The following is a 42,819-nucleotide window of genomic DNA, read 5'->3' on the forward strand; positions in this document are numbered from 1 at the left end:
ATTTAAATTGCCCATCCTTAAGAAAGCCCATCTCTCTCGTTAAGAATTATTAACAAAAGTATTTACTACTTTATTTAGTACTTGCAAAATAAGAAATTCTCAAAATTAAAATTTGAATAAATCTGAAAATTATTTATCTAAAAATGAGGCTTCATTTTTATCATTTATGTAAACAAGTAGGACTTAAAAAAGTAAATACATTTTATTCATTGTAGATTTATGAGATATGCAAGTAAAATCTTGCTATTTTCAAAAACCTTATGCTGATAACAATTCTCAATTAGAAAACGCTTCCATACTTTCTTAAAAAAATAAGCTTTTTGTTAACTTTATTGTAACATTTTTTATATGTTTTTGGGGTATGAGAATAATTCTCATACCCCTTTTTTTGAAATCAATCGCTTTTAAGCGCTTGTTGTAATTTTTTTGCTACTTTTTCAGGGAGGCCTGCCGCTTGTAAATCACTTACACTCGCTTCTTTCATCTTCTTAATTGAACCAAATGTACGTAACAGTTTAGTTTTTCGTTTACTGCCAATACCATCTACTGTATCAAGTACAGATTGCAAACCAGTTTTTTGACGTGTTTGACGATGGAAGGTAATTGCAAATCGATGGACTTCATCTTGAATACGATGAAGTAAGTAAAATGCTTGGCTATTTTTCTTCATTGGTACTACTTCCGCATTTGCGCCGTATAGTAATTCAGATGTTTGGTGTTTATCATTTTTTCTTAAACCAGCGACTGGAATGTCTAAACCTAATTCATTTTCCAAAACATCAATAACGCCTGACATATGTCCCTTACCCCCATCGACGATAATAAGGTCTGGCAAAGGAAGGCCTTCATTCAAGACACGTGTATAACGACGTCGCACGACTTCGCGCATCGATTTATAATCATCTGGACCTTGTACAGTCTTAATCTTATATTTACGATAGCCTTTCTTATCAGGTTTACCATCCACAAATGTAACCATTGCTGAAACGGGATCGACACCTTGAATGTTGGAGTTATCGAAAGCTTCAATACGAATCGGCGTTTGAATGCCCATACGCTCGCCTAATTCTTCAATCGCTTTGACCGTACGTGATTCATCTTTGGCAATTAACTTAAATTTATTATCAAGGGCTACTTCTGCATTATGGCTTGCTAAATCAACCATTTCTTTTTTAGTACCTCTCGCCGGTTGAACAATTTTAGTATCCACTACGGACCGAATAATGTCTTTATCAAGATTTTTCGGAACATGGACTTCTTTAGGTAAAATGTGTTGATTTAAACTATAGAATTGACCTATGAACGTATAAAATTCTTCTTCTTCAGTTTGTTGTATTGGAATCATCGTAGCATCACGTTGAATCATATTACCTTGACGAATAAAGAATACTTGAATACACATCCAACCTTTAGACACGCTATAACCAAAGACGTCTCGAATAGTATTATCCGGAGACATAATTTTTTGTTTTTTAGTTAAATTATGAATATGTTGTATTAAATCTCTATATTCTTTCGCACGTTCAAAATCTAATTTCTCACTTGCATCCATCATACGAGTTTCTAAATTATTTAAAATCGTTTTATCTTCGCCATTTAGAAAATCACTAATTTCTCGTGTCATTTGGGCATATTTTTGTTGGTCAACATCATATACACATGGCCCCATGCATTGCCCAATATGATAATACAAGCATAATTTATCTGGCATATTATCACATTTTCTAAACGGATAAATACGATCTAATAACTTTTTCGTTTCTTGCGCAGAATACGCATTTGGATAAGGTCCAAAATATTTACCAGAACCTTTCTTAACCGTTCTCGTCACGATTAATCTTGGATGCTTCTCTTTTGTGATTTTTATAAATGGATAACTTTTATCATCTTTTAATAAAATATTATAACGCGGTTGATATTGTTTAATTAAATTTAATTCTAATAAAAGCGATTCAGTTTCACTCGAAGTTACTATAAATTCAAAATTTCTAATTTCAGCTACTAAGCGCGTTGTCTTGGCATCATGCGCGCCAGTGAAATATGAGCGTAATCGATTTCTAAGACGTTTCGCTTTACCTACATAAATGACTTGATCATTACGGTCTTTCATGAGATAACAACCTGGTTCAAATGGAACTACGCTCAACTTATCTTTAATCTTATCTTGGTAGTCTGCCATTAATGTCCTCCTTCCTCCTATTTTAAAGGCATATAAAAAAGACGGAGCGATTACATTTAATGTAATGCCCCAGTCTTGATTACTTTATTGTCATTCTTATAGATGTTTGTCTAAAACTTCAGCTAAGTTTTCTTTAGGTTGGAAACCAACTACTTTATCGACTGGTTCGCCGTCTTTAAATACGATTAAAGTTGGGATACTCATTACTTCAAATTTAGCAGCAGTTGAAGGATTTTCATCTACATCTAATTTTAAGATGTCAGCTTTACCGTCATAATCACCTGCTAATTCTTCTAATACAGGTGCAATCATTTTACAAGGTCCACACCAAGTAGCCCAGAAGTCTACTAATTTAACGCCTGATTGAATGTTTTCATCAAAGTTTGAATCCGTTACTTTTACGATTGCCATAATTGCCAATCCTCCTTAAATTTTGAATGATGAGCAAATTATAACAGACTTTAATCGCATCTGCATTGCTCTTGCTCAATTAATCCATTTCTTGTTTTTGAAAAAATTCTACTTACAAATCATTGATTTATTATTTCACTCGCTTTATTGTACGTCAAATAAATAAAAAATCAACTTCCTTGCTTACAAAAAACATTATAAATTATTTGAGCTCAGCTACAGTCACGCCGAAGCCACCTTCACTTGGCATACCACCTCGGAATGATTTCACACTTTTATGTTTCTTCAAGTGATTTTGTACAGCTTTTTGTAAGGCGCCTGTACCTTTACCATGAATAATATATACTTGCTCATAGTTACTTAACACTGCTTGGTCGATATATTGGTCTAATTCGCCGACCGCTTCTTCATAGCGGTAACCTCTTAAGTCTAGTTCTGTTTTAATCGTTTGACGATTTTGTCGCGTTACCATTTTAACTGGTTTTTCTTTTTTCTTCTTCGTTTTTTCTAAATCTTCAATAGGCAATTTCATTTTAATGATACCCATTTGTACAACGGCTTCATCCTCACCAACAAGTTCTAATACTTCACCTTTTTGGCCATAAGATAAAACTTTTACTTCGTCTCCAGCGTGAATTTCATCATATTTTTGTTTTTGAACATTTTGTTTAATGGATTTCGCTTCATATTGATCATCTAATTGTTTTTTCTTATCAATTAATTCGTGTTCTTTAACATCAGCGCCTTTTTTATCTCGCAATTCGCGTAATTCTTTTAAGATGTCGTCTGCTTCTTTTGTTGCTGATTTCACACGTTGATTGGCTTTTTCTTTAGCCTCATCCATTAATCTTTGTTCATAATTTTTGTATTGTTGATACTGTTGCTCAAGGTCATCATGTGTTGTTTTAGCTTCTCTTAATAATCGGTCTAATTCAATACGTTGTTCATCTACACGTTTTGAATTTTTTTCAAGTGATTCTATCATTGAATTAATTTCTTGTTCATCTGTACCAATCATTGTTTTAGCTTTATTGATGATACTCAGTTTGAGACCTAATTTTCTAGAAATATCGAAAGCATTCGAACGACCGGGAACGCCCATCAATAATTTATACGTAGGGCTCAATGTATTCACGTCAAATTCGACGCTGGCATTCATTACACCTTCGCGATTATAACTATAAGCTTTAAGCTCGGGATAATGTGTTGTCGCCATCACTAAAGAGCCAATCTCACGTACATAATCTAGAATACTCATCGCAAGTGCTGCCCCTTCACTAGGGTCCGTACCTGCACCTAATTCATCAAATAAGACTAAGCTATTCTTATCTGTCTCTTTTAAAATTTCAACAATATTCTTCATATGAGAAGAGAAGGTAGATAATGACTGTTCGATAGATTGCTCGTCTCCGATATCGCAATAAACGTTCTCGAAGACACTTAATTGGCTCCCATCCAATGTAGGAATCAGCAAGCCAGATTGTGCCATTACAATGATGAGACCTAGTGTTTTAAGTGTGACTGTTTTACCACCAGTGTTAGGACCTGTAATAATCACCGTTTCAATATCATCAATAAATTCAATAGTATTCGCTACCACAGTTTCTCTATTTAATAAAGGATGATAAGCGTTAGGTAAATAAACCGTTCTTTCTTTATAAAATGTAGGTTTAGTTCCTTTAATTGAACGCGCATAACGTGCTTTAGCCGTTAAGAAATCAATGTGTCCCATTACAGATTCTGCTACTAGACAGCCATCTGCCTCAGCAGCTACTAATCCTGTCAATTCTGTTAAGATACGCTCACGTTCAACCGCTTCATCATTACGTAAACGACTAATTTGATTATTCATCTCTACTATTGAAGACGGCTCAATATATAACGTCTGGCCAGACGCAGATTGGTCATGCACAATCCCTTTAAAGTCTTGGCGATATTCTGCTTTAACCGGGATAACGTTTCGGTCATTACGCACCGTAATAATCGCATCTGATAATTTCTTCTGATTCGCCTGACTCTTCACAATACGGTCTAAATTTTGTCTAATACGTTGGTTCGTGCTCGAAATCTTGCTTCTGATACCTTGCAACTCATAACTTGCATTATCATATAAATCGTACGTATCACATTTCTCATTAATTTCTTGGAAAAGGTCTGAAAGTACTGGCAGTTGGGTCATCTTATCATTCAAGATAGGATATTTAACGACTTCTTCATCTTCTTCAAGTAATTGATTGTAAAATGTCTTAAATTGATTCTGAACTTGAATCAAACGTTTAATCAAATTCAATTCAGAAACATTCAATACCCCGCCAATCGTAGCACGATGAATCAGTGGAGATACTTTAGCTAAACCACTTAAACTAGGCATGCGGTGTTTATTATAAATTTGTGAGATTTCATCTGTTTCATTCATTTGAAACTCTACTGTTTCAAAATCTGTTGCTGGAGACATCTTAGACACTTTTTCACGTCCTAAATCACTCATTGTTTCAGAAGCAACAAATGATTTAATTTTATCAAATTCTAAGACGTCTAATGTTTTTTGTCTCATACAATCCCTCTATTTCTTCAATTTTATATTATTTTCAACTAAATCTTTAAATGCTTCCCTAGACATTGTATTAATGACTCTATCTTTATGGACGAAACCTTTCTGTGCGGTTGCTACACCATATTTCATAAAGTTTAAGTGATCAATATGATGCGCATCCGTATTAATTGTTAATCTGACGTTTGGATACTTTCGTACTATGTCTGCATTTAAATCTAAACGACCTGGGTTAGCATTAATTTCCATAATAGTATTGGTTTCTTCCGCCAATTGCATCAATTGCTCTATATTTGGCTCATAACCTTTACGTCTACCTACAATTCGGCCTGTAGGATGTGCAATATGTCGAACATAAGGATTTCGACATGCACTTTCTAAACGTTTCATAATTTCTTCTTCAGTCTGATTAAAGCTTTGATGAATGGCTGCAATCACATAATCTAATTGTGCTAAAACATCATCATCATAATCTAATGAACCATCTGGTAAAATATCCATTTCAGTACCTGAATAAATATCTATTTCTTTATATTCTTCATTCAGTTTTTTAATTTCTTCATTTTGTCGCAATAATCTTTCTACTTGCAAACCATTTGCTACTCTTAAACTTTTAGAATGGTCAGTAATCGCCATAAACTGGTAACCTTTTTCAATATTGGCTTCGATCATTTCTCGAATTGAAAAAGCACCATCACTATATGTCGTATGCATATGAATGTCGCCATTAATATCATCTAACGTAATAATATTGCTTAAATCTTTATCAAATTCGCTGCCATCTTCGCGTATTGCTGGGTCTATCCATTCACTGCCAAAATGTTGATAAATTTCCGCTTCACTTTGGAATTGTAGAAGCGTGCCATCTTGTTGTTCAATACCATATTCACTGACTTTTTCCTTTTTCGCTTTCGCAAGTTGTCTAATGCGAATATTATGGTCCTTAGAACCCGTAAAGTGTTGTAACGTATGATAGTAAGCAGCAGGTTCGATTAATCTAAAGTCTACACCAACTGTTTCGTCATCATATGTTAATTCAAGCGAAACTTTGGTTTGACCCACAGCCACTTCTTTAACTTTATTCGGAATCTCTAATAATTGTTGTTGCACTCTATCAGGATGGTTTGTGCTGATAATATAATCTAAATCTTTACTCATTTCTTTATAACGACGGAAGCTTCCAGCAACAGAATATTTATCAACGTCTTCTATAGTCTCTAAATATTCACTAATCGTTTTATTTAATTTACGCATTAACCCAATTGGATAACGATCTTTTTTAGCACCTAATGCTTTCACAGCTTCTAAAATGTTCTGTTCCGTCTTTTTAGCAAAACCGCTTAATTCACTTACTTTGCCATTTTCACATGCGGCTTGAAGACTTTCTTTATCTGTAATATTAAGCTCTTTGTACAGTTTCGCTATTTTTTTACTACCTAAACCTTGAATTTTCATTAATGGAATTAATCCTTCAGGTACAACTTGTTGAAGTTCATATAAGGTAGATGATTCTCCTGTATTATGATATTCATTGATAACGTCCCCTACGCCTTTACCAATACCTTTTAATTCTGTCACATCTTCAATTTCGTCTAACGTACGCTCATCGATTTCTAAACTTTGTGCTGCCTTTCTATATGCAGAAACTTTAAATGTATTTTCTCCATTTAATTCCATATATATGGCTATTTTTTCTAATAATTGAATTACATCTTTTTTAGTCACTACACTCACTCCATAAAAAGAAGACCAGGACATTTAACATAGTCTTATTGTCCTGACCTCATATCAGTTTTGTTTTATTATAAGTTTAAAATATAGGACGATAACCATGGCGTGTGAAATAAAATGCCACTTCCTATTATTGAATGCGATAAACTTTGTTGTAGCCAGTCAACTGGATATAATGCTACGATGTATAGCCCCAGTTGAAGCAAAATGATAGCCATTACTGGGCTAATTACACAACCCAATATTCTACTTATTAATACGATATTTTGATACGTCACTATATTATCAAAAGTTACAATAATAAGATATAAAAGCAACTTGCTAATAAACATAATTAAAATAAAAGCGAAGATGGTATCAAAACGTTGTTGTAAATCGTTAAAGTGAAATGCATATGCCGTATCGTAAGCGATTGTCTTGGGAAAAGGTATAAACACAATAAGTTGTTTAGCTATAGAACGATAAAAATGATGCGCAATAATTAATGAGACTATCGTTGCTAATAAATGCAAACTACTGAGCCAAATGCCCCTTCTAAACCCCATCACAATATAATAAATGATGATAAGTACAACAATGACATCAATTAGCATCTAATCTTCTCGATGTTTTAATTGTTGAATTTCTTGACGGAGCTTACGATTTTCCTCTTCTAATTTAACTTTCTCATGCATAATATTTACTGCGGTTAAAATAGATTTTCTTGTTGTATCTAGCCCAGATGATTTTCGTCCCATTTCTTTTAATTTTTCATCAACTAAATGTGCCACGTAACGAATATGTTCCGGACTGTCTTCACCGATAATAGTATAATTTTGATCATTAATTGAAACATTAATACGATTTTTAAATTCTCCCATAACCTCAACTCCTGACGTATTTAAATTATTCTAAATCCTATCATGGATAGTTATATAGAAATTACAAACTCTCTTAATTAGTAAATAATCACAATATATTATACATGAGCATACCCTTATTTGTAAGTGGCTAGATACTATACTTTTACTTCTAAGTCTTTTAACGTTATCTCTTACTCTAACTAATATATATGTTATCATTATGTAGGTTTTAACAGTATTTTTGAAAAGTGAGGTCAAGCATCGTAATGGCTAACGTCGTTCATAAATTAACAGAACAAGAGATTCAACAATTGATGCAACAAGTATCATTTGAAACCTCTCAATTACCTAATGGTATGAAAGCACGTATAAAGTATAATCAAACAACGATTAATATATATAACTCTGGAAAAGTCATGTTTCAAGGCAAACAGGCTGAAACGGTAGCTCAACAATTATTACCTAGTCATAGTACTGACTCGAAAGCAACTACGTCTAAGGCTAAGCAAACTCCGACACCTACTATTTCATACAATCAGTATAACTGCATTGGCAGTGATGAAGCGGGTAGTGGCGATTACTTTGGACCACTGACTGTATGTGCTGCTTACGTTTCAAAAGAGCATGTACAAATTTTAAAAACATTAGGCGTCGATGATTCGAAAAAATTAACCGATCCTAAAATTGTAGAATTAGCAGAACAACTGATTACCTTCCTGCCTCATTCATTACTAACACTTGATAATATTAAATATAATGAAAGACAAGCTTTAGGTTGGTCTCAAGTTAAAATGAAAGCTGTATTACATAATGAAGCAATTAAAAATGTGACTCAAAAAATTTCTACTGATGAATTAGAATATATTGTGATTGACCAATTTGCAGAGCGTGGCGTATATCAACGTTATGCCTTAAGTGCACTGCCTTTTCCAAAAAAAACAAAATTTGAAACAAAAGGTGAATCAAAATCTTTAGCTATTGCTGCAGCAAGCATTATCTCTAGATATGCGTTTGTGAAGCATATGGATTATATTGCCAAAACAATGCGCTGTGACATTCCAAAAGGTGCTAGTAATAAAGTGGATTTAGCAGCCGCTCGCATTATTGAACAACACGGCATTGCTAAATTAGATAGTATTTCTAAAAAACATTTCAAAAACCGAGAAAAAGCACAAACTCTAGTTACTAAAAAATATAATTAAAGTATAAAAGGGAGCGGGACAGAAATTAAAATAATTTCGTCGTCCCGCCCCGGCAAGGATGACTAGATTCGAAAAAAGCTTGATTTAAGCGCCTTTTCAAATCAGTCAGCTACTGCCAAATGTGAAATAAGCCTGGGACATTATTAAATGTCCCAGGCTCTAAATTTATATTTCTAAAAGTAGTTCTTAAATGGATGATCAAATTACTACTTTCTCGAGCGTCACACAACGTCATTTGCTTCTCATTTTTTACTTCCCTAAACTTACGTTCACTTTAATTTATTAAATGAAATGATAAAGTAATTAATTGTGATTTTTAAATAGCTAAGTTAAATTAAATATTTTAAATTTTAATACGGAATTTTCCATAATATCAGTAATGTAATCTCATATAGTAAATTATAATGAAGTTAAGAATTATAGCATTGTGTTAGAAATTTTAAAGATTATCAATATATGCACTTATGTACAAAAAACTAACATAGCAATCTTTATGAATAAGTTATTTAACATAAGAATTTTAATTGTTTACACACTTACACATGTCGTTCTAAGATAGATAACGAAACGTAGTTGCGTAGACTCCTAGGGGAGCAGTGCCAGTCGAAGACCGAGGCTGAGACGGCACCCCTGGAACGCGTAGCAACTTAAGTGAGTGAACATCTATCTAAGAACGACTTTACAAGAATACAGGCACGAGCCTTTCCCACTGGATAGCGAAATAACTTAAGCAAGTGAACATCTATCTTAGAACTCATTGAAAAAGTATATAAAAACTGTCGGCAAAGTTGGAAACTTTGTCGACAGTCTTTATATTATAATCTTTAAATTGATTATCTAATTGTAGCACCTTGTGCTTGTAATGCTTCTAAAACCTTATCATGAACTTTTGATACGCGTTCGTCTGTTAATGTATCTTCTGTATCTAAATAATTTAATCGAATGGCAACTGATTTTTTACCTTCTTCTAAATGCTCACCTTCGTAAACATCAAATACTAATGTACTTTGAAGAATATCTTCACCATTGTCATGAATAATTTGTTTCAATTCTGATGAAGGCACATCACTATTTACTTCAAGGGCAATATCACGTGTTACACCAGGGAATCTAGGAATAGGTTCATAATTAATATAACCTACCGCCACTTGCATAATCGCATCATAATTCAATTCAAACACATACGTACGTTTTAAATCATTATCTGCTGCGACTTGAGGATGTAATTCACCAATAAAGCCGATTTCTTTACCTTCTAATGAAATAATTGCAGTACGTCCTGGGTGTAAACCATTAATTTCTCCAGCTTTATAACTAAATTCTAAATTAAGTTTTTCAGCCACACGGTCTACTACACCTTTTGCAATAAAGAAGTCAATTTCTTCTTTCTTACCTTGCCAAGTATTCACTACATATTCGCCAGTTAAAATACCACTTAAGTATTCTACTTCATCAGGAAGTTCGCCTTCACCGTTGCCAAAGAATACACGACCTACTTCATATAATCTAACGTCTTTGTTTTTACGTGCAACATTGTAAGCAGCCGCTTCAATTAAATGTGGTAATAAACTTTGACGTAACGTAGAATGAGCTTCACTCATTGGCATTAATAAACTAATCGTTGGGCGTTCTTGTAACGCGAAGTCTTTCGCATGGTCTTTCGAAACTAATGAATACGTAATTGCTTGGTTTAATCCAGCACCTTCAAGTGTTTCTTTAACTGTACGTGTTTTATGTTGACGATCAGTTAATTCCCCACTTGTTACTTCACCGAATACTGGTAATGATGAAGGAATTTCATCGTAACCATAAATACGTGCAACTTCTTCAATTAAGTCTTCTTTAATCGTAATATCTTTACGGCGTGATGGTACATTGACTGTTAATGTTTTACCATTTTGTTGTGTTTCAAAGCCTAATTGTTCAAAGATCGCTTTGATTTCGTCACTAGATAACTCAAAACCAATTGTTTTATTTACTTTTTCAGCTGTAATATCAATCGGTGTCACAAATGAACCTAAATCTCCTGAAGCTACTCTATCTTGTAGCACTTCACCAGATGCATATGTTTGTAATAAATAACATGCTCTGTCTACTGCTTCATCGACAAATTCTGTTGCGATACCCTTTTCAAAACGGCTAGAAGATTCACTACGTAAATTTAAGCGACGTGATGTGTGACGGATTGATACTGGATCAAAGATTGCACCTTCTACAACAACGTTAGTAGTTTGTTCAGTTACTTCTGAAAAGTCTCCACCCATTACGCCAGCTAATGCGATAGGTTCTTTACCATTTGAAATTACGATATCAGTATCCACTAACGTACGTTCAGTATTATCTAATGTCGACATTGTTTCTTTATCTTTAGCTTGACGTACGACAATTTCTTTAGAACCAATATGGTCTTGATCGAACATGTGTAATGGTTGACCGTATTCTAATAATACATAGTTTGAAATATCAACAACATTATTAATTGGGCGAATTCCTGCTTTTATAAGACGCGCTTGCATCCAAATTGGAGATGGCGCAATCGTAACGTTTTTAACCACTCGTGCGCTGTAGTATGGAACCTTTTCAGGATTATCAATAGTCACTGATAATTCATTAGATGCAGATTCTGATGTTTCGTTACTTTGCGTTTCTGGCTTCGCCATTTCAGTTTGATATAAAGCTGCTACTTCATAAGCAGTACCTACCATACTTAATGCATCTGCACGGTTAGGTGTTAAATCAAACTCCATCACTTGATCGTTTAAATAAAGTGCTGTTAGTGCATCAGTTCCCGGCTCAACTTCAGTTGGGAAGACGAAGATACCGTTCTCATAAGCTTTAGGTACGACATTACTTGAAATACCAATTTCCTGTAATGAACAAATCATCCCTTCTGAACGTTCACCACGTAATTTGGCGCGTTTAATCTTGATACCGCCTGGTAAACGGCCGCCTACTTTGGCAACAATGACATGTTGGCCGGCATCTACATTAGGTGCGCCACAAACGATTTGAACTGCTTCTTCTTCACCAATATCTACTTGGCAAATATTTAATTTGTCAGCGTCAGGATGTTTCTCTTTAGATTGTACATAGCCTACTACTAAATTTTTAATATCTTTTGTGTAGTCGACCATATCATCAACTTCAATACCTGTACGTGTAATACGTTCTGCTAAGTCTTCTACTGAAACGCCAGCGTCTACGTAATCTTTTAACCATTCATTTGAAATCAACATTATGCTTCACCTCTATCTTCAACAGCTTTAAATTGATCAAGGAATCGAACGTCATTAGTATAGAAATGACGGATATCTTCAATACCATATTTCAACATTGCGATACGGTCAGGACCCATACCAAATGCGAAACCAGAATATTCATTTGAATCGAAACCGGCCATTTCAAGTACGTTTGGATGTACCATACCAGCACCTAAGATTTCAATCCAACCTGTGTGTTTACATACGTTACAGCCTTTACCTTTACATTTGAAACAAGATACGTCTACTTCTACTGATGGTTCAGTGAATGGGAAGTAACTTGGGCGTAAGCGAATTTCACGATCTGCACCGAATAATTTTTTCGCTACTAATTCTAACGTACCTTTTAAGTCGCTCATTTTAATATTTTTATCAACAACTAAGCCTTCAATTTGTGTGAATTGGTGACTATGTGTCGCATCATCTGAATCACGACGATACACTTTACCAGGACAAATAATTTTTACTGGACCTTGGCCATTACGTTTTTCCATTGTACGCGCTTGTACTGGAGATGTATGGGTACGCATTAAAATTTCATCAGTGATATAGAAACTATCTTGCATATCACGTGCTGGATGAGATTTTGGTAAGTTCAATGCTTCAAAGTTGTAGTAATCTTGTTCTACTTCATAACCATCAACAATTTCATAACCTAAACCTAAGAATAAATCTTCAATTTCTTCAACTGTTCTTGTTAAAGGATGTTTAGAACCAATGCTAATTTGACGACTTGGTAAAGTCACATCAATTGTTTCTTCTGCTAATTGTTGATTTAATTTTTCAGTTTTTAAAAGTTGTTGCTTTTCATCTAATTCACTTTGAATTGTTTGACGTAATTCATTCACTTTTTGTCCGTAAGCAGGTTTTTCTTCATTAGGTAAATCTTTCATGTTTTTCATTAAGCCACTTACTGAGCCTTTTTTACCTAAATATTCAACTTTAACATCTTGTAATTCACGTTCATTTTGAGCTTCATTAATATCCACAAGGGCTTGTTGTTTTAATTCTGCCATTGAATCGTTTTGAGTCATATTACAGACACCTCACGCTTTCTATTTTTTAAAATTTAATACAAAAAAAGACTTTCCTCCCTATATGCTGGGACGAAAGTCTTTCCGTGGTACCACCCAAATTTATGTCTTTATAAAGCATAACTATGCTCTATACTTTATGTGACATACACTTGTTTAACGTTGTTAACGAAGACGTACTCCGACTTAAATCTCTTTAAGTAACCAAAAAGATGAAAGCAATTAACGAGAATTGGAGTAAGTTACAGTCACGCTCACTCTCCCTGGGCAATTCTCTTTGTTAATTAAAGTCTTTTTATCGGTTAATCATTCAATTTTATATGTTAAATTATTTATCTGAAAAATTATTTACATCTAAGTATAGCCGATTTTAAATCGTATGGTCAACCTTTCAAATGGTAAAGTAAAATACTTCCTGCAATAGCTACATTTAAGCTTTCTGCTTTACCGTAAATTGGGATAATTAGATTTTGAGATGTTTGTTCTAACAGTGCTTTATTAACCCCTTCGCCCTCATTACCTAATAGTAAGGCAAAACTTTCTTGTGAAGACACTTCTTTAAATGGGACTGCATTTTCAAGAGCTGTACCGTAAACTGGGCCATCAAATTGGTCGATAAATGCCTTTAAATCTTCACTAATAACTGGGATATGGAAGACACTGCCTTGGCTAGAACGTAATACTTTATCTTGATATGGATCCGCTGTACCTTTCTCCATCACAATTAAATCAATACCAGCAGCGTCAGCCGTACGTATCAATGTACCTAAGTTACCTGGGTCTTGAATGCGGTCGATAAGCAACACTTGTTTAGCTTGAGTAATATCATATTCTGGCTTCTCAATGATTGCAAAAAAGCCTTGAGGCGTAATTGTACCTGATAAGGATTCAGCCACTTTCATATTAATTTCGTATGTTTCTTCTGCATAATCTAAAAGCGCATTATCCGTTCTCTCTGGCTCGATGACAAATAATTGTTTAATCGTGATACCGCTTTGGTAAGCTTCTTCAATTAGATGTATACCTTCGATTATCGCTTGGCCTGTTTTATCGCGCTCACGCTTCTTTTTTAACTTATTTGCATTTTTAATTTTACTATTTTGCGCTGACGTAATTTGTTCCATATTGTAATCTCCATTTTTAAGAGTGATTTATTAACCTTTATCTATATTGTAAGTTATCATTTCTCTTATTTAAATAAAAATGAGCCTGTCACATTAAAAAATGTCACAGACTCATTCAACCATAGTATTAGTCGATTATTTAGAAACGACTTCTTCACCGTTGTAAGAACCACAGTTTTTACATACGCGGTGAGATAATTTGTATTCGCCACAGCTTGGGCATTCAGTCATACCAGGTACTGAAATTTTGAAGTGCGTACGACGTTTGTTTTTTCTAGTTTTAGACGTTCTTCTTTTTGGTACTGCCATGATATATCCTCCTTAATATTGAAACACGAAATCTTAAGTGTTTAGGTCATTAAATTATTATACAATAATTTGAAACAACCTGCTATTACTCTTTATCATATAATTGTTGTAATTTTTGAAGCCTAGGATCAACTTGTTTAGTCTGGGATTCGTCATTGTCTTTCTCTTTTTCAAGTTCGATCATTTGATCTTCGTCAATAACTTCCCAACCATTACCTTCTGTAAGCATTTGATCACTATTCTCAGAAAATGCTCGCATTGGCTTCTCAATGATAACCAATTCTTCAACAATGCTTCGGACATTAATCATACCATCAGTAGCAAGATGATAATGTTCATCTTCTTCTACCTCTTCATCGGTATAATTATCATAACCTTCTAAATCAAATATTTCAGATGTACGCACGTCTAAAGGAACTTCAACTGGTACTAATGTACGTGCACAAGGCATAGTGTATGTTCCTGTTACATGCAAATCTGCAATAACTTCATTTGATTTAACGGATAATTCCCCTTCAACATTGATTTCTGATAAATCGATCAAACCTAAGGGTTCTATTAAATGTTCAAAATTAGCCGTTTGATTAAACTCAAATGGCTTACCTTGATATTTTCTTAATTGCGTTATTGACCATTTCATATGGCTTCACCTCTAACAAACACAAAATTTATTTTAACTTTACTAGTATAAGTTGTCAAGATTTTTTCTTAACAACCTATCATCTGTTACAATACTAATAATGAATACTGAAAGGACGAAATGCAAATGAAAAGTGTTGGACTCATTACTGAATATAACCCATTTCATAATGGTCATTTATATCATGCCCGACAAGCGAAGATTCAGTCCAATGCTGACGTAAGCATTGCTATTATGAGTGGCAATTTTGTTATGCGAGGCGAACCTGCATTTTACAATAAATTTGTCCGCACTCAAATGGCACTTTTAGGCGTTGACCTTGTAGTAGAATTACCTGCTATTGCTACCCTTTCTTCAAGTGATTATTTCGCTCAATCAGGCATTAAAGTTGCTGATTACTTAGACATAGACGCTATTGCTTTCGGTAGTGAAATTGCCGATATTACCCGTCTTGAAAATGTAGCAACAAATATTATTGAATTAGAACAGTCGCCACATTTTCAAAAATTAATAAAAGAAGGCAACAGTTACGCTAAAATTATGCATGAATTAATTGAAGACCAAGATATACTACAATCGCCGAATAATATATTAAGCGTAGCATATTTAAAGGCTATCTCTCAATTTGCCCCCACGATTCAAGGCATAGCCATTCAGCGTTTATCTTCAGCGCATCATGATAAAACTATTAAAAATGAGACGTTTGCGAGTGGCTCATCTATTCGACAATCTATATTAAATGATGAGAATAATTGGAAAACTGTTGTACCTTCAGAAATTAAAGATTTGTATGACAAACCTCACCTATTAAAAGAAGATACATTTCAAATGATTAAATATAATCTATTAAGTCGGTCTGCCGAAGAATTATCTACAATTTATACCATGTCAGAAGGATTAGAACACCGCTTAAAAGCGCATATACAAGAAGCGCATCATTTCGAAAAATTTATGTCTTTAATCAAAACGAAACGCTTTACTTATACGCATTTACAACGCGTACTCATGCAAATATTACTTAACATCACTAAAGACGATTATGATAGTGAAATTAATAGCATACGAATATTAGGCATGAATCCAACTGGACAACAGTATTTAAAATATTTAAAATCTCAATTTCCGGAAAGACAATACATTACTAATGTAAATAAAAAAACTGCTCATTTATTTAAAAATGAAATTAAGGCAACTCAAATTTATAATTTACTTTCTGGACAAACTGCTCACGATTTTAACACACCTGTCATTAGACGAAAATAAGAGCGAGACTTCGAAATCGAAATTACTGATACTTAATAGAATTTCGTTGTTTCGCTCTTTTATAAATGAAATAGTTATATTTATTTATTAAATTTTTCCTTCAATGCTTTTTCTACATTTGGCGGTACAAAGTCTGAAATATCAGCTTTATATTGTGCTACTTCTTTCACAACACTTGAGCTAATAAATGAATAATTTGTACTTGTCATCATGTACATTGTTTCTACTTTATTATTTAATTTTTTATTCATTGAAGTTAAACGCAACTCATATTCAAAGTCGCTAACAGCTCTTAAACCACGAATAATTGTTTGAGCTCCAATTTGATCACAGAAATCTACTAATAATCCATTGAAATTATGTACCTCTACATTAGATAAATGTTTTACAGATTCACGAATTAAAGCCATGCGTTCTTCAACACTAAATGTGCCTGCTTTACTGCTATTTTTCAACACACAAACATGTAATTCATCAAATCGTTCTGCACTTCTTTCAATGATATCTAAGTGACCATTTGTAATTGGATCGAAACTACCCGGGATGACCGCTTTTGTTTTAGCCATTTTGTTCTCCTTTTTCTAGTAACAAAGTATCTGTTAACCCATAGTGATATTGCTTAATCACTTGGAAGTCTTTGGTGTCGATATCTTCTTGGTTGCTAAACTCACAAATGATGATACCACTTTCTTTTAATAAATCAAACTCTGCAATTTGTTCTAACGCTTTATCAATTAATCCTTTATTGTAAGGCGGATCTAAGAAGATATAATCAAATTGAATGTCACGTTTGTTTAATGCTTTTAACGCACGGTCTGCATTATTCTTATAAACTTCTGCTTGCTCCGTTAAATTAAGTTGTTTTAAATTCGCTTGAATCACTTTAACCGCTTTAAAGTTTTGATCTACAAAGATGACTTTCTCCATGCCACGAGATAGTCCTTCAATACCTAGAGCGCCACTTCCAGCAAACAAGTCCAGTCCTAGACCATGAACATCGTGTAAACTGTTAAAGATTCCTTCTTTGACTTTATCCATTGTCGGACGAGTATTACGTCCCTCTAAACTTTCTAACGGTTTACTTTTATGCTTACCCGCAATAACTCTCATTCTGACTTACACTTCCATTTCCTTAAGTTATTTAATATAATTTGTCTTGAAAAAGGAGAATGATCACGCTATGAAACAATCATTTATCGTCTTAGGCGAAGGACTTACAGATTTATTCGAGTTTTTAACAATAATTGAATACAATCACACTCGAATAGACAAAATTGTCTATTTCCACTCACCTCAAACATCTAAGCAATTATCTTCTGTTGCTATCATCATGCAACCGACTGCTGGTCAACATTTCCAAGCCATGTACATCATGCTCAATGCTTTGAAATATCCTTACCCAGACCATAATAAAAAGTTTCAACTTATCAATGCACACGCTAACAAATATAACATACCTGTGTTAGATATTGACGTACAACCGCCAGAAGCTTTCCACTCCCACGATTTATACTTTAAATATTTAATTAGCGTACTAAGATTACAAAATTGGATACCACCTATGCAATAACTATGCAAAAGCTTAAAAGAGTATATGAAGTGACATCTCAATTATAAAGTGAATATTATTTACAATTTTAATCTTTATAACATTTCATGTTTCTCTTTTTCATACGTTTTTTTCAAATATTTATAAGGTGACCCATCAATGTTGAGCACATATTTTAATTTCATTAATTTATGAACAACTGCATCTGCATCTTGTTCATTGACATATAATACAACATACTTACGTTGCTTATTTGTATAAACAATGTGTCCATATTTGCGAATTTGACGTTCATGTTTAATATGTTTTAAATAAACAATTAAACTGACTCTCGAAACTAATTCCATATCATACTCACTCCAATTTTTATGCATATTAACTATACCACGACTAAATATTTTATAAAATATTTAATACAGTTCATTTCACTGTATTTATCAACGTGGCTTTAGAACATCGCTTTACTTTTGCATGTGAATAATTTTTGGTACGCTAAGTGCAATAACCTATAGGAGGAACGACTTATGACAAATAAGAAGAGATGGGCTTTAAATTTAAGTTTAGCAAGCGCTGGTTTGTTAGGCAGTCTATTATTCATTAATAAAAATAAAGACGTCGAAACGAAGAAGCAAATTCCAAAGTTCTTTGATGGTCAAGCGCCATATATCTTTGCACATCGAGGCGGTATGGCTGTACGTCCAGAACAAACGCAATTAGCCTTTGATAACGCAGTAGCTCATGGTTTAGATGGCTTTGAAACTGATGTTCGACTTACTAAAGATGAAGAATTAATTGTCTTTCATGACGCTACAGTTGACCGCACTACAAACGGTTCTGGAAAAGTCAGTGAGCACACGCTAGCAGAATTAAAACGTTTAGATGCAGGTTATCACTTTACCGATATTAATGGCACGCATCCTTATCGTGGCCATGAACACGCAAAAATTTTAACGTTCGATGAATTATTAACTATGTATCCTAAAATGTATATCAATGTAGATTTGAAAGACGCGCCTAATAGTTACGAAGGCTCTGTGGCACCAAATAAAATGTACGAAATTATTGTTAAAAATAATGCACAAAATCGTGTTCTTGTAACAAGTTTCCATAAAGCACAAAATGATCGCTTTAGAGCAATTAGTAACAATGATGTTGCAATCGGAGCAAGCCAACAAGAAGTTGCTGAAGGTTTTGTAAAATTTAACACAGGTTTAGGTCATACTTACCAACCTGTCGCTGATACTTTCCAAATGCCATTAAAATTCAAAGGCATTCCTTTAACGTCACAACGTTTCATTCAATGGCTTAATTTATTAAATATTGTTCCAGGTTATTACGGTGTAAATAGTGCGGATTTAATGGCCGATTTACATGCCAAAGGCGCTCATACACTTGTTACAGATCGTCCAGACCTAGGTAAACAATTTAAAACTTCTTTAACGAATACTACTAAATAATTTAGAGTTTAAGAAAAGTGAGGTATTGAAGATGTTATGCTACATCTTCAATACCTCACTTTTTATATTATAAGCTACAATTGCATGTGCCTCCTGTGGCACATCCATTATGATCCGTTTTAAAGAAAGGATTACCAGCTTCAATTTTCACATTTTCAGAAACAGAAAAAGCAATCTTACTTACCACTTCATCAATTAAATTTTGTAAAGCGACTTCTTTAGATTTATAATCCATAACCACAGGTAACATTTCGTAAGCCCGTTTACGCCGGCGCGTATCCATCATTACATGTTGATAATCTGGATGATACTTTCCAAATCGCATCACTTCATCATATTTCATTTTAGATTTCAAAAAGGCTTGATACATTAAATGCGCCTCATCATCATGATTTAGTCTTTCTTGAGCTTCTCTAAAATCATGATAAAGCTGAGATTGCACAATCATGTCTGATAATGCATCTATATCATCTAAAATCGACATTGTTTCTTCAGTGTACATAATTAAATAAGCCTCCTTTCCAAAAATTTTCTATAAAAACTCTATACTATTTCTCAACAAAGATAAGTGAATAATAATTTTTCATTACTTCTCCACCCATTTCGTCATATTTCGTATTTAATATTCTTGAACGGTGTATATCTGAATTCATCCAACTATGAATAAGCGTTGGCACATCATCAAAGTCATAACCTACGTTTTGGCTAGTTGATTTAAAATCAATCCCCTCATTATCAAGTTGACTTTTCAATGCTTCTTCAGTGAACTCGACATCCTCTTTACTTGTCGCTTCATATAAATTCATAGCGGCAATATGCGCAATATCTGAATTAATGGCTAAAGGTTTAATATGTTTTAATTTACGCATTTCATTTGTAATTTCGTATAACGTCATCAGTTGATTTGGATTTTGTTCATACGGCAACTTACTTGTATTGTCTTCGTTTAACTCGCCACTATCTTCATTAGATTCAGTGTTGTCTTCCTCACTAGCTAATTGATACGGTTTTAAGAAAGCTAAGGCTTCTTTATCCAAATAACGAACACCCATAATACGATTTGATTGTTGATCCACATAGATTTGTGCATAAATCTTACCATATTTAATTAAAGCTTGCGTTTTAATATCTTCATCCGACAATTCAAAGTTATATTCCTTGCCATTAACTTTAAATGAAGGGTCTGGATTGATACTTGTATTTTCGAAAATGTGAGAGGCACTTTCATTGATTTTTAAAGAGTCAATTTTAGCCTTTTGACCAGTAGCATAAACAGATTTAATTTTATCGTTTTTCGTAGACACTATGTAATATTGTTGCTCTCTTTTAAAAATATAATTTGTATAATTATTTTTAAAAGGATAAACACGATTAGCTTGACCAAACTTGTTTGTGAGGTAATGAATATCTTGGCCAATCCATGTTCCTACTCCTTCTTTAGGTGCTGGGTTTTCAGTTTCCGTTTGTGAATGAGGCGTTTGTTCTGTACGATTCGTCGTTGTAGATTTATTAGGATTTTCTAATACATCAAATTTTAACCTTGGTGAGTAAAATAAATATATTAAAAAAACAACTAAAAATATCACGCCTAAAACTTTAATAATTAATTTTGCCATCTTTCACCCACCTATTTTGAATTATATCTATTGTACAAAATATCTATTTTAACAATCAAGATATCTATATCACACTTAAAACTGAAAATACTCAAAGTAGTTTATACCTATTTTCAAAACATATTAAACACTATTAGATTAATATGTTTTAAAAATCATCATCATTTTAACTACTTAACAATATATTTTTAACCTAAACACTATATTCTATAAAAAAACCCTTCAAAGTTTTCGTTTTTCAACGTCTACTTTGAAGGGTCCATATTAATTTATAAGCCAAGTGTTGCTTTAATTACTGAAGTTGTTTCCCCACCTGGATAAAAGACATAAAGTAATAAGTACACAACCACGCCAGTAATGGCTGTAAAGAACCAGATAACTGACGCTGCAGGTCCTACTTTTCTATGCCAATTAAATTTATCCTTAAATGCAGTGATGATTTGTAGTAAGCCTAATACACCACCAATTGTAGCAAGGTTAATGTGGAATATTAAGAAAATTTTATAATACGTTCTTACAGAATCAGGTCCACCAAAATCGGTATTTCCTAAGAATATTGTTCGCGTGGCGTAAATAATAAAGAACGTTAATGCAAAGCCTGCTGCCCATAGCATTGTTTTCTTGTGCTTATCAATATGACGATGCCAGATTTGCCACCAGCCGATTGCCACGAGAATAGCACTAATAACAATACAACTTGTACTAATCGTTGGTAGAATTGGTAAATTCATAAGTTTCATCCTTATTTACTTTAATTATTTTAAATCATTTTAATTAACGAAACGACCACAACTAAAACAAAAAAGATTACTAAATAATTTAATGAATAAATAAACATTTTTGTTGCCCATTTAGTTTGATCAGTATTTTTCTTAAATGTTGTTAGGCCAACGTAAATCCAACCTAAATTTAATAATGTCGCTAATACGACAAATGTAGTACCTAAACTTGATAATAAGAATGGTAATGGAAGTAATAAAACTAACCAAATAAACATGCTTACTCTCGTACGTTTAAAACCTTTAACTGATGGTAACATTGGAATGTTAGCTAATGAATATTCATCACTACGTTTAATTGCTAATGCATAGAAATGAATGGGTTGCCAACAAAAAACAACCAAGAATAATGCAACAGCAGCTAAACTGATATTTCCATCAATTGCAACCCAACCAATTAATGGTGGTACGGCTCCTGGGAAACTTCCCACTACTGTGTTCCAAGTTGTATGTCTTTTAGACCATATAGAATAATAAGACACATAACCTACGATGCCGATAAGGCCTAATACGCCTGATGGTACATTTAATAAGAATAAGCAAGCCTCTCCTACTAACATCATACCGAAACTTAATAATAATAAGTGTTTATCTGAAATTCTATCATTTACTGTCGGTCTATTTTGCTTACTTGGCATAATACTATCGATATCTTGATCATAGTAATTATTTAATGCACAAGCGCCACCCATAATTAATGTTGAACCAATCAACATTAAGAGAATTTGAGGTATTGACGATAGGAAGGAATGATTTGTCATCACAACCGCCAACCAAGCACCAGCAAATGCCGGAATTAAATTACCTTGAACTAAACCCATTTTAATAATTTGCTGTAATTCTTTAAAACTCACACGGTCCGAGTGTTGTGATAAAGTTTGTTCTTTACTCATGGTCCCCCTCCTTAAATTTTCCATATAGTACTATGATATAGTAATTATTAATAATTGACTAGTTTATATGAAATTAAATTGTGACACTTTAACGACATTGTATGTGAGCAATTTTTTGTTATCCTGTAATGTTGTATAATTGGTTTGATATTACAAATCCAAAAATATAGACATTAAATCAGGCTATGTTATCGTATATTGATTAGCATTGAAATTCCTGAATTAATGATGGGGTGTTTAACATTGTTTAATAAACGAAACCTTAAATGGTTATCAGTATTAGCCACAATTATTATGGCAATGGTGCAACTTGGTGGTGCACTGGTAACTAAGACAGGTTCTGAAGATGGTTGTGGATCTTCATGGCCACTATGTCATGGTGCCTTACTTCCTCAGAACTTGCCAATCGCTACTATTATAGAATTAAGCCATCGTGCTGTATCCGGCATATCATTAATTATAGTTCTATGGCTTGCCATAACGGCTTGGAAAAGAATCGGGTATATCAAAGAAGTTAAACCATTGGCAGTTATAAGTGTTGCCTTTTTATTAGTGCAAGCATTAATTGGCGCAGCTGCAGTAATTTGGCAACAAAACTCCTATGTTTTAGCGCTTCATTTCGGCATCTCACTTATAAGCTTCTCTTCTGTATTCGTTTTAATGCTCATTATTTTCGAAGTAGATAAGAAATATGAAGCCGATGAACTATTCATTAAAAAGCCATTAAGAAGACTTACATGGATAATGACAGTAATCGTTTATCTAACGATTTATACAGGGGCATTAGTTAGACATGCGAAAGCAAGTTTAGCATATGGTGCATGGCCATTACCTTTTGATGATATTATTCCGCATACTGAACAAGACTGGGTTCAATTCGCTCATCGTGGTATGGCATTTATCACTTTCTTCTGGATTATGATTACTTTTATTCATGCAGTGAAAAATTATTCAGAGAACCGTACAATTAGATATGGTTATACAGCTGCATTTATTTTAATCATTATCCAAGTTATTACTGGTGCACTTTCAGTTATAACGCATGTTAATTTAATTATCGCATTAATCCATGCATTATGTATCACTATTTTATTTGGTTTAATTGCTTACTTTATTTTACTCATGCTTCGATCAATTAGAAGCGATCGTCGAATTAAATAACATAGAAAGCCTTGGACATTATTATTAAATGTCCAAGGCTTCTTTTATATTTAGGCAATAGCTAACTGAATTGAAAAAGCTTGTACCAAGCTTTTTTCAATTCTAGTTACCCTTGCCCGAGAGTGGGGCCCCAACATAAAGACTTTCGAAAAAGAAAGTCTATGGCCAACACGTAGAATTTTCTTAAGAAATTCTACAAACAAAGCCAGTTGGGTTGGATGACGAAATTATTTAAATTTCTACCCTATCCTTCTACTTTTTCAATTTCTATTAATAAATCCCCTGTAGCAATTGCATCACCATTGACTACTGTAACTTTCTTGATAACGCCATTGAATGGTGCTTGAATTGTTGTTTCCATCTTCATTGCTTCTGTAATAAGCAATGGTTGATTTACTTTCACTTCATCGCCAACAGCTACTTTCACTTCTGTTACAGAACCTGGCATTTGAGCGCCGATATGACTTGGGTTTGTTTTATCTGCTTTAGGTTTCACATTCGCATTTGTTTTAATATTTTCATCTTTAATATTAATGCGACGTGCTTGACCATTCATCACATAATACAGAGTACGGTTACCATTCTCATCTGGTTCACTAATCGTTTCTAATTTAATAATTAATCGTTTACCTGTATCAATTTCAATTTCTACTGTCTCGCCGTTACGCATACCAAAGAAGAATGTTGGTGTATCTAGAAGCGATAAATTACCATATTGTTGTTTCGTTTGAATGTATTGATCAAATACTTTTGGATATAATACATAGCTAATGACATCTTGTTCAGTAACTTCACCATATTCTTTGTCACTAAGCTCTTGTCTAATTGCTTCAAAGTCTACTGGTTCTAAATATTCACCAGGACGTTCAGTTAATGGCTGTTGCCCTTTTAAAATAACGTCTTGTAACTTTTTATTAAATCCATTAACCGGTTGACCAATATCACCTTTAAAGTATGAAACAACGGATTCAGGAAAATCTAATTTATAACCTTGTTCAATAACTGATTGTTCATCTAAATCATTTTGTACCATGTAAAGTGCCATGTCGCCCACTACTTTTGACGATGGCGTTACTTTAACTATATCTCCGAATAAGAAATTAACGCGACGATACATGTCTTTAACTTCATTGAAGCGCTCTCCTAATCCTAAACTTTTAGCCTGTTGGCCTAAGTTAGAATACTGACCACCTGGCATTTCGTGTTGATAAATTTCTGTGTTAGGTGATTTAATATCACTTTCAAAGTCGCTATAGTATGGACGAACATTACTCCAGTAATGGCTAAGTTCTTCAAGCCCTTTAATGTCCGTACGCATATTTCGACTAAAGCCATTTAATGCATAATATAAAGAGTTTGCGCTTGGCTGACTTGTTAAACCACTCATTGAAGCGACAGCTGTATCGATAATATCTACGCCCGCATCGATGGCTTCTTTATAAGTTAATAAACCATTACCGCTTGTATCATGCGTATGCAGATGAATTGGTAAATCAACTGCTGCTTTTAATTCTCCAATTAGTTCATAAGCTGCTTTAGGTTTTAATAAGCCTGCCATATCTTTTATTGCTAAAATGTGGAACCCTTCACGCTCGAGTTCTTTAGCTAAATTAACATAATAATCTAACGTAAATACATTTGAACGTTCTGGATTTAAAATATCACCAGTATAACAAATCGCACCTTCTGAAATTTTACCAGCTTTTTGTACCGCTTCATTCGCAACTTTCATCTGGTCAACCCAGTTTAATGAGTCGAAGATTCTAAAGACATCTACGCCTGCTTTTGCACTTTCAGCCACAAATTTTTCGATGACATTATCTGCATAGTTTTTATAACCTACCGCATTTGAGGCACGTAATAACATTTGAAATAACACATTTGGAATAGCAGTTCGCAATCTTTCTAAACGTTCCCATGGGTTTTCTTTTAAGAAATTATAAGCTACATCAAATGTTGCACCACCCCACATTTCTAATGAAAAGCTATCTTTAAGAACTTCAGATGTTTTAGAGGCAATATTCATCATATCTTTAGTACGAACGCGTGTAGCTAATAAAGATTGATGGGCATCACGAAATGTCGTATCTGTAATTAAAACGTCTTTTTGTGCGCGAACCCAATCTGCTACTGCTTTAGGTCCTTTATTATCAAGCAATTGCTTTGTTCCATTCAATTGCGCAATTCTGTTATGAGAAACTCTAGGAATAGAGGTTGCTTCATAATCTGGTTTTTCACGTTTTTCTACATTCGGGAAGCCATTAATCGTAACATTGCCAATATACTCTAATGTTTTCGTACCACGGTCTAATGTAGGCGCAATATTAAATAATTCAGGCGTTTCCTCAATGAATTTAGTCGTATAATCACCACTACGGAACTTTTCATTTCGCATTACATTAATTAAAAATGGAATATTCGTTTTAACCCCACGAATACGCATTTCTCTTAACGAGCGTTCCATTTTTTCCTCTGCTTGTTTAAAAGTCACTGCATGCGTAGATAATTTCACCAATAATGAATCATAATAAGGTGAAATTTCAGCACCTTGAAAACCATCGCCTGCATCTAAACGTACACCGAAACCACCACTTGAGCGATAAGCGATAATTGTACCAGAATCAGGCATGAAATCATTAGTCGGATCTTCAGTGGTAATTCGGCATTGAATAGCATATCCTAATGTTTTTATTTCCTCTTGTTTAGGCATAGCAATGCGTTCATCAAATAAATTCGCACCATCGGCAACTAAAATTTGGGTCTTCACAATATCAATGCCAGTAATCATTTCAGTGATAGTATGTTCAACTTGGACACGAGGATTTACTTCAATAAAGAAGAACTCATCTCCAGAAACTAGGAATTCTACAGTTCCTGCATTAACATATTTAATATTATTCATTAATTTTAAAGCTGCTTCACAAATACGTTCTCTTAACGTATTAGAAAGACCTACTGATGGTGCGACCTCTACAACTTTTTGATGACGACGTTGCACTGAACAATCTCGTTCATATAAGTGCACAATATTACCGTATTCATCACCAATAATTTGAACTTCAATATGTTTAGGATTATCAATATATCTTTCAATATAAACTTCACTATTACCAAATGATTTAGCAGCTTCAGATTTAGCACGGTGAAATGCATCTTCTAATTCACTTTCTTCGCGAACGATACGCATTCCTTTACCGCCCCCACCACTAGTCGCTTTAATCATTAGTGGGAATCCTGCTTCACGCGCAAAGCTTTTCGCAGCTTCGAAGTTTTCAATTGGACCATCTGTTCCTGGAATTACGGGTAAATCCGCTTTAATTGCAGTCGTTCTCGCTTTAACTTTATCTCCAAACATATCTAAATGTTCAAGATGAGGTCCAATGAATATGATGCCTTCCTCTTTACAACGATGCGCAAAGTGCTCATTCTCACTAAGGAAACCATAACCCGGGTGAATTGCATCTACACCAGCCTGTTTAGCTACTTCAATAATACGTTCAATATTTAAATAACTTTCAGCCGGACCTAAATCTTTCCCCACTAAATAAGATTCATCTGCTTTATATCTATGTAATGAATTCTTGTCTTCATTAGAATAAATGGCTACTGTTTGAATATCTAATTCCGTTGCTGCTCTAAAAATTCTAATTGCAATTTCACCACGATTGGCTACTAATAACTTTTTTATGTGTTTCAAAGAATAGACACCCCTTTATAGTTTGAAAATTCTAACTAATTAGATAATAAGATTTTATACTAAAATAATTTAGAAAGCTATTTATTTTTTCAAATCAAGATTTTACTAACATAGTATGAATTACTTATCATCATTTTAGTATTTATAATTAAATATTATTGTAAGTAATAATTTTATTTTATCATCTATAATATATTTCATCTACTTAGATAAGGAGGCTTTTAAAAATATTCACATAAATGTAAAAAACCTTTATAAGATTGAGCAAAGTTAGCAATCTTATAAAGGTTAAAATGCATCTAATTTAATTATATTGTCTTGGAATGTCGACTTTTTGTTTTTTTGCTTTCATAGCACGTTTTTCATCCATTTTAATTTGTTTAGCCACAAGTAATAGTAGACCCATGGCTATACTTAAACTTAACATCGATGACCCACCAAAACTGATAAATGGTAGAGGCACACCTGTTAAAGGAATTGTAGCTGAAATACCACCTAAGTTAACAAAGGTTTGACTTCCTATGTAACTTGCTACGCCTATACAAATAAGTTTATAGAAATATGAAGGAGTCTTTGATGCTAACATAAACGCACGATAAACGATAAAGAACAATAAACAAATTACAAATAAGCCGCCTAATAAACCAAGTTCTTCACAAATTACCGCAAAGATAAAATCCGTATGTGCTTCCGGTAAATACCCAAGTTTCATAATACCATTTCCTAAGCCTCGGCCAAATAAACCGCCATTACCGATAGCCATTAATGAGTTTGAAAGGTGATAACCAGTACCCGATTCTGAACCAAATGGATTGGTTAATACACTAAAACGCGCTTTTAAATAGTGAGGCATAAAGCCAGTAATAAGTACAAATACTGCTATTACCACAAAACTAATAATCACTAATAAAACCGGCCCTTTTAACAACTTTTGAACACCTATGCCAGCGAACATAAACATTGAGACGATAATGATTAAAATAAGCATAGTTTGTCCAATGTCACGTTGTAATAAAACTAAACCGACACACGCTAAAATTAAGAAAATGGGCTGTCTTATAACTTTTAGTTTCTCTCTAACTTGAGGCAATTTTCTACTAATAACGTATGAGATGTAGAGGATTAATGCGATTTTTAATAATTCAGAAGCTTGTAAATTCATAAAGCCTAAGTTAATCCAACTTTTTGATCCATTAATATTTTTACCAATAATCAAGGTTAAGCATAAGAGCACAAATATGACGGTCATAATCCACATTTGTACTTTAATTTGTTGGAATACTTTAATATTAAGCATAAACGCTATAAAGAAAACGACTATAAAACTCATAATTACATAAATAAGTTGTCTGTTGTAAAAATATGTTCCAGATACTTCTATACCGCCTGTTAATGTTCCTTTCGTAGCAGCGACCATGCTTGCGCTGTATACCATCACAAGGCCAATTAAACATAAAATAACGTATGTAATTAATAATGGATAATCGATAAACTTAGACATTCTACCTATGTATCGAAAAAAATTTTTTAAGTTACTCATAAAAATGATCATCCAATTCTAAAATTTTAAAATATCTATGTTCATTGAAATTAATTTTCCAACAAAATCTGTCTCAACTATTATATACTTTACACTTACTGTTTCACAAATGTTAACTGAAATAAGTATAAAACTATCTAAAATACAAAATGACTGAAAATATTATTATCATAATATTTCAGCCACTAATTAAGCTATATCATATATTTAATCACATATGTAAGCTTGCATTTATATCCATTTAAATAGCATCAGTATGCTTATATATTTAATCAAGAGTCAACTTACACGTTTGTAAATGCTTCATGTAATTTAGATAATTCTTTTTCTAAACGAAGCATTAAGTTTTTACCGTCTTCTTTATCGACTAAGCCAAGTTTAACAGCAAAGTCCACTTCTTTTTGTAGACCAAACATTTGTGTGTCGAGAACTTCTTCGTATAACGGGCAAGATGGCATTGTTAAATTATCCATTTGAACTTTAATTAAATGTAAGATTCTATCTGCATCTTGATTTAATTGTTCATACGCCACGTTCTTCATATTCGATTGCTTCGGCATCACATACTCCCCCTATCATTAAATATCTTCATGTAAAAAGTTTATCTCACTCGATATTAAAAAGCAAGTTAATTCAGTGAATAGGAAAATTTAAATGTGATAAAATAATGATTATAGAACGAAACTAGGGAGTGGGCAAAATATGATTCAAATCAAAGGTGCAGTCAAGTTCCCTATCACTTTAGATAGCACAACTTGGATTTTTGATGATAGAAAAGTAAAAATAGAAGACATAGAAAACAGCGTATTCGATGGAACTAAGCCTGTGAAATTTGAAGACAACCGCGAATGGAATAGAGCAATTTTAGAAGGACAAACAAATCCGCCAACATTAAATTCAGAAATTAAATATCGTAAACGCTCAGTATTAGAAGATTCATTTGCGATTAATATGACACCATTTTTCAAAAATGCAGACCCATCTGAAAATGCAACGAAGATCAAATTATCTAATGATAAAGATTCCATCGAAGTACCAATGGAATTACTACCTTATTTATTCTTCCAATTTGCGAAAGATGGCAAAAGATTATATGACGATAATTCAGTAGATAGCTTTGTATACAATCCTGATGATAAAGGCTACTCTTATGAATTTAAATATGTAACTCATATCGAGGTGATTTAATTTGCGTGAAGTTCAATGTATCATTTGTGATACAAAGGTATTAATTGATGAGAATACCGTTGAAGCCAAACGCTTACGCAATAATCCAATCCGGACATTCATGTGTGATGATTGTAAAAGTCGCTTAGATAAACCAAAACAGCGACCAAACACTGCTGAGTATTTAGAATTATCACATGAAGGTAGATATTAGATTGATTGTTTTAACAAAAATGAGGGTATGAAATCTTAGTAGTTTAAAGATTTCATACCCTCTTTTTATTTAATCAAGCCGATTATTCGTCTTGCATCATTTGTTTAACACGTTTTGCTTCTTTTTCACGTGCTGATTTGTTTAATATTTTCTTTCTTAAACGGATGCTTTGTGGTGTTACTTCCACTAATTCATCATCGTTAATATACTCTAATGCTTCTTCAAGAGTTAAGATTCTTGGGCGGTTCATTGTTTGTGTTTGGTCTTTTGTAGCTGAACGTACGTTAGTTTGGTGTTTCGCTTTAGTAATATTAACTGTTAAGTCATTTTCACGGTTGTGTTCACCAACAATCATACCTTCATAAACTTCAGTACCTGGTTCCATGAAGTTTACACCACGGTCTTCTAAGTTAATGATCGCGTAAGCTGTTGCTTGACCTTGGTCCATTGAAATTAATGCACCATTACGACGTCCACCGATTTGTGCTTTAACACGTGGTCTAAATTCTTCAAATGTATGGTTGATAATACCATAACCACGTGTCATAGACATAAATTCAGTAGTATAACCGATCATACCACGAGCTGGTACTAGGAAGATTAAGCGTGTTAAACCATTGTCAGTTGTGATCATGTCTAACATTTCACCTTTACGTGCACCTAATGATTCAATAACTGCACCCGCATTTTCAGAAGGCACTTCACATTGTACACGTTCAAATGGTTCACTTAAGACACCATCAATTTCACGTAAAATAACTTGTGGTTTAGATACTTGAAGTTCGAAACCTTCACGTCTCATATTCTCGATAAGAATTGATAAGTGTAATTCACCACGACCTGCCACAATCCATGTATCTGGAGAGTCAGTTGGTGTTACTTTTAATGATACATCTGTTTCAAGTTGTTGATCTAAACGTTCTTGAATTTGACGTGCAGTTACATAGTCGCCTTCACGACCAGCAAATGGAGAGTTGTTTACTTTGAATGTCATTTCAAGTGTTGGTTCATCAATACGTAACACTGGTAACGCTTCTTGATGTGTAGGAGGTGTAACTGTTTCACCTACGTTAATATCTTCCATTCCTGATACAGCGATTAAGTCCCCTGCTTGTGCTTCTTCAATCTCTTCACGTTTTAAACCGAAGAAACCAAAGATTTTAGTAACACGGAAGTTTTTAATTGTACCATCTAATTTAATTAATGATACATTATCTCCTACACGCATTTTACCTCTGAACACACGACCAATACCAATACGGCCTACATAGTCATTATAGTCTAATAATGCTACTTGGAATTGTAATGGTTCATCATGATTATCGATTGGTGCTGGGACGTATTCAAGAATTGTTTCATACAATGGTTGCATGTTTTCATCTTGTTTCTCAGCATCAAGACTTGCAGTACCATTGACAGCTGAAGCATATACAACTGGGAAGTCTAGTTGTTCATCATTTGCTTCTAATTCGATGAATAAGTCTAATACTTCATCTACTACCGCTTCTGGTCTAGCAGCTGGTTTATCAATTTTATTTACAACTACTACAGGTTTTAAGTTTTGTTCAAGTGCTTTTTTAAGTACAAAACGTGTTTGAGGCATTGTACCTTCGTAAGCATCTACTACAAGTACTACACCGTCTACCATTTTCATAATACGCTCAACTTCGCCACCAAAGTCAGCGTGTCCTGGTGTATCTAAGATGTTAATTCTTGTACCTTTATAATTAACTGCAGTATTTTTCGCAAGAATTGTAATACCGCGTTCTCTTTCTAAATCATTAGAGTCCATTGCTCTTTCATCGACATGTTCATTCTCTCTGAAAATACCAGATTGTTTTAATAATTCATCAACTAATGTTGTTTTACCATGGTCGACGTGAGCAATAATTGCAATATTACGTACATCTTCTCTTATATTAGTCATTTTATTATATCCTTTCTTGAGTAAACTCCCACTTTTAATTACAACTGTTTTATTATATCATATTATTAAGAAAAGATAAGTAAAAGGTGGGGTATGGGATGGAAAAACCAAAGTCTAAAGGTATATTTTGGGTACTATCTATTCTAGCAGTACTGTTCTTAGTACTATTTAGTTTTAGCGTCGGTGCAGCTAGCGTTCCAATGATGATTTTAACATTTATACTTTTCATTGCAACATTTGGTGCTGGTTTCGCACTTAAGAAAAAATATCGTGAAAATAATTGGTTATAATATATATAGAGAGAGGTTGAGACTTCAAAAATTGTGTTTTGGGAAACCACTTAACGGCGTCCTAAAATCAAGATTTTGTCTCGACCTCTTTTTTTATTTTCTAAAACGTTGATGTAATGCTGTTAATACCACTTTATGCGGGTTAAGGAAGCCTTCGAGAATTTCATTATGCACTGCTTTATTTCCAATAACAACTGAGTTTGGACTTGCAATAGATAATGATTCACCTAATAGGTTACTACCTATGCCCCCTACCTCATGTAATATAATTAAGCCACCTGCAAAATCCCAAGGTTGTAATCTTGGTGTGATATAGGCAGCTAATTGTCCTTTCGCCACGCTCACAATTTCTAATGCAGCGCTACCATAAGCTCTACAACTTCTACATTCATTAACGATTTCTGAGAAGATAGGTCCCATTTTATTTTGTCACCCAGTTAGGATTAATGCCTATTAAACTTTGTTTTAATCGTGTATCTTCTATTGAAGGTAGTGGATGTTTATTTTCAAAAGCCCCTTCACCCACCTTCGCATGATATAGCACGTCTTTCATCACATCGTAAACGAATCCAGCATAGGGTTCTCCATTGCGGTAAATACCGATTGAAATCGCAAAGTTCTCTTGTTGATGCACAAAGTTTAATGTACCATCGATAGGATCCACAACCCATACCACGCCATCAATATTCTCTAAATCATGCCCGTGGCCCTCTTCACCAATTACATGATGTTCTGGGTAATTGTTTGATATTGCTTCATAGATATAATTTTCAGTTGCTTTATCTACATTTGTCACTAAATCATTGGGATTAGATTTAGTTTCAATATTTAATTCTTCTTTCATCATTGTTCTAACTTTATTTCCAGCTTCTAATACTAAGCCTTTAGCAAAATCGTATAATGACATTTCATCATCTCCTGTTGCTTTATATTATACAGAATTTCGTACAAATGAACTAAGTAAAGCTTCTTTATATAGCTATGTCGTATCATTAAGTCATTACTTAATTTTTAGCTTTACAACATTGTATACCTTATTCTATTCACTTTAAACGCATTCGCTTCTCTTTAAGTCGGCTTATAATGTAATACGTTCATTATATGCTACAATAATTTTAAGTTAATTTTTCTGAAAAGGAGCACTAAATATGACGCAATATACCTTTAGCCCTAAAGATTTTGAAGTATTTGACGTAGATGGATTAGATGCACGCATGGAAGCGTTAGATAAACATGTAAGACCGCAACTCCATCAATTAGGAGATTATTTTGCTGAATACTTTACGTCACAAACTGGAGAAACATTTTATGCACACGTAGCAAAACATGCGCGTCGAAGTGTCAACCCACCTATTGATACTTGGGTTGCTTTTGCCCCAAATAAACGTGGTTATAAGATGCTACCCCATTTCCAAATTGGTTTATTCAGAGATCAATTATTCTTAATGTACGGTGTGATGCATGAAGGTAAAGATAAAGCGGAACGCGTTAAAGTATTTGATAAACATTTTGATGAATTAAGAAATTTACCAGAAGATTACCGCGTAAATTTAGACCATATGAAAGCAGATAAACCGTTCATTAAAGATTTAAGTGACGACGAGTTGCACAAAGCAATCGACCGCGTTAAAAATGTAAAGAAAGGCGAATTCTTTGTGGCGCGTGTACTTGAGCCAACAGATAAACGTCTTAAAACTGATAAAGACTTCTTATCATTTATTAAAGAAACCTTTGATGAATTCTTGAAATTCTATTAAATCAGCAACTTTAAACAATGGATATGCGTCTATTGTTTAAAGTTTTTTTATTATCTTTGAAATTTGTTAGGTTGACCTAACTTTTTATTTAGGGTAATATAATTAAAAAGAAAACAAGGAGTGTTATTAATGTCCGCAAAAAAAGATCAAACACAACTTAGTCTAGATGAAATTAACAACACTGTTGATTTCAGTGGAGATAAAAGTGCCAGTCAGAAATTTTTAGCCTTTTTAGGGCCTGGACTATTAGTCGCCGTTGGTTATATGGATCCCGGAAATTGGATTACTTCTATGCAAGGTGGCGCTCAGTTCGGTTATACCTTACTCTTCGTGATACTCATTTCAAGTTTGTCAGCTATGCTATTACAAAGTATGACCGTTCGCTTAGGCATCGCTACCGGGAAAGATCTAGCACAAATGACCCGTCATTATTTAAACAGACCTATTTCCATTACTTTCTGGATTATTGCTGAACTTGCTATCATCGCTACTGATATAGCAGAAGTCATTGGTAGTGCCATCGCCTTAGATTTATTATTCAATATTCCATTAATCGTTGGCGCATTGATTACAGTATTAGATGTCTTCTTATTACTATTCATCATGAAATTTGGTTTCCGGAAAATTGAAGCAATCGTCGGTACCTTAATATTTACTGTGCTCATTATTTTCATATTTGAAGTTTTCGTCTCTTCACCGCAAGTAATTGATATTCTTAATGGCTTTATTCCCCATAAAGAAATTGTGACGAATCACAGTATTTTATATATTGCATTAGGTATAATAGGTGCAACCATTATGCCTCACAATCTATACTTACATTCATCAATTGTTCAGTCACGTAAATATAATCGTGAAAGTAATGAAGACAAAGCACAAGCGATTAAATATGCTACCATCGATTCAAATATTCAATTAAGTATTGCTTTCATTGTCAATTGTTTACTATTGGTGTTAGGTGCAGCCCTTTTTTACGGTGTTAATGCCGATAAACTAGGTGGTTTCTATGATCTATATCACGCACTTCAAACTCAACCTATCTTAGGTCCAGTGTTAGGAGGTATAATGAGTACATTATTTGCCGTCGCTTTACTTGCTTCTGGTCAGAATTCAACAATTACGGGCACATTATCAGGACAAATAGTGATGGAAGGATTTTTAAAACTTTCTATTCCTAATTGGGTACGTCGGTTGATTACACGAGGTTTAGCCGTTATACCGGTTATCATATGTTTAATTATTTTTCACGGTAATGAAGGGAAAATGGAACAATTGCTTGTTTTCTCACAAGTATTTTTAAGTATTGCTTTACCATTTTCATTAATTCCGCTTCAATTAGCAACGAGCAATAAACAATTAATGGGCCCATTTTATAATAAAACGTGGATAAATATTTGTTCATGGAGTTTAATTATAATTTTAAGCGTATTAAATATATATTTAATCTTTGAGACATTTAAAGAGTTTTTTGCTTAAGTTTAAATATGATTAAAGCTACCTTTTAAAGTTAGATAAGTTAATCTAGCTTTAAAAGATAGCTTTTTTTGTTTATAAAACTTCTAATAAATATATGGATCATCTTTTTTACGAGATTGATATTCTTCATCTGGATGCCATTCATTTCTAGGAGAGTTGTTTCTATTTCCTCTTCTATTTTGATTGTTATTTCTTTTTACAAATAACATAATTGCCACAACAAACCATAAGATACTTGCAATTAAACTCATATTAATTATACCTATTAATGCCGTAGCAATGAGTAAACATCCCGCTAATATTGGTCTATTTTTAATAATGAGTGTACCTGCAATTCCTAAAATAGTGGAAAATAATAAAGTAGCTATTGAGAAAGTCATTGCAAAATTAACCATTTCAGGTGTAACGTTAACATTTTGATTACTAAACTGACGCATCATTTGATTATATTGTTCAGTGGTATTGTGACCATTTTTAACAATAAAAAAAGATATTAAAGACATAAGAAAATAAATAGCACTTAAACCACTCGCTATCCAAGCAAGAATTAATTCTACTTTACGGTTCACTTCATTTCCTCCTAATAATTAGATTTACTTAAATTTTACTAAAAATTTTTATCTCTTACGAATAAAGATATATGTGTAAATAAAAAAGATTGAGACACCAGTGAAGTATCTCAATCTTTTAAAATTATTTATCTTCGTTATGTTGATTATCCACTGATGTATTATCTTCAGAATGTTGTTCATCTTTGTTTAAAATTTGTTTACGTTCTTCATAATTCATACGGCGTTGGTTAACGGCACTAGGTTGATTTTTACGTCTTTCTTTCATACGTTGATTATAAGCTTTACGTTTTTCTTTTTTCTTAGCTTTAATTTCAGCTTTTTCTTTTTTACGTTGTGCTTTTTCTTCTTTTTTATCTACCTTAGATACCGCTTCAACTGATTCTGGTGCACCATCATGAAGATGTGAGTCAGCGTCTGGATTATACTGAGATTGTTTTCTTGATTTCTGTTTATATTTTGCTTGTCTAGAAAGTACGCCGGATGCATTGTCTTCTTCTGGTGAATTATACTCTTCAGTAACCGCACGCTTAGGATATTGATTATATTTATCTTCCTCAGCATCATTTACTACATCTTGTTCATTTCTGTATGATTGAGGTCTTTCCTCTTCATAATAATCATCTCTATAATCATAACCTCTATCGTCTTGATATGATTGTTTACGACGCGTACGACGTTCAGATTTTTTAGTCTTACGAGGAGGCTCCACATATTCTTCTTCATATCGTGGTGCTTCATAGTCATGACGCTCATCTTCGTAATAACGTCTATCGTCCTCATAATCATCTCTTGGACTATAACGCGGTTGATACTGTGGACCATGTCCATATGCTGGAACAGTTTCGATTTTACTTTTCCTAGCAAACATCATAATCGCAATGATAAAGAAGAAGATTGGGATAATTAACGTTACGAATAATAATACTAAAGGCAGTGTAATAATTGATGCAATTAAGAATAGAAAACCTGAAAGTATTCTAATATTCATAGAGATTAACGCTAAAAATGAAATTAATAGACAAACTATGAAATATACAATAATTGCCCAAATGCCATTTTGAAGCCAAATCACAAATTGCGTAGTGTTTAAGCTATTATTAGCTAGAATTTGTTGGATTAGCTCATTATTATTCATTGAGTTTTCAAGATTTTGAATAGATGTATCATTACTAAAAGATACGAGTGCAATAAACATTGTAATAACCGTCAATATCAATAAGAAAATCCAACTAAACCAACCTAAAAGTTTTTCAGTTAGACGACTCACAGGCCGTTTTATTTGCGTGTATCGTTCTCCTGACATTTATTACAACTCCTTAATTAACTTGTCAAATTATTATATCTAATTAATTAAAAAATAACTACTATTTATAGTCTATTTTAACGACATTTTAAAGTTTAAGAAACTTTCGTTATATTCACCTAATGTTTTTTGACCTAAATCTTTATAAACTTCTAAACGTTGTTGTTCTTTTTGAGTAGGATAGAAACGATGATCATCTCTTACTTCTTTAGGTAATAATTGACGAGCTGCTTTGTTAGGAGTTGCGTAACCTACCCACTCTGTATTTTGTTTATTATTTTTGGCATCTAATAAGAAGTTCATAAATTTATATGCACCTTCTTTATTTTGTGCAGTTTTCGGAATGACCATATTATCAAACCATAAGTTTGAACCTTCTTTAGGGATAACATAGTTATATTTATCTCCACCTTCAACAAGTGGTGCTGCTACACCGCTCCATACAACTGCAATATTTCCTTCATTTTGTTGAAGCATCATTGTAACTTCATCACCTACCACACCTCTCACTTGTGGTGTAAGGTTTCTTAAATCCTTTTCAGCCTTTTTAATATGCTCAGGATTTTTATCATTTAAACTATAGCCTAATTTATTTAAAGATAATCCCATAATTTCACGCGCACCATCCACTAACAATACATCATTTTTAAATTTTGGTTGATATAAATCTTTCCAACTATCAAAATTTTCATTTGGATATGCTTTTTTATTATATAAAATACCTACAGTACCAAAGAAATAAGGTAATGAATATTGATTATGAGGATCATATGTCATATTCATATAATCAGGATCAAGATTTTTTATATTCGGTATCTTTTTATGGTCTAAAGGAACTAATAAATTTTCACGTTTCAATTTTTGTACTGTATATTCACTTGGAAAAGCAACATCATAGTGTGTACCGCCATTTTTAATTTTAGCTTCCATTGCTTCGTTAGAATCAAATGTTTCGTATACCACTTGGATACCTGTTTCTTTTTCAAACTTTTTAATTAAATCAGGATCAATATACTCTCCCCAGTTATAAACATAAATCTTTTCGCCAGTGTTCGTATTGTCTTGAGATTTAAACCAATGACTGATACCTAAACATATTAATCCAATCACCAGAGCACCTAATATTAATTGTAAAAACTGTTTCACTGCTGAACACCTCGCTTAAAGGCTTGTCGTCGTTTTACAGCACGTTGAATAGCATAGTAACCAATTACGCCGAGGACAATAGCGGCAAATAAAATAGTAGATATCGCATTAATTTCCATACTGATACCTTTACGCGCCATCGCATATACTTCTACTGATAACACGCTAAACCCGTTACCAGTTACGAAGAAGCTGACTGTAAAATCATCTAATGAATACGTTAATGCCATAAAGAAACCACCAATAATGGCTGGCATTAAATTAGGAATCAGTATTCTTCCTAAGATTTGAGACTCAGTTGCTCCTAAATCACGCGCAGCATCTAAAATATTATTGTTCATTTCATATAATTGAGGTAAAACGACTATAACAACAATAGGTATACAAAACGCAATATGTGAGGCAAGAACAGTACCAAATCCCAAGCCTAACCCCGTTAAGTGACCCAGAGCAGTAAACATAATTAAGAATGATGCACCAATAACAACATCAGAAGATACCATTAACACGTTATTTAATGTTAGCAATGTTACCTTGAATTTTTTATTTCTTAAATAAAATAATGCAATCGCGCCAAATGTACCTATAATTGTAGAAATAGCGGCTGCTAACAAAGCTACGGCAATCGTATTAAAAATAATAGACATCAGACGGTCATCTTGGAATAGCGTTTGATAGTGCTCCCAAGTGAAATGTTCAAAATGTATCATATTTCCAGCTGAATTAAATGAATAAAACATAAGAAAGAATATCGGAACGTATAAGACGACTAATAGGAGTCCAATATAAATTTTTCCATACCACTTCACTTAATTCACCCTCTTCCATCTGTTGATTTAGATTTAGTAATAATTAAAATAAATGCCATAAATACAATAAGTACAATAGCAATTGTAGAACCCATGCCATAGTTTTGAATAACTAAGAATTGTTCTTCAATTGAAGTACCAATATTAATGACTTTATTTCCAGCAATCAATCTTGTAATCATGAATAATGATAATGCTGGAATAAATGTGACTTGAATACCTGTCATTACACCTTCTTTTGTTAATGGCATAATTACTTTTCTAAAAGTAGTGAAAGGATTAGCACCTAAATCACTTGAGGCTTGTAATAAATTGTTAGGTATTGCTTTCATACTATTAAAAATTGGCAAAATCATAAAAGGAATATATATATAACTTGCTACTAATAGAAACGCGCCCGGCGTAAATAACATATTTGCTGATGGAATATGTAAAAAGTTTAAAAATTTATTAATCATTCCTTCATGACTTAAAATACCGATGAAAGCATACGTCTTAAGTAATAAGTTAATCCAAGTCGGTATAATGAGTATAAGTAACCAAAGATTTTGATTTTTAGATGTACGTATAAAATAAGCTGCTGGATAACTAATAATCAATGTGACTATAGTAATCAACGCTGCATAAAAGATTGAATCCCACATCATTTTTAAATATTTCAATGAAAAGACTTGCTCATAATTAGTAAAGCTGAAGTGACCTTTTACATCAGTAAAAGAGAAATAAACAAGCAAAATCACAGGGATAATGATAAAGAACACCATCCATAAAAGATAAGGAATTATCAGTACCTTGTTAAGATTACGCATGATCTATATCCTCGTAACTTTCAATTCGTTTATCAAACTCTTCTTCAGTTTCTCCTGGCACCATGATATGTATTGCTTCAGGATCGAAGAATAAGCCCACTTCACTGCCCACTTCAGCTTTTTTCGTTGATTGAATAACCCATTCATAACCTTTTCTATCTATACAGCAAATTTCATAATGCACACCTCTGAATAGCATTGAATCTACTGTTGCTTTGAAAAGACCTTTATCAGCTTCAATTAAGGAAATATCTTCAGGACGAATCACGACTTCAACATTTTTATTAGTTGGAATACCAGCATCTACACATTCAAAATCTTGACCGTAAATATTTACTACAAAGTCCCTTACCATTGTTCCTTCGACTATATTAGATTCACCTATAAAGTCAGCAACAAAGCGGTTAACCGGTTCATCATATATATCTATTGGTGTACCAAATTGTTGAATTTTTCCATCCTTCATAACAAAGATGTAATCACTTAATGCTAATGCTTCTTCTTGGTCATGTGTAACGAAGATGAAAGTAATGCCTAAGCGTTTTTGCAATTCACGTAATTCATATTGCATCTCTGTACGCAATTTTAAATCTAATGCTGATAATGATTCATCTAGTAGAAGAATCTCAGGCTCATTCACAATTGCTCTGGCAATCGCTACACGTTGCTTTTGTCCCCCACTCATTTCATTGATATTGCGTTGTTCATAACCAGATAATTTTACTAGTTTTAACGCATCTTTAACTTTTTGATTAATTTCTTTTTTAGACTGTTTTTTTAGCTTCAATCCAAAAGCTATATTATCGAAAACATTCAAATGAGAAAATAATGCATAATCTTGGAACACTGTATTCACTTTACGCTTATTCGCTGGCAAGTTTCCGATTGATTTATTTAGATAAATAATATCGCCATCATCTGGTTGTTCAAAACCTGCAATTAGCTTTAAAATTGTTGTTTTACCACACCCTGATGGGCCAAGTAATGTATAAAAGTGACCTGATTCAATTTCTAAGTCCATATTATCTAGAATCGTTACATCATCGTAACCTTTCGTTACATTTTTAAATGATAACAATGGCTCCACTTTAATAATCCCCCTTTATAAATATGATGCTGTAGCAACAATTAAAATTTTAACTTCATTTTTCGTTTCATTATGTAATTGATGAATTTCATTTGCCCTAAAATATAATACGTCTTCTTCTTTTGCTTGATATCGTTCTTTCCCTAAAGTAAGTGTGACACATCCTTCAAGACAATATATAAATGTGTCTGATTCAGAAGGTTCAAAGTGTTTATAAGAAGCGCCTGGTTTAATAGATAAGATCAGGGGTTCCATTTCAAACTCATTAGAGTTTGCAACTAACCAATTTAATATGTATCCTCTATCATATTCGTCATAAATCGTTCTATCATCTTTCGTATAAAGCACTTTTTCTTTAGATTTCTCTTTAAAAAAGTCACTCGGTGATGTTCCTAATACTTCTAATATATTTAAAAACGTTTCCATACTTGGCGAAGCATGTTGGCTTTCGATTTGCGAAATATAACCTTTTGATAAATCAGTACGCTCAGCTAATTCTTCTTGTGTTAAGTTTTTTTGACGTCGTAAATTTCGTAATTTAGTACCAATTTGCATATTTAACCACCTAAAAAAGCTGTATCATGTTTAGTAATATTAAACATTTTGTTTAATGCTTAATAAAAATAACAAAATACAGCTTTAACTTCAATAGGTTTATAAAAATTATTCAAAATAAATCTTTTTAAGAGCTATTTAATTGAAAAAATTGTGTCATTTAGAGTAACTATTAGTTTTTACCGCTAAACGTTTGTTGATCCGGATGATTTTTTACATCTTGTACAGCTTTATAACTGTTATAACCACTTTTATCTTCAAATTCTTTGAATAACGTTTTTTCTTCCGCCTTACCAGGCACGATTTCTTTAAAACGTTTATAGTGAGCCATTAACTCAGCCCCATCAACTGACTGTTCATAATAGTTCTCTATTTTATTAAAAAGGTTCTATGAGAAATGCGGTTGATGAAACAAATTGATTGTTTCATTAACCGCATTTTTTGTATAAAAAGAGCGCAAATATCTCTA

39 protein-coding genes and 2 pseudogenes are annotated in these 42,819 nt (G+C 33.2%); 10 read left to right on the forward strand and 31 right to left on the reverse strand.

Annotated features, from left to right (window positions below; all coding sequences use genetic code 11):
* Positions 1 to 394: 394 nt before the first annotated feature.
* The 6 genes from uvrC to zapA all read right to left on the reverse strand — a co-directional run bounded on the left by uvrC (position 395) and on the right by zapA (position 7,732).
* A complete protein-coding gene (gene uvrC, locus CD128_RS06365; protein WP_103329193.1) occupies positions 395 to 2,179 on the reverse strand; it encodes an excinuclease ABC subunit UvrC in 1,785 nt (594 codons plus the stop codon).
* A gap of 96 nt (positions 2,180 to 2,275) precedes the next feature.
* On the reverse strand, positions 2,276 to 2,590 hold the full coding sequence (trxA, locus tag CD128_RS06370; protein ID WP_011276093.1) for a thioredoxin: 315 nt from the start codon (positions 2,588 to 2,590) through the stop codon (positions 2,276 to 2,278).
* A gap of 202 nt (positions 2,591 to 2,792) precedes the next feature.
* Complete coding sequence (locus CD128_RS06375; protein WP_103329194.1) at positions 2,793 to 5,144, reverse strand: endonuclease MutS2; 2,352 nt, start codon at positions 5,142 to 5,144, stop codon at positions 2,793 to 2,795.
* A 9-nt stretch (positions 5,145 to 5,153) separates the two neighbouring features.
* Complete coding sequence (polX, locus tag CD128_RS06380; RefSeq protein ID WP_103329195.1) at positions 5,154 to 6,866, reverse strand: DNA polymerase/3'-5' exonuclease PolX; 1,713 nt, start codon at positions 6,864 to 6,866, stop codon at positions 5,154 to 5,156.
* 77 nt (positions 6,867 to 6,943) lie between these two features.
* Positions 6,944 to 7,465 carry a CvpA family protein gene (locus tag CD128_RS06385; protein WP_103329196.1) on the reverse strand — a complete coding sequence of 174 codons (522 nt, stop codon included), beginning with the start codon at positions 7,463 to 7,465 and terminating at the stop codon, positions 6,944 to 6,946.
* Positions 7,466 to 7,732 carry a cell division protein ZapA gene (gene zapA / locus CD128_RS06390; protein ID WP_103297417.1) on the reverse strand — a complete coding sequence of 89 codons (267 nt, stop codon included), beginning with the start codon at positions 7,730 to 7,732 and terminating at the stop codon, positions 7,466 to 7,468.
* A gap of 248 nt (positions 7,733 to 7,980) precedes the next feature.
* Here zapA and rnhC point away from each other — a divergent pair, with 248 nt between their 5' ends.
* Positions 7,981 to 8,916: a ribonuclease HIII gene (gene rnhC / locus CD128_RS06395; protein ID WP_103329197.1), complete on the forward strand. Its 936-nt coding sequence runs from the start codon at positions 7,981 to 7,983 to the stop codon at positions 8,914 to 8,916.
* 833 nt (positions 8,917 to 9,749) lie between these two features.
* On the opposite strand, the gene pheT is transcribed toward rnhC, so the two are convergent.
* The 5 genes from pheT to CD128_RS06425 form a co-directional block, all read right to left on the reverse strand.
* Complete coding sequence (gene pheT / locus CD128_RS06400) at positions 9,750 to 12,152, reverse strand: phenylalanine--tRNA ligase subunit beta (protein WP_103329198.1); 2,403 nt, start codon at positions 12,150 to 12,152, stop codon at positions 9,750 to 9,752.
* Positions 12,152 to 13,210 carry a phenylalanine--tRNA ligase subunit alpha gene (gene pheS, locus CD128_RS06405; RefSeq protein WP_103329199.1) on the reverse strand — a complete coding sequence of 353 codons (1,059 nt, stop codon included), beginning with the start codon at positions 13,208 to 13,210 and terminating at the stop codon, positions 12,152 to 12,154. The genes pheT and pheS overlap by 1 nt, the downstream gene beginning before the upstream one ends.
* A gap of 383 nt (positions 13,211 to 13,593) precedes the next feature.
* Positions 13,594 to 14,334: a TrmH family RNA methyltransferase gene (locus CD128_RS06410; protein WP_103329200.1), complete on the reverse strand. Its 741-nt coding sequence runs from the start codon at positions 14,332 to 14,334 to the stop codon at positions 13,594 to 13,596.
* Between the two features lie 135 nt (positions 14,335 to 14,469).
* Positions 14,470 to 14,643 (reverse strand): 50S ribosomal protein L32, encoded by a 174-nt coding sequence (rpmF, locus tag CD128_RS06415; protein WP_002435373.1) that lies wholly within the window; start codon positions 14,641 to 14,643, stop codon positions 14,470 to 14,472.
* Between the two features lie 85 nt (positions 14,644 to 14,728).
* Positions 14,729 to 15,283, reverse strand: a complete 555-nt coding sequence (locus CD128_RS06425; RefSeq protein WP_103329201.1) for a YceD family protein — start codon at positions 15,281 to 15,283, stop codon at positions 14,729 to 14,731.
* Positions 15,284 to 15,409: 126 nt separating this feature from the next.
* On the opposite strand from CD128_RS06425, the gene CD128_RS06430 reads away from it, so the two are divergent.
* Entirely contained in the window at positions 15,410 to 16,546 is a 1,137-nt protein-coding gene (locus tag CD128_RS06430) for a nucleotidyltransferase (protein ID WP_103329202.1), read from the forward strand.
* An 80-nt stretch (positions 16,547 to 16,626) separates the two neighbouring features.
* On the opposite strand, the gene coaD is transcribed toward CD128_RS06430, so the two are convergent.
* Together coaD and rsmD are read right to left on the reverse strand one after the other, a co-directional pair.
* A complete protein-coding gene (gene coaD, locus CD128_RS06435; RefSeq protein ID WP_103329203.1) occupies positions 16,627 to 17,112 on the reverse strand; it encodes a pantetheine-phosphate adenylyltransferase in 486 nt (161 codons plus the stop codon).
* Positions 17,105 to 17,656, reverse strand: a complete 552-nt coding sequence (rsmD, locus tag CD128_RS06440) for a 16S rRNA (guanine(966)-N(2))-methyltransferase RsmD (protein WP_103329204.1) — start codon at positions 17,654 to 17,656, stop codon at positions 17,105 to 17,107. Before rsmD ends, coaD begins: the two co-directional genes overlap by 8 nt.
* Positions 17,657 to 17,726: 70 nt before the next feature.
* On the opposite strand from rsmD, the gene CD128_RS06445 reads away from it, so the two are divergent.
* Positions 17,727 to 18,116, forward strand: coding sequence for a DUF7147 family protein (locus CD128_RS06445; protein ID WP_103329205.1), 390 nt, complete (start codon positions 17,727 to 17,729; stop codon positions 18,114 to 18,116).
* A 74-nt stretch (positions 18,117 to 18,190) separates the two neighbouring features.
* Here CD128_RS06445 and CD128_RS06450 read toward each other — a convergent pair whose 3' ends face one another.
* On the reverse strand, positions 18,191 to 18,442 hold the full coding sequence (locus CD128_RS06450; RefSeq protein WP_103297406.1) for a DUF2129 domain-containing protein: 252 nt from the start codon (positions 18,440 to 18,442) through the stop codon (positions 18,191 to 18,193).
* Positions 18,443 to 18,619: 177 nt separating this feature from the next.
* Between CD128_RS06450 and CD128_RS06455 the strand changes: the two genes are divergently transcribed.
* Positions 18,620 to 19,552, forward strand: a complete 933-nt coding sequence (locus tag CD128_RS06455) for a glycerophosphodiester phosphodiesterase (protein WP_103329206.1) — start codon at positions 18,620 to 18,622, stop codon at positions 19,550 to 19,552.
* Between the two features lie 67 nt (positions 19,553 to 19,619).
* On the opposite strand, the gene CD128_RS06460 is transcribed toward CD128_RS06455, so the two are convergent.
* The 4 genes from CD128_RS06460 to cyoE form a co-directional block, all read right to left on the reverse strand.
* Positions 19,620 to 20,054 (reverse strand): YlbF/YmcA family competence regulator, encoded by a 435-nt coding sequence (locus CD128_RS06460; RefSeq protein ID WP_103329207.1) that lies wholly within the window; start codon positions 20,052 to 20,054, stop codon positions 19,620 to 19,622.
* 46 nt (positions 20,055 to 20,100) lie between these two features.
* Positions 20,101 to 21,168, reverse strand: coding sequence for a CAP-associated domain-containing protein (locus CD128_RS06465; protein ID WP_103329208.1), 1,068 nt, complete (start codon positions 21,166 to 21,168; stop codon positions 20,101 to 20,103).
* Between the two features lie 269 nt (positions 21,169 to 21,437).
* On the reverse strand, positions 21,438 to 21,899 hold the full coding sequence (locus tag CD128_RS06470) for a DUF420 domain-containing protein (protein ID WP_103329209.1): 462 nt from the start codon (positions 21,897 to 21,899) through the stop codon (positions 21,438 to 21,440).
* A gap of 29 nt (positions 21,900 to 21,928) precedes the next feature.
* On the reverse strand, positions 21,929 to 22,840 hold the full coding sequence (gene cyoE, locus CD128_RS06475; protein ID WP_103329210.1) for a heme o synthase: 912 nt from the start codon (positions 22,838 to 22,840) through the stop codon (positions 21,929 to 21,931).
* 243 nt (positions 22,841 to 23,083) lie between these two features.
* Here cyoE and CD128_RS06480 point away from each other — a divergent pair, with 243 nt between their 5' ends.
* Positions 23,084 to 24,001 (forward strand): COX15/CtaA family protein, encoded by a 918-nt coding sequence (locus CD128_RS06480; RefSeq protein WP_103329211.1) that lies wholly within the window; start codon positions 23,084 to 23,086, stop codon positions 23,999 to 24,001.
* A gap of 244 nt (positions 24,002 to 24,245) precedes the next feature.
* On the opposite strand, the gene CD128_RS06485 is transcribed toward CD128_RS06480, so the two are convergent.
* The 3 genes from CD128_RS06485 to CD128_RS06495 all read right to left on the reverse strand — a co-directional run bounded on the left by CD128_RS06485 (position 24,246) and on the right by CD128_RS06495 (position 29,798).
* Positions 24,246 to 27,698, reverse strand: a complete 3,453-nt coding sequence (locus tag CD128_RS06485) for a pyruvate carboxylase (protein ID WP_103329212.1) — start codon at positions 27,696 to 27,698, stop codon at positions 24,246 to 24,248.
* A gap of 304 nt (positions 27,699 to 28,002) precedes the next feature.
* A complete protein-coding gene (ftsW, locus tag CD128_RS06490) occupies positions 28,003 to 29,238 on the reverse strand; it encodes a cell division peptidoglycan polymerase FtsW (RefSeq protein ID WP_103329213.1) in 1,236 nt (411 codons plus the stop codon).
* A gap of 284 nt (positions 29,239 to 29,522) precedes the next feature.
* Entirely contained in the window at positions 29,523 to 29,798 is a 276-nt protein-coding gene (locus tag CD128_RS06495; RefSeq protein WP_103297124.1) for an Fpa/YlaN family protein, read from the reverse strand.
* 142 nt (positions 29,799 to 29,940) lie between these two features.
* Between CD128_RS06495 and CD128_RS06500 the strand changes: the two genes are divergently transcribed.
* Complete coding sequence (locus CD128_RS06500; RefSeq protein WP_103329214.1) at positions 29,941 to 30,426, forward strand: hypothetical protein; 486 nt, start codon at positions 29,941 to 29,943, stop codon at positions 30,424 to 30,426.
* 1 nt (position 30,427) lies between these two features.
* Positions 30,428 to 30,619, forward strand: coding sequence for a DUF2197 domain-containing protein (locus CD128_RS06505; RefSeq protein WP_103329215.1), 192 nt, complete (start codon positions 30,428 to 30,430; stop codon positions 30,617 to 30,619).
* 82 nt (positions 30,620 to 30,701) lie between these two features.
* Here the strand turns inward: CD128_RS06505 and typA are convergent, their stop codons facing one another.
* Positions 30,702 to 32,546, reverse strand: coding sequence for a translational GTPase TypA (gene typA / locus CD128_RS06510; protein ID WP_103329216.1), 1,845 nt, complete (start codon positions 32,544 to 32,546; stop codon positions 30,702 to 30,704).
* A gap of 98 nt (positions 32,547 to 32,644) precedes the next feature.
* On the opposite strand from typA, the gene CD128_RS06515 reads away from it, so the two are divergent.
* The gene (locus CD128_RS06515) at positions 32,645 to 32,836 is read left to right on the forward strand and encodes a DUF5325 family protein (RefSeq protein WP_103297120.1); all 192 of its coding nucleotides are present in this window, start codon (positions 32,645 to 32,647) and stop codon (positions 32,834 to 32,836) included.
* A gap of 93 nt (positions 32,837 to 32,929) precedes the next feature.
* Here CD128_RS06515 and CD128_RS06520 read toward each other — a convergent pair.
* Positions 32,930 to 33,743 (reverse strand): annotated as a pseudogene (locus CD128_RS06520) (inositol monophosphatase family protein).
* Between the two features lie 241 nt (positions 33,744 to 33,984).
* On the opposite strand from CD128_RS06520, the gene CD128_RS06525 reads away from it, so the two are divergent.
* Both CD128_RS06525 and CD128_RS06530 read left to right on the forward strand, forming a co-directional pair.
* Positions 33,985 to 34,593 carry a YktB family protein gene (locus CD128_RS06525; RefSeq protein ID WP_103329217.1) on the forward strand — a complete coding sequence of 203 codons (609 nt, stop codon included), beginning with the start codon at positions 33,985 to 33,987 and terminating at the stop codon, positions 34,591 to 34,593.
* Between the two features lie 129 nt (positions 34,594 to 34,722).
* Positions 34,723 to 36,069, forward strand: a complete 1,347-nt coding sequence (locus tag CD128_RS06530; RefSeq protein WP_103329218.1) for an Nramp family divalent metal transporter — start codon at positions 34,723 to 34,725, stop codon at positions 36,067 to 36,069.
* A gap of 83 nt (positions 36,070 to 36,152) precedes the next feature.
* Here CD128_RS06530 and CD128_RS06535 read toward each other — a convergent pair whose 3' ends face one another.
* From CD128_RS06535 to CD128_RS06570, 8 genes and pseudogenes are all read right to left on the reverse strand, one after another.
* Positions 36,153 to 36,638: a DUF4064 domain-containing protein gene (locus tag CD128_RS06535; protein WP_103329219.1), complete on the reverse strand. Its 486-nt coding sequence runs from the start codon at positions 36,636 to 36,638 to the stop codon at positions 36,153 to 36,155.
* 124 nt (positions 36,639 to 36,762) lie between these two features.
* Positions 36,763 to 37,944, reverse strand: coding sequence for a lipoteichoic acid stability factor AuxB (auxB, locus tag CD128_RS06540; RefSeq protein ID WP_103329220.1), 1,182 nt, complete (start codon positions 37,942 to 37,944; stop codon positions 36,763 to 36,765).
* A gap of 72 nt (positions 37,945 to 38,016) precedes the next feature.
* Positions 38,017 to 39,090, reverse strand: coding sequence for an ABC transporter substrate-binding protein (locus tag CD128_RS06545; RefSeq protein WP_103329221.1), 1,074 nt, complete (start codon positions 39,088 to 39,090; stop codon positions 38,017 to 38,019).
* Positions 39,087 to 39,899: an ABC transporter permease gene (locus CD128_RS06550; protein ID WP_103329222.1), complete on the reverse strand. Its 813-nt coding sequence runs from the start codon at positions 39,897 to 39,899 to the stop codon at positions 39,087 to 39,089. The genes CD128_RS06545 and CD128_RS06550 overlap by 4 nt, the downstream gene beginning before the upstream one ends.
* A gap of 5 nt (positions 39,900 to 39,904) precedes the next feature.
* Positions 39,905 to 40,708, reverse strand: a complete 804-nt coding sequence (locus CD128_RS06555) for an ABC transporter permease (protein WP_103297112.1) — start codon at positions 40,706 to 40,708, stop codon at positions 39,905 to 39,907.
* Complete coding sequence (locus CD128_RS06560) at positions 40,701 to 41,795, reverse strand: ABC transporter ATP-binding protein (protein ID WP_103329223.1); 1,095 nt, start codon at positions 41,793 to 41,795, stop codon at positions 40,701 to 40,703. The genes CD128_RS06555 and CD128_RS06560 overlap by 8 nt, the downstream gene beginning before the upstream one ends.
* 15 nt (positions 41,796 to 41,810) lie before the next feature.
* Positions 41,811 to 42,350 (reverse strand): helix-turn-helix domain-containing protein, encoded by a 540-nt coding sequence (locus CD128_RS06565; RefSeq protein WP_103329224.1) that lies wholly within the window; start codon positions 42,348 to 42,350, stop codon positions 41,811 to 41,813.
* 172 nt (positions 42,351 to 42,522) lie between these two features.
* Positions 42,523 to 42,738: pseudogene (locus CD128_RS06570) on the reverse strand (UPF0223 family protein); the annotation flags it as partial.
* Between the last annotated feature and the right edge of the window lie 81 nt (positions 42,739 to 42,819).

The sequence above is a fragment of the Staphylococcus croceilyticus genome (assembly GCF_002902575.1).
Classification (GTDB): domain Bacteria; phylum Bacillota; class Bacilli; order Staphylococcales; family Staphylococcaceae; genus Staphylococcus; species Staphylococcus croceilyticus.

Excerpts from the sequence above, each read along its gene's own strand:
- CD128_RS06515 (WP_103297120.1), top strand. The coding sequence starts at position 32,645 with ATGGAAAAACCAAAGTCTAAAGGTATATTTTGGGTACTATCTATTCTA.
- CD128_RS06425 (WP_103329201.1), bottom strand. The coding sequence starts at position 15,283 with ATGAAATGGTCAATAACGCAATTAAGAAAATATCAAGGTAAGCCATTT.
- typA (WP_103329216.1), bottom strand. The coding sequence starts at position 32,546 with ATGACTAATATAAGAGAAGATGTACGTAATATTGCAATTATTGCTCAC.
- CD128_RS06375 (WP_103329194.1), bottom strand. The coding sequence starts at position 5,144 with ATGAGACAAAAAACATTAGACGTCTTAGAATTTGATAAAATTAAATCA.
- CD128_RS06495 (WP_103297124.1), bottom strand. The coding sequence starts at position 29,798 with ATGCCGAAGCAATCGAATATGAAGAACGTGGCGTATGAACAATTAAAT.
- pheT (WP_103329198.1), bottom strand. The coding sequence starts at position 12,152 with ATGTTGATTTCAAATGAATGGTTAAAAGATTACGTAGACGCTGGCGTT.
- trxA (WP_011276093.1), bottom strand. The coding sequence starts at position 2,590 with ATGGCAATCGTAAAAGTAACGGATTCAAACTTTGATGAAAACATTCAA.
- cyoE (WP_103329210.1), bottom strand. The coding sequence starts at position 22,840 with ATGAGTAAAGAACAAACTTTATCACAACACTCGGACCGTGTGAGTTTT.
- ftsW (WP_103329213.1), bottom strand. The coding sequence starts at position 29,238 with ATGAGTAACTTAAAAAATTTTTTTCGATACATAGGTAGAATGTCTAAG.
- CD128_RS06385 (WP_103329196.1), bottom strand. The coding sequence starts at position 7,465 with ATGCTAATTGATGTCATTGTTGTACTTATCATCATTTATTATATTGTG.
- uvrC (WP_103329193.1), bottom strand. The coding sequence starts at position 2,179 with ATGGCAGACTACCAAGATAAGATTAAAGATAAGTTGAGCGTAGTTCCA.
- CD128_RS06460 (WP_103329207.1), bottom strand. The coding sequence starts at position 20,054 with ATGTACACTGAAGAAACAATGTCGATTTTAGATGATATAGATGCATTA.
- pheS (WP_103329199.1), bottom strand. The coding sequence starts at position 13,210 with ATGACTCAAAACGATTCAATGGCAGAATTAAAACAACAAGCCCTTGTG.
- CD128_RS06410 (WP_103329200.1), bottom strand. The coding sequence starts at position 14,334 with ATGGAACAAATTACGTCAGCGCAAAATAGTAAAATTAAAAATGCAAAT.
- CD128_RS06530 (WP_103329218.1), top strand. The coding sequence starts at position 34,723 with ATGTCCGCAAAAAAAGATCAAACACAACTTAGTCTAGATGAAATTAAC.
- CD128_RS06445 (WP_103329205.1), top strand. The coding sequence starts at position 17,727 with ATGAAACAATCATTTATCGTCTTAGGCGAAGGACTTACAGATTTATTC.
- rpmF (WP_002435373.1), bottom strand. The coding sequence starts at position 14,643 with ATGGCAGTACCAAAAAGAAGAACGTCTAAAACTAGAAAAAACAAACGT.
- CD128_RS06455 (WP_103329206.1), top strand. The coding sequence starts at position 18,620 with ATGACAAATAAGAAGAGATGGGCTTTAAATTTAAGTTTAGCAAGCGCT.
- zapA (WP_103297417.1), bottom strand. The coding sequence starts at position 7,732 with ATGGGAGAATTTAAAAATCGTATTAATGTTTCAATTAATGATCAAAAT.
- coaD (WP_103329203.1), bottom strand. The coding sequence starts at position 17,112 with ATGGCTAAAACAAAAGCGGTCATCCCGGGTAGTTTCGATCCAATTACA.
- CD128_RS06465 (WP_103329208.1), bottom strand. The coding sequence starts at position 21,168 with ATGGCAAAATTAATTATTAAAGTTTTAGGCGTGATATTTTTAGTTGTT.
- rsmD (WP_103329204.1), bottom strand. The coding sequence starts at position 17,656 with ATGAGAGTTATTGCGGGTAAGCATAAAAGTAAACCGTTAGAAAGTTTA.
- CD128_RS06525 (WP_103329217.1), top strand. The coding sequence starts at position 33,985 with ATGACGCAATATACCTTTAGCCCTAAAGATTTTGAAGTATTTGACGTA.
- CD128_RS06450 (WP_103297406.1), bottom strand. The coding sequence starts at position 18,442 with ATGGAATTAGTTTCGAGAGTCAGTTTAATTGTTTATTTAAAACATATT.
- CD128_RS06500 (WP_103329214.1), top strand. The coding sequence starts at position 29,941 with ATGATTCAAATCAAAGGTGCAGTCAAGTTCCCTATCACTTTAGATAGC.
- CD128_RS06565 (WP_103329224.1), bottom strand. The coding sequence starts at position 42,350 with ATGCAAATTGGTACTAAATTACGAAATTTACGACGTCAAAAAAACTTA.
- rnhC (WP_103329197.1), top strand. The coding sequence starts at position 7,981 with ATGGCTAACGTCGTTCATAAATTAACAGAACAAGAGATTCAACAATTG.
- CD128_RS06430 (WP_103329202.1), top strand. The coding sequence starts at position 15,410 with ATGAAAAGTGTTGGACTCATTACTGAATATAACCCATTTCATAATGGT.
- CD128_RS06555 (WP_103297112.1), bottom strand. The coding sequence starts at position 40,708 with ATGCGTAATCTTAACAAGGTACTGATAATTCCTTATCTTTTATGGATG.
- auxB (WP_103329220.1), bottom strand. The coding sequence starts at position 37,944 with ATGTCAGGAGAACGATACACGCAAATAAAACGGCCTGTGAGTCGTCTA.
- CD128_RS06470 (WP_103329209.1), bottom strand. The coding sequence starts at position 21,899 with ATGAATTTACCAATTCTACCAACGATTAGTACAAGTTGTATTGTTATT.